Consider the following 56,958-nt stretch of genomic DNA (forward strand, 5'->3'; position numbering starts at 1 on the left):
CGAACGCCGCCAGCTCACACTGGCAGCCTGACCAACCAACCACCTGTCCGGGAACAGGGGTCAACCTCAGTCCTGCTTGTCAGCTCGTTCCCGTACGCCGTGCGCCCTTCCGAACTCGACACCGCGTTGGACAGTCTCGCATCAGCCCGCGAGCGGGATCTCCCGCCTGGCGCTGTTGTCGCCGCACTGAAAGTCCTTGATGACGCGTTCCTGGCGTCCCATAAGGACAAGTACGCTGGCGCGGTATCGGTCTCTGTGACCAACCCCTCGGTGTCGGACTTCGCCGCGTCCTGGCTACGAGAACATCCGCATGATGCGCTTCTCCTAATTAGCAGCGTCAAGTACTTCGAGCAGCTCGATTGGATCCGCGTAGAGATAGTGCTGACTGCCGCGCCCGCGACACGAACGGTGTTGGAATCAGCCCTGCGAGAGGCCGTCATGCGCTGCTTTCCGGTCGAGCCGGTTCTCGGTGAGCGCTTCCGACCTAACCGCTCGGCAACCTACTTCTGGCGTATCAGCCCCGAGGTCCGCCTGCAGTTCGCCATGGCCGTCGGACGCGAACTCAAGAGTCAGGATGCCAACTACGACAGCTGGCTCGCGCTGGTTCGCCAAGCCGCGCGGCAGCGATGGCAAGACGGCGAGGTCGGGGATCTAGAGGCAGCACTCGAACTTCTTGCCGGGGATTCCGACCGCAACGAAGACGTGACCGCTGCGGCAAACGCGCTCGTCCACGCGGCTACGACCGCGAGCGACTGGCGTGCAATCGCCGACTGCCTTCAAGACGAACCAGAGCTGATCACAGTGCCCATGCGGGAAATTGCTGAGTTATTCGACGGCTGGGCAACCGAGGAACTTAGGGCGCCAGACGGAATTGCCGACGAAGATGCGTTTGGCGAACTGGAGGCGCTCGCCGAGGGTCTCGGAGTTAGCCATTCAGACTTGCTATGGCAAGAGGCATACGATGCGATCCGAGCCCGTTTCGATGCTGAAGAAACGTACGTTCCACAACATCCAGACGCCAACGTGGCACAGCCGGACGCATCCCGGATCGATGCACTCTTCGCGCACTTCGACAGCCTGTGACAGCCCTTGACGCTTGGCGCGCTTGCGGGCGGTTTGAACTGACGCGTGTGTGTCCTGGTTGTGGGTCAGGCAGATCACGCATGTTCCCGTAGACAGGGAAGGTGACAACGAGCGCTCCTGATCCGTGGGCGCTGGACCGTTGTCCGCCTGCCGCGTGGCTGATCTCGATCTGTCTAGATGCCAGGGCATCCGTTGGCGGCCGGAGCGCGCTGCAGCGCTTCTTCGGCGTACAGCCCGCCGCCGGAAGCGGCCCGCTCGTGGTATATCGGAGTGTTAGGTGAAATCGAAGCGGCGGCCGCTCTTGACCCCCTCGGAGCTGGGCGGCGGGTGATCCGCTCGGTTTCAGTCGGCGAGCATGGCGCTGACATCAACCACGTGGTGATCGGTTCGCCTGGGGTGTTCTCGATCAACACGAAGCGGCAAGTTGATGGCCCGATGTGGGTTTCGCCGATGCTGGTGAAGGCCAACGGCCTGCTCGTTGTTGCGCTCGCGGCTGTCGTTGCCGGCTGGGAGACCATCGACCGCTTCTTCCACCCGGTCGATATCCGCAACGCTTGGCTACTGATCGCCACCGGCCTCGTCGGCTTCGTCGGCAACGAGATCGTCGCGATCTATCGCATGCGCATGCCAATTTCTCCAGCCGTTCGAGCAGCGCAACGAGTTCCGCCGCCTTGCCGGCTCTATTGCAATAGCTTCTAATCAGTCCGACAGAAACACACGGGTGAGGTGTTGCTCCATCACCGGAGTTTTGCAGCACTCAGCCCTGTTCAGCGTTGTGCCAGTCGCGGCTACCTTGCAAGGCTGCGCGCCACGGATCGCGCTGGACGTTCTGCACCGGCCGGCCCCCTCTTGCGAAAGACCATCTCCAGGCATCGTTCTGCGGCGTAGCGTGACCTCAACACGTCGTCACGTCGAGGAGGGCCCATGCCGAACGCGGAGCAACTGAACCGCTTCGAGACGGGTCGCGGATTCGTCGCCGCGCTCGATCAGAGCGGTGGCAGCACGCCGAATGCCTTGCGCCTCTACGGCATCGAGACCTCGGAGTACTCGAACGATGACGAGATGTTCGACCTGATCCACGCCGAGCGGGTGCGCATCATCACGAGCCCGGTCTTCACCAGCGAGCGGGTTCTCGCCGTCATCCTTTTCGAGAACACCCTCGACCGCGAGATCGACGGTCGCGGCGCTGCCGACTATCTCTGGAACGGAAAGGGCATCGTGCCGTTCCTGAAGATCGACAAGGGTCTCGAAGACGCCGCGCAGGGCGTGCAGCTAATGCGCGACATCCCAGCGCTAGCGCCACTGCTCGCCCGCGCGCGAGACGCCGGCGTGCTCGGCACCAAGGAGCGCTCGGTCATCCACGGCGCCGACGACGATGGCATCCGCGCCATCGTCGACCAACAATTCGCCGTCGCCGGGCGTGTGCTCGCGGCCGACCTTCTGCCCATTCTGGAGCCCGAGGTCGATATCACCATCGCTGACAAGGCAGACGCGGAACGGATGCTCAAGGACGCCATCTTCGAGCAGCTCCCCGCGTTGGGTGACCGCAAGCTGGCGGTGAAGGTCTCCATTCCGACTGTCGACGGTTTCTACAGCGACCTCATCGAACATCCGAACATCGCCAGAGTGGTCGCGCTCTCGGGTGGCTACACGCAGCAGGATGCCGACGCCCGGCTCGCCCGCAACCCCGGGCTCATCGCCAGCTTCAGTCGCGCCCTCTTGCAGGGTTTGACCATCCAGCAGGGTGATGAGGAGTTCACGCACACTCTCGACACCTCTATCCACGCGATCTACGACGCCTCTATCAGGTGAATGCGTCAGCACCTCCGAGCATCCATCCCGGGAGCACATCGCTTTCTCGTCGGCCGGGGCGTCATGCACGGAATGTGCGGGTCCGCGATCGTGACGACGACCGAGCGTGGACGCCCGCCTAATCGGCCAGGCGGCGCAGTGCGTCGCGGAACGCGGCATCCACCCGGTCGCTTTCCCCGGTGGCCAGCAGGTCGAGCATGCTGCCGCGCAGCAACGCGAGCACGGCCGTCGAGCGTCCACATTCGCGGTCTGAGGCGCCGTCGGCGGACTCGAGCATCTCGAGCCAGTCGCGCACAGTGTCGGCGGCGAAGCCGGCCAACGGGCCGTCCTGTGTGATCAACGAGCGCCCGTACGCCTCGACCCACAGGTTGAGCAGGCGGCCGTGCTCCGGCGCAGCGAGCCAGTCCCACACATTCCCCGTGAACGCGGCGAGGTTCGCGTCGGCGGACGTGCGGCGCACATCGTCGAGCATCGCGAGCTCGTCAGCACGTGCCTCCGCGAGGATGGCGCGCACCACACCTTCCTTGCTGCCGAACAGGAACATCAGCACGCCCGCGCTCGTGCCGATCGCATCGGCGAGCGGTCGTAGCGACAGGTCGGACAGCCCGTGCTCGGAGACGTACTCGTAGGCGCGGCGAGCGAGTTCGCGGCGCCGGGGCGAGGCATCCGTTCTGTCTTCGGGCATGTCGCGATAGTATCGCAACTGGAACAACTGTTTCAGTTGATTCGGAGGAGGATGACATGGACGTCACCGTGCGCATCGCGGACCAGCCGGGCGACCTCGGATGGATCGTCATGGCCAACGCCGAGGTGTACGCACAGCAGTTCGGCTGGAGCACCGACTACGAGGCGCTCGTGGCGCGCATCGTCGCCGACTTCGCCGAAGGCTCAGGACCCGAACGACAGCGGGCCTGGATCGCAGAGATCGACGGCCGACGCATCGGCTGCGTGATGTGCGTCGACGCGGGGAAGGATGTCGCCCGCCTGCGCCTGCTGCTCGTCACGCCCGACGGTCGCGGCCTCGGTGCAGGCAGCGCGCTGGTGGATGCCTGCCTCGGCTTTGCACGCCGCTCCGGCTACCGCGCCATCGTGCTCTGGACCAACTCGGTGCTCGAGTCCGCTCGACACATCTACGAGCGCGCCGGATTCGAGCTCGTCGCCGAGACCCCGCACCACAGCTTCGGCGCCGACCTCGTCGGTCAGGACTGGGAGCTCGCCTTGTGAGCGGTCGGGCTCACCTTGCCGGACGGCCGGCCGCTTCCGACTGGCTGGTCAGCACCTTGAGGATGTCTTCCACCCGCTCCTTCGCGTCGCCGAACAGCATCTGGGTGTTGTCCCGGTAGAACAGCGGGTTGTCGACACCGGCATAGCCCGCTGCCATGGACCGCTTGAACACGATGACGTTCTCCGCCTCCCAGACCCGCAGCACCGGCATCCCCGCGATGGGGCTGCCCGGGTCTTCGGCGGCTGCCGGGTTCACCGTGTCGTTCGCACCGATCACCAGAGCGACCGAGGTCGACGCGAAGTCGTCGTTGATCTCGTCCATCTCCATCACGATGTCGTACGGCACGCGCGCCTCGGCCAGCAGCACGTTCATGTGCCCAGGCAGGCGACCGGCGACCGGATGGATGCCGAACCGCACGTCGACCCCTTGCTCACGCAGCCGCCGGGCGAGTTCGGCGACCGGGTACTGCGCCTGGGCGACGGCCATGCCGTACCCGGGCGTGATGATCACGCTCGACGCGCCTTCCAGCATCGCCGCTGCACCGGCGGCGTCGATGTCACGGTGCTCTCCGCCAGGGGCATCCGATTTCGACGGCGCCTCGATGCCGAATCCGCCGGCGATGACCGACAGGAACGACCGGTTCATCGCCTTGCACATGATGTAGGAGAGATAGGCGCCGGAGGACCCGACGAGTGCCCCGGTGACGATCAGCAGGTCGTTGTTCAACAGGAAGCCCGCGGCCGCCGCGGCCCATCCGGAGTAACTGTTCAGCATCGAGATGACGACCGGCATGTCGCCGCCGCCGATCGAGGCGACCAGGTGCCAGCCCAGCGCGAGGGCGAGCGCCGTCACGACGATCAGGAGCCACAGCTGCGGTGCGGTGATGTACCAGACGGTGAGGGCGACGAAGACGACGAGGGCACCGATGTTCAGCCCGTTCTTGCCGGGCAGCATGAGCGGCCTCGAGGAGATGCGGGCGGAGAGCTTGAGGAACGCGACGACCGACCCGGTCAGGGTCACGCCGCCGATGAACACTCCGATGAAGACCTCGCCGTGGTGCACGCCGAGGAGGTCCGCAGGGATGCCTGTCGTATCGAGCGCGCCGTTCCACCCGACGAGCACCGCTGCGGCGCCGACGAAGCTGTGGAACAGGGCGATGAGCTGAGGCATGCCCGTCATCTCCACGGTTCGCGCCCGCCATAAGCCGATGATCGCGCCGATGATGATCGCGACGACGAGAAGAGTGACCCCCAAGGGCAGCGACGACGAGCCCCATGCCCTCGTCAGTACGACGATGACGGTGGCCACGAGGGCTATCGTCATGCCGATCATGCCGTACACGACTCCGCGGCGGGAGGTCTGGTGCTTGCTGAGCCCGGCGAGGCTCATGATGAAGAGGAGCGCGGCGACGATGTAGGCGGCGTCGGCGACCGCGGTGGCCGCCTTCACCTCTCGCCCGCCTTCGTGAACATGGCGAGCATTCGACGGGTGACGGCGAACCCGCCGAACACGTTGATGGATGCCACGAGCACGGCGACGGCGGCTATCACCTGCACGACAGGCGAGGGCGCCATGATCTGCACCATCGCGCCGACGATGATGATGCCGGAGATGGCATTCGTGACGCTCATCAACGGGGTGTGCAGCGCGTGCGCGACATGGCCGATCACGTAGAACCCGACGACCACCGCGAGCACGAGAACGAGGAAGTGCTGCGGCAGGGGCGGCGGTGCGAACGCGCACACCGCGAAGAGGGCGGCGATTCCGAGCGCGATGAGCGCTGTCACGGCGCCCGATGACAGCCTTCGTTTCGGCTCGTGCGCCTTCGGCTTTTCGGCCGTCGCCTGAGTGGGCGCCGCAATTGGCACCGGAGGGGGCGGCCAGGTGATCGAGCCATGGCGCACGACGGTGACGGCGCGCTGCACGACGTCGTCGAAGTCGATCACGAGGCGGCCGTCGTTGCCCGGCGTCAGGATCTTGATCAGGTTCAGCAGGTTGGTGCCGTAGAGCTGGGACGCCTGCGTGGGCAGCCGCCCGGCGAGGTCGGTGTAGCCGAGGATGGTCACACCGCCGGGAGTCACGATCCGTTCGCCGGAAACCGAGCCCTCGACGTTCCCGCCCTGCGCAGCGGCCATGTCGACGATGACGCTGCCCGGTTTCATGGTGGCGACATCCGCAGCGGTGATGAGGCGGGGCGCGGCACGACCGGGGATGAGCGCGGTGGTGATGATGACATCCACGTCGGCCGCCTGCTCCGAATAGATCTCGGCGGCGCGACGGTCGTACGCCTCGCTGGTCGCCTTGGCGTACCCATCGGTGGACTGTTCGACGGCGACGTCGACGGGCAGGTACTCGCCGCCGATGGAATGCACCTGGTCGGCGACCTCGGGTCGTGGGTCGGTCGCCCGCACCACGGCGCCCATGCTGGATGCCGCGCCTATCGCCGCGAGACCGGCGACGCCGGCTCCTGCCACGAGCACCTTCGCGGGAGGCACCTTGCCCGCCGCGGTCACCTGGCCGGTGAAGAAGCGGCCGAACTCGTGTGCCGCCTCGACCACCGCCCGGTAGCCGGCGATGTTGGCCATCGAGCTGAGCACATCCATCGACTGCGCGCGGGAGATGCGCGGGACGGCATCCATCGCGAGGGCGGTGAGGCCGCGGGAGGCGAGAGACTTCAGCAACTCGGGACTCAGCGCCGGGCTGAGCATGCCGACGATCGTGGCGCCGTCTTTCAGACGGGCGATGTCGTCGGAAGTCGGCGGGTTGATCCGCAGCACGACGTCGCACGCCCACGCTTCGGCCGTGTCGACGATTGCGGCGCCGGAAGCGACGTAGGCCGAATCGGGGAAGGAAGCCCGTACTCCCGCCCCGCTCTCGACCAGGACCGTGTAGCCGAGGGCGGCGAGTTTCGCCACGGTGACCGGGGTCGCTGCGGCGCGCGCTTCGCAGTCGGGTTCTCTGACGATTCCCATGCGGAGTGGGCTGCTGTTCCGCTCCGATGCGGTGCTTTCCATGATTTGACCATAGGGGAACTTCCCCGGGTGGCAGGGGTGTGTCGTGCGCGCTCGTCGATCGGGACATGCCGGGCAAGATGAAAGGCATGGGACGGATGCCTGAACTTCGCGACGTCGTGATCTGCTCGCCTCTGCGCACCCCGGTCGGTCGCATGGGCGGAGCGCTTGCACCGGTGTCGGCGCTCTCACTTGCCGAGACCGTGCTGCGAGCGCTGCTCGAGAGAACCGGAATCGACCCTGCGGTCGTCGAGGGCGTGATCGGCTCGCAGGGGTACCCGACCATGGAGGCTCCCGCATTCGGCCGGGTCGCCGCGCTGAACGCCGGGTTCCCGGTGACCACCACTGGATATCAGCTCGATCGCCGCTGCGGCTCGGGCTTGCAGGCCGTGATCAACGCCGCGATGGAGGTGCAGACCGGGGCCGGCGACGTGCTCATCGCGCTCGGCGCCGAGTCGATGTCGAACGCGCCGCTGTACACGGACCAGGGTCGGCGCGGCATCCCGTCCGGCGGCCTGATGCTGCACGACGCGCTCGCCCGCGGGCGAGCGACGGCCGGCGGCAGGTCGTTCGCGACACCGGAGGGCAACGTCGGATCGGCCGAGCAGCTACGACGCGACTACGGGATCCCGCGGCAAGCGCAGGATGAGGTCGCGTTGCGCTCGCATCAGCGCGCCGTCGCGGCGCAGGAGTCGGGCGCTTTCGACGACGAGCTCGTGCCCGTGACCGTGCCAGGACGGCGAGGGGAGACGATCGTCGACCGGGACGAGCATCCACGAGCCGACACTTCGCTGGAGGCGCTGTCGGCGCTGCGTCCGATCCTCGGCCGGGACGACCAGGACGCGACCGTCACAGCCGGCAACTCGAGCGGGCAGAACGACGCGGCAGCCGCCGCAATCGTCACGACGCCCGAGCGTGCGGACGACCTCGGGCTGACGCCGCTGCTTCGGCTGCGCTCCTGGGCGATCGCCGGCAACGATCCGCGCATCTTCGGCGTCGCGCCCGTGCTGGCAGCGAACCGTGCCCTGGAGCGCGCAGGCATCACGTGGGCGGACTTCGACGTGATCGAGCTCAACGAGGCCTTCGCCGTGCAGGTGCTTGCGTGCCTGGCCGACTGGGGGATCGACGCCGAAGACCCGAGACTGAACCCGCGCGGCAGTGGCATCTCGATCGGGCATCCGATCGGCGCTACCGGACTGCGGATGCTCGCCACACTCGCCCACGAACTCCCCGCTCTCGACGGCACGCTGGCGATCGAGACGATGTGCATCGGCGGGGGACAGGCGCTCGCCGCCGTGTTCGAGCGGGTGTAGCCGTCACTGCTCTGCGGCCGGTGCTCGTGCGCGGCACCCGAACCGTGCGGTGAATCGGAGACACGCCGATCTGGGTCGTGGATGCGTTTTCCGGCCGCACCCTTCGGCGTGTCTCCGATTCACCGCACGGGTTGTCGCCGCGTGTGCGGATGCGATGGTCAGAAAGGCCCGGTGTCGATCGACGCCGCTCGAGGCCGGGCACGCCATGGAGCCGGGCACGCCACGGAACCGGGCACGCCTCGCAGCCGGCCAGGTGGGCCGGGGTCACGCTCCGACGCGGATCGCCACGATGCCGATCACCGCGCACGCCGTCGCCACGGTGCGCCAGCGGCTGAAGCGCTCGCCGAAGAAGAGCAGCCCGATGAGCCCGGCAGCGAGCACCCCGGTCTCGCGCAGCGCTGAGACGAGGGCGAGCGGCGCGACCGACTGCGCCCACACCACGATCGTGTAGGCGACGAGCGAGAGCACTCCTCCGATGCCGCCACGCACGGCGTTGCGTCGGATCGCGTGCAGGAACGACCGCCGGTCCCGCGACAGGGCGAAGCACGCGACTGGCAGGGCGAGCCCCTGCAGGAGAAAGAGCCATGACGCGTAACTCAGCGCGTCGCCCGAGACGCGAACGCCGACCCCGTCGACGATCGAGTAGGCGGTGATCGTGGCGCCGACCGCGATGGCGAGCAGGATGCCGTGGATGCTCGTGCGCCCGATCCCGACGACGGCGAGCGTGAGCAGCGCGCCCGCCACGACGGCCACACCGGCCAGTTGGACGCCCGACAGCCGCTCCCCGAGGAACGAGACGGCGATCACGGTGACACCCAGCACGGCGATGCCTCTGGTCAGCGGGTACGCGCGGCCGAACTCCGTCTTCGCGTACGCGGCGGTGAGCAGGATCAGGTAGAGCATCTGCACCGAAGCGGAGGCGAGGAGGAACGGCCAGGCACCCGACGCGGGCAGCGGGAGGAACAGGCATCCGATCGTGCCCCCGACCAGGTAGACGAGACCGATGAGCGCGGAGGAGACCAGCCGGTCGGGGATCGCCTTCGCGATCGCGTTCCAGGCGCCGTGCATGACGGCCGAGCCCAGGACCGCCGCGAGGACGACGCCGTTCATGTCGTGGGCATCGCTACGGTCACACGTCGTCCGAACGGAACACCCTCGAACCCGGCATCGGCGGGCACCCCGATGTCGAACACCTGCAGCAGGTGGGGTGCGACATCCGCATGATCCACGACGGCGTCCTCGGAGTGGACGATGCCGGGGCCCGCCGCCGCGAGCCACGCGTTGCGCTCTTCGACGCTGTCGCCGCCGTGGTGACCGGCGTCGCGGTGCCCGTGGTCGGTGAGCACGATCACCGTCCACTCCTCGTGGTCGCGCTCCGGACGGGCGGCGATGGCCGCCAGGAGCACCCCGAGCTGCTCGTCGCACGTCTCGATCGCGCTGCGGTACCGCGGCGTCACGCCCTCGTGGTGCCCCACCATGTCGGGCAGCACGAAATACGAGAACACGACCGAGTGATCGCGGGTGAGGAGCTCGCGCGCGGTTCTGGAGGCGACTGCCTCGTCGATGACCGCGACGGCGTCCGGCTCGCCGTCCTCCGCGCCCGCCGGGAACTCCGGGCGGAAACCGGCGGGACGGAACAGCGGTCCACCGCTTGCCTCGGTCACCAGTGGACCCCAGCCTGCCGCGGCGAACGTCGTCGCCCAGGGCAGGGCATCTCGAACCCTGGTGAGGAAGTCGGGATAGCGCTCGAACCGCCGCGTGCTGAGGTCGTTGTCGTCGACGCCGTGCCGGTCGCGGTAGACGCCGGTCGCGACCGTGGACCACACCGGCCCGGAGATGGTCGGATTCTTCGCATGCACCGACACGGTCGACAGAAATCCTCGCGCTGCGATGCGGTCGAGCCACGGCGTATGAGCGCGGCGCAACTCGTCGTCTCGAACGCCGTCCCACGCGACCACCAGCACGTGTCGCCGTCGCACCTCGACCATCCGCCGCTCCTCTCGCATCCGGGCGTCTCGACTTCGCCCGACGGGTGATGAGGCTACGCGTTTGCGGCACCCGAAGGATGCCGGTGCACCGATATATGCATCGGGTCGGCCTATGGTCGCGGCTGACCGGGTGACGCGCCGCCGAGGTTCCTCAGTGCTCGGCGACGAGGTCGAACAGCGCCGCGCAGATCGCGGAGTCCTGCTCGGAGGCACGGCAGATCATCCGCTCCTCGATCGGGATCGCGGGGTCGCGGATGTCTACCATCACCAGCCGCGGATCGTCGAGAAGCTCGTTCTCGGCGATGACGGCCACGCCGAGCCCTGCGGCGACCGCGGCGAGTGCGCCCTCCCTGGTGTCGACGACGAGCGTGGCATCCAGAGCCTCGTCCTGCACCGACGCCGCAGCCGCCTCGAGTGCGGCGCGGCTCGCACTGCCCTGCTCGCGCAGCACCAGGTGTTCCGGCAGCAGCCGACGCAGCCCGACGGACTTCTGATGCGCCAACGGATTGTCCACGTGCACGACGGCCACGAGCGACTGGCGGTCGACCACGACGGAGACGAGGTCGTCTGCGTGGGGGATGCCAGCGGCGATGATGACGTCCTCGTCGCCGGATCTGAGTCGCTGCAGGAGCTCGGCGGCGTTGCCCGAGCCGAGGCGCACGCGTGCATCGGGCAAGCGTTCGCGCAGCCCGGCGATCAGCGGAACGGCGTGCACCGGGGCATCCGCCCCCAACCGCAGCTCGATGCCGTCCAGCCTGTGCGCGGACTCCAGCACTCGCCGGGCTTCGGCTTCGAGAGCGAACAGCGGGAGGCTGATCTCGCGAAGGCGCTCTCCCAGCGGTGTGAGCAGTGTCTTGCCGTCGCGCCGGTCGACGAGAGTGACGCCGTATTCGGACTCGAGACCGGACACCTGCTCGGAGACCGTGGGCTGACGCACGCCGAGTGAGCGAGCGGCGGCTGTGAAGCCTCCGGTCGCGGCCACGGCGTCGAAGGATCTGAGCTGGCTCAAGCGCATAGGCAGATCCTATGCATCCATCACTGTCGATCGTTCGGCTTGTCGTGATCAGGCGGAGGCGCCGTGCGTGCTGAAGCAGTGCATGGAGTCGTCGTGAGAATGGGACTGCCGCACGCGCCGGGTCGCGTGCCAGGCTGGGAGGAGGAACCGCGCCACCCAAGGGGGAACAATGAGCAAGTTCACGGACAGCGTGCAACGGCTGTTCCATCGACCGAGAGCGGACAGCACGCCGGTGGAGCAGAAGCAGGAGTCGCGCTGGGAGGGTGAGGGCGGGGCGCTTCACCCCGATGACGAGCAGGACGACCCGGAGGCGCGAGAGCGCTAGCCGGCGGCGATCCGCGAGCACGCTAGCCTCTGGATCGGCGCACCGGCGGGTGCACCAAGGAAAGGACGACCCGATGTCTCTCGCGGAACTGCTGGTGACCCCGCTCGGCTGGATGCTGCGCGGCAGGCGCTCGAAGCCGGAACGCAGCGTTCAGTTCAGGCCGGAACTCGCCGCATCGGCGACACTCACGGTCTCGTCGCCCTCGTTCGAGGCGGGGCAGAGCATTCCTCGCCGCCATTCGGGCATCGGCCGCGGTCCGAATGTGTCACCTGAGCTGCATTGGAGCGCACCGCCCGAGCGCACACGACAGCTTCTGCTCATCGTCGAAGACACGGATGTGCCGCTGGACTCGCCGATCATCCACCTGATCGCGCTGCTCGAGCCCGGCAGCACGCACGGAGTCGCCGAGGGAGCGCTCACCCCCGGCAACCTCGCGGTGCATTACGTGCCTGCGTTCCGCGGCTGGGTCGCCTATCAGGGGCCGCGCCCGTTTCCCGGTCACGGTGCGCACCACTACGGTTTCCACCTCTACGCGCTCGATGTCGAGTTGGACGCCGACGCGTTCGGAAGCCTCGGCGACTTGCTGCCCGCCGTGGCCGGCCACGTGCTCGCCTCGGGGTGCCTGTCGGGCGTGCAGTCCGCCTGACTCCACTCGAACCGCCGGGCTTGCCGGAGGAGGCGCACCGACGTACGGCTCAGGGGTGCCCGGCTCAGGGGTGCCCGGCTCAGAGTTGGTCGTCTCAAAGCTGGTCGGCTCAAGGCTGTCCGGCTCAGAGGTGGTCGCCTCAGAGGCAGTCGCTCAGAGGTGGTCGGCCCGCTTGCCGACGATGGCGGCCGACGCGATGAGCGAGATGGCGTAGAAGCCGAACATGGCCAGCCCCATGTTGAAGCCGTTGTCCGTGCCCAGAAGTCCCAGCAGAGGCGCGGAGATCGCTGCCGCCACCAACGAGCTCGCCCCGATGATCGCGGCTGCGATGCCCGCGAACTCCTGGTGACCGTGCAATGCGATGGCCTGATTGTTGGGCGTCACGAGTTGCTGGAACCCGATGCACAACCAGGAGGTGATCGTCACTCCGATCAGCCCGAGCGTCGGAGCCGCGATCATCATCAGGCCCGCTACCACGAGAGCCCCGGTCAGGCCGATGACGGCGACGCGGTGCGGCGTGCGGCTGCGCAGGAGCCGCGGACTGATGCGGTTCATGCCGAGCATGACGACCGCGCCCCCGGCCAGGATGAGGCCGTACGTCTGCTGCGAGACCCCGTACCAGTCCTGCGCCACGAAACTGAGGCCGGAGATGTAGCAGAAGCTCGCCGCCATCATCGCCGCCTGCGAGATCGTCGAGCCGACGAAGAGCCGGTCGCGGCCCAGCGAGCGCACTCCTGTGAGAAAGCGAACCTGCTTCAGTGCGCGCCTGTTCGACTGTGTCTCCGGCAACGCGATCGCCGCTGTGATGGCGAGCGCTGCCGCCATCACCGCCTGGATGAGGAAGATGCCGTGCCAGTCGGTGTAGAGCAGCAGCGCCGAACCGATCAGGGGCGCGACGATCGGCGCGCCCGTGGCGACGAACATGATCGTCGAGTACCGCGTGGATGCGCTGCGGCCGGTCGAGATGTCGCGCACGATCGCCATGGCGATGGCTGGGGCTGCGGCCGATCCTGCGCCTTGCAGGGCGCGGAAGACGACGAGCCATCCGATGTCGGGAGCCACGGCGGAGAGCACGGAGAACACCGTGTGGGCGATCAGCCCGATGATCAGCGGTGCGCGCCGGCCGAAGGCATCCGACAGGGACCCGAAGATGACCTGGCCGATCGCCATGCCGAGCAGCGAGCCTGTGAGGGTCATCTGCACGGCCACCTCGGTCGTGCTGAACTCGTGCGCGATCTGCGGCAGCGCCGGCAGATACATGTCGGTGGTCATCGGACCCAGTGCCGAGACGATTCCGAGCAGCACGATGAGGCCGCGACGTGACGGTGCGGGGCCTGCGTGGGCGTTGTCTGACATTCGGGAGCGACGTTCTCGGGGAGAGCGCGACAACGGCGTCGCTGGTGGGGAGCGGAGAATGCCCGCGTTCGACGTGGGCACCGTGATCTATCAATAGCACGGAACCGGATGCCTTCCGGCCGCAACGTTTCGTGCTGCTCCCGCTTGCCTCGCTCTGGCATGCCGGCGAAAACTCGGGACACCCCGCGGGTGGGGACACCGTGCGTATCGTGGAGCATGACGCCCGCGCACGAGACGTACTCCCCGGCCCCGAACGTTCCGACCGGTTCAGCGGCTGCTTCCCCGGAACCGCGGGTGGGCACCCTGGGTGAGCTGAGGGCGTCGGGCCACGTGCAGAAGCCGGTGCGGGTCGAGGTGCGTGACAACCTCCTGGCGAAGCTGCGCGCAGGCGAGGACCCGTGGCCGGGCGTGCACGGGTTCGAGAGCACGGTCATCCCGCAGCTGGAGCGCGCGCTCATCGCCGGCCACGACATCGTGCTCCTGGGCGAACGCGGGCAGGGCAAGACGCGGGTGCTGCGTACGATCGGGGGGCTGCTCGACGAGTGGACGCCGGTCATCGCGGGAGCCGAGCTCGGCGAGCATCCGTACCAGCCGATCACCCACGCCTCGATCCGGAGGGCCGCCGAGCTCGGCGACGACCTGCCCGTGGCATGGCGGCACCGTAGCGAACGGTATGTGGAGAAGCTCGCAACGCCCGACACCTCGGTCGCCGACCTGATCGGCGACGTCGACCCGATGAAGGTCGCCGAAGGGCGCTCGCTCGGCGACCCGGAGACGATCCACTTCGGGCTCATCCCGCGCAGCCACCGCGGCATCGTCGCGATCAACGAGCTGCCGGACCTGGCCGAGCGCATCCAGGTGTCGATGCTGAACGTGATGGAGGAGCGGGACATCCAGATCCGCGGCTACGTGCTGCGCCTGCCGCTGGATGTGATCGTCGTCGCCAGCGCCAACCCCGAGGACTACACCAACCGCGGCCGCATCATCACGCCGCTCAAGGACCGGTTCGGCGCGGAGATCCGCACGCACTACCCGCGGCAGCTCGGTGCGGAGATCGCCGTGATCCGGCAGGAGGCGGAGCTGGTCGCGGATGTTCCCGATCACCTCGTCGAGATTCTCGCCAGGTTCACCCGCAACCTGCGCGAGTCCAGCTCGATCGACCAGCGCAGCGGGGTCAGCGCCCGGTTCGCGATCGCCGGTGCCGAAACCATCGCCGCCGCTGCGCTGCACCGCGCGACGGCATGCGGGGAGAACGACGCCGTCGCACGCGCCGTGGACCTCACGACGGCCGTCGACGTGCTGGGCGGCAAGATCGAGTTCGAGACCGGGGAGCAAGGCCGCGAGTCGGAGGTGCTCACCCATCTGCTCCGCACGGCCACCGCCGACGCCGTGCGTGCGCACTTTCGCGGCATCGACTTCGGGCCGCTCGTCGCCGCGATCGAGGGCGGCGCCATGGTGGCCACCGGCGAACAGGTCACCGCGGCCGAGTTCCTGGCCGGGCTGCCGATGCTCGGCGAGTCGCCGGTATACGACGAGGTAGTGGATTCACTGGATGCCCGCACCGACGGCGAGCGCGCCGCCGCCATCGAGCTCGCCCTCGAGGGCCTCTACCTGGCACGCAAGATCGGCAAAGACACCGACGGTGACGAGACCATCTATGGCTGAGCATCCGCCCGGCAGGCCGCATCGTTCTGCGCCGAACCGCTCAGCGCCGGACCACTCGGGGATCAGCCGGTTCCACCGCTATCAGGGCGGGGATCCTCTCGCGCCCCCCGTCGACCTCGCCGAGGCGCTGGACGCGATCGGCGAGGACGTCATGGCCGGGTATTCGCCCGAGCGCGCCCTCGGCGAGTTCCTGCGCAGAGGCGGGCGCGACCTGACAGGCCTCGACGACCTGTCACGCCGAGTGGCTGAACGACGCCGAGATCTACTGCGGCGACACAATCTCGGCGGCACGCTGCAGGAGATCCAGAAGCTCCTCGACCACGCTGTGCTTCAGGAGCGCAAACAGCTGGCCCGCGACGTCGACATGGACGACACCGACCGCTCATTCGCCGAGATGCGGCTCGACAGCCTGCCGACCTCGACGTCGGCAGCGGTGAACGAGCTCAGCGACTACGACTGGCGCTCGTCGCAGGCGCGAGCCGACTACCAGAAGATCAAGGACATGCTCGGCCAGGAGCTGCTCGGGCAGCGGTTCTCAGGGCTCAAGCAGACGCTGCAGAACGTCACAGACGAGGACCGTGCGTCGGTGAACACGATGCTCACCGACCTCAACCGGCTGCTCGACAAGCACCGTCGCGGCGAGGACACGCCCGACGACTTCGCCGCATTCATGGCCGAGCACGGGCAGTACTTTCCCGAGAACCCGCAGAACGTCGACGAGCTGATCGACCTGCTCGCCGCACGGTCGGCCGCGGCGCAGCGGATGCTCAACTCGATGACCGAGGAGCAGCGGCAGGAGCTGATGCAGCTCTCCGCCCAGGCGTTCGGGTCGCCGCAGCTCATGGAGCAGCTTGCCGGCCTCGACGCGAATCTGCAGGCGCTGCGCCCCGGGGAGGACTGGAGCGGTTCCGAGCGCTTCGACGGCGACCAGCCGCTCGGGCTGGCAGAGGGCACCCAGGTGCTCTCCGATCTCGCCGACCTCGACGAACTCGCCGAGCAGCTCTCCCAGGGCTACGACGGCGCCCGCCTCGACGACGTGGACCTCGACAAGCTGGCGAGACACCTCGGCGATGACGCGGCCGTCGACGCACGAACACTGCGCGACCTCGAACAGGCGCTGCGTCGCAGCAACACGTTCCGCCGCGACTCGCAGGGCAACCTGCAACTGACGCCGAAGGCCATGCGGCAACTCGGCCAGGCACTGCTGCGCGACATCGCGAACCGGATGTCGAAGCGCAGGGGAGAGCGCGACGTGCGGCTCGCAGGCTCCGCGGGGGAGACATCCGGGGCGACGAAGCAGTGGGAGTTCGGCAGCACCGAGCCATGGGACATCCCGCGCACCATGCTGAACGGGGTGCTGCGCCGCGCGTCGGGAGGCGCAACGCGCCGCCGCATCGAGTTGGACGACATCGAGGTGGAGGAGACCGAGTCGCGCACGCAGGCGAGCGTCGCCCTGCTCGTCGACACCTCGTTCTCGATGGCGATGGACGGCCGGTGGGTTCCGATGAAGCGCACCGCGCTCGCACTGCACACACTCATCCGCACCCGCTTCCGCGACGATCGGCTCGAGCTCATCGGGTTCTCACGCCACGCCCAGGTGATGGAGATCGAGGAGTTGACCGGGCTCGACGCCATGTGGGACAAGGGCACCAATCTGCACCACGCGCTGCTTCTGGCGAACCGGCACTTCCGCAAGCATCCGGATGCCCAGCCGGTGCTGCTCATCGTCACCGACGGCGAACCGACCTCGCACCTCGAGGCGGACGGCTCCGTGCGGTTCGCCTACCCGCCGCACCCGATCACGATCGCGCACACCGTTGACGAACTGGATGTCTCCATGCGGCTGGGCGCGCAGATCACGATCTTCCGGCTGGGATCCGATCCGGGGCTGGCCCGATTCGTGGACGGGCTCGCTCGACGGGTCGGCGGCCGCGTCGTCGCCCCCGAACTCGACGACCTCGGAGTCGCCGTGGTGGACAGCTACCTGGGATCGCGCGGTCCGCGCCGCAAACGCGGCGGTGACGGCGATGCCGGCTCGGACCTCTTCGGCGGCTCCAGCGACAGTATCGGCGGCGCGGTCGGCGGAGGCTACGACGGCTACGGCGGTGGCTGGTTCGGCGGCCGCGGCTTCTGGGTCGACCAGTAGGCTTCAGACCCATGGCCGCGAACTGGCAGCGAGGCGTGCTGAAGGCCATGGGCGTGAAGAACCACCCGGTCGAGGTGGTCGGCATCACGGACTTCACGCCGTGGTACCGGCGCATCCGCGTCGTGGCACCCGGGTTCCTCGACGGCTTCGAACTGCACCCCACCGTATGGGTGCGATTGTGGGTGCCGTCACCCACCCGCGACAAGCTGGTACAGCGCGGGTACACGATCGTCGAACCGAACCAGCAGACGGGCGAGTTCAGCCTCGACTTCGTGCTGCACGAACCGACCGGATCTGCGGCGTCGTGGGCGAAGGATGCCCGTATCGGCACGCGCGCGCAGGTCGCGCACACGCCGCAGCGGCTCGCCATCGACTCGCGGGTGCACACCATCCTGCTGGCCGGCGACACGACGGCCGTACCGGCGATCAACACCGTGCTGGAAGCGGCGCCCGACCTCGACAAACATGTGGTGATTCAGGATGCCCACGCCGATCGGCACGCGCTGCCCCTGTCCGGGGACGCGCGCACGACACTGACCTGGGCGGCACCCGATGACGGAAGCGTCGTTGCCGCGCTGTGGGCGTCCGTTGCGGGAGCGAACCTCGACCCCGAGCACACCTACCTCTGGGCTGCGGGCGAGCGGCGCCTGGTCAAGGCGGTTCGCGACCACGCCAGGACCGCGCTGGCGCTCGGCCGCCACCGACAGCACACGCAGTACTACTGGATCCGCGGGCACTCTGCTGGCTAGCAAGCGGCGCTTCCGCGCTACGCGGCTGGCTAGCAAGCGGCGCTTCCGCGCTACGCGGCTGGCTAGCAAGCGGCGCTTCCGCGCTACGCGGCCGGCTGGCAAGCGGCGCTTCCGCGCCACGCGGCCGGCTGGCATGTGGCGTCTCGACGCCTCGCGGGCCAGTTGGCGAGGGGCGTTTCGGCGCCGCGCGGGCCGACTAGCAGATGTCCGGAGTCGTGTCCTTATCCTGCTTTCATCTGCCTCTGCGAAGGTGAGGGTTCGTTCGCGACCACGAGAGCAGGAGCAGGAGCACGCATGCTGGGGGATCCGCTGCACTGGTTGTTGACGCTCAGGATCGACAAGAGCAGTTTCCTGATCCCGCTCTACGTCATCGTTGCGCTGTTGGGCCTGTACTTGCTGGTGAAGTCGCCGCGACCCCGTTGGCTGTTGCGCTCCTTCGGAGCGGCGGTGCTGGGAGCGGCCGTCGGCCTGCTCGTGGCATGGCTGGTCAGCGACGTGTGGAATGCTTTCGGGCTTCCCTTGACCGCGGTCACACGCATGTGGGTGGCGATCGCCTTCGCCGGGGTGTTCCTCGCGATCGCGAACCTGTGGGGCACCCGATGGTGGCGCAAGGTCGTCGCCATCATCATGATCCCTGCCGTTCTGCTGGTTGCGGCAGCAGGCATCAACGTGGATTACGGCGCGTACCGCGACCTGAGCGATGCCCTCGGCATCGTCCCCTACCCGAAGATGCCCGCGTCGCATCTGACGGCGCACTCCGGTGCGATGGACCCGAACCTCGGCAAGGACTGGCGACCGCCGGCCGGGATGCCTGCTCATGGACTCGTCGGAACCGTGCACATCCCGGCCACGCATTCGCAGTTCGCCGCGCGTAAGACGGTGGTGTACCTCCCCCCGGCTGCGCTGGTGCCGAACCCTCCGGTGCTTCCGGTGGTGATGCTGTTCGCCGGCCAGCCCGGCGCGCCCTCGGATGTCTTCACCTCCGGTCGCGCCGCTGCGACCTACGACGCGTTCGCCGCTCGACACAACGGGCTCGCTCCGATCGTGGTCGCCGCCGACCAGCTGGGCCACCCCGGACAGAACCCGATGTGCGTCGACTCCCCACTCGGGAACTCGGCCACGTACCTGACCGTTGACGTGCCGAACTGGATTCGCACGCACCTACCGGTCGCGGAGAGCGGCAGATACTGGGCGGTCGGCGGGTACTCGCAAGGGGGAACCTGCGCCATCCAGTTCGGCGCCGGTCATCCCGAATTGTTCGGCTCGATCATCGACGTGCTCGGGGAGCTGGAACCCACCATCGGCCCGAAGACTGTGGCGGAGGGCTTCGGCGGTTCCGCTGCCGCCTACAAGGCGGCGAAACCGCTGACGTTGCTGGCCAAGCACGCACCGTACCGGGACAGCTTCGCGATCTTCGGGTCCGGCGCGCACGACGTGAAGTACACGCACTATGCCAGGCAGATGAACACTGCGGCGCAACGCGCAGGGATGAGAACAGAGCTGATCATCTCCGCCGCCTCCGGACACGACTGGAACACCGTTCGCTACGTGTGGGCGAAGGCCTTGCCACAAGTGGCCGATCGGATGGGCCTGGCGAAGTGACACGCAGCCTGCACCGCTGATTGTGCACGTGTCGGTGAACTCACCGCTGATCCACATGTGCGTCGGCTGCCACCTTTGCCGGTTCTTGGTGGCGGACCGACACCGTGGAAGGAGTAGGGCGTCACGAGTTCGAAAGGCATCAGATGATTGTTCACACCGGTATTCCGCTTTTGGATGCCTCGAGCTGGCTGCACGCCTTCGGCCCCTGGGTGCTGGTGGGCATTGCGGTGCTCGTGTTCGTGGAGTCCGGGTTGCTGTTCCCGTTCCTGCCGGGTGACTCACTGCTGATCACCGCGGCGATCCTCGCTCCCCAGCTGGGCATCCAGGCGTGGACGATCGCGCTCGTGGGGATAGTCGCCGCGATAGCGGGCGACCAGGCGGGGTACTGGCTCGGAAAGCGATTCGGGAGACGCCTGTTCAGACCGGGTGCACGCATCCTGAAGCCGCGGCATCTGACGCGTGCCGAAGAGTTCTTCGGCAGATATGGCGGCCCTTCGCTGTTGCTCGGCCGGTTCGTGCCGATCGTGCGAACGTATGTGCCGCTGGCCGCCGGCGTCGCGAAGATGCGTTACCGGAGATTCCTGCTCTGGAACGTGCTGGGCGCAGCCTCCTGGTGCATCGTGATGGTGGTGCTCGGGCTGCTGCTGGGCGGCATACCGTTCGTGGTCAGCAACATCGACGCGCTCATGGTGCTCGTTGTGGTGGTCTCTGTGCTGCCGATCGTCGTGACCGCACTGCTGCGACGGTTGAAGAACCGGCGCGGGCGTGTCCGATCGGAAGCCGTCGTCGAGGAGGACCGTGAGCGGATCACCGTCGACAGCTGAACCGGTTCTGAAGGGTGAGGACCAGCCGCGTCACGAGAACGCGGAAACCCCTGCCCGGGCCGATGAGACTGCTTCAGGCGGACACGCGCGGTCGGGGGCGATCGACGCCGTGCGGGTGGCGGGCATCCTCGCGGTGATAGCCGGCCACACCCTGGGCACCCCGCTGGTGCGACCGCTGCTGTACACGTGGCATGTGCCGCTGTTCTTCATTCTGGCCGGCTTCTTCTGGGCCCCTCATCGCCCGTTCGCGGTGGAGCTGCGCAAACGCTCACGAACGTTGCTGCTGCCGTACGGGGTGTGGTTCGTGCTGATCGCGATCCCGTTCCTTACCCTGGATCCACTGCTGGAATCCACCACCTGGCAACGACTCCTGCTGCCCTTCTGGAACGGGCAGCGGTCTGCGATGCCGTACACGACGTTCTGGTTCATCGGCGTGCTCTTCATGTGCTGCCTGCTGCTGCGGCTGCTGTGGAGGGCTCCCCGGTACGTGGTGTGGGCGGTCGCGGTTCTGGCCGCCGCCGCGGGATGGCTTTTCGGGCCCCAGCTTGCCGAGACGCCCTTCTCGATCGGGTCCGCGCTGCCCTGCCTCATCTACCTCATGCTCGGCTGGGCGTTTCGCCGTCTCCACGATCGGATGATCACGCCGCAACGCCTGACACGGGCGGTTCTGATCAGCCTCGGAGCGCTCGCGGTCGTCGCCGGCTCTGTGGTGTCGGGGGTGTCGCGGCCGGTGGACATCAAGCAAGGCGACTACGGCACGCCGGCGCTGAGCACGATCAGCGCCGTGGTGATCGCGTGCACCCTTGTACTGGTGGCGGAATGGGTTTTCACGCGCCTGCCACGGCGGGCGTCGCTCGTTGCCACTGTGTTGGCGTGCGGCGGGTTCATGGTCGTGCTCGTTCACCCGGTCGTACTCTGGGTCATGCAGCACTTCGTGCCGCCGACTCCCGACTGGTTCGTCTTCGCGATCTGCGCGCTCGTACCGTGGACCGCTGCACTGATCGTCGTGCGCACCCCGTTCGCCGGTTGGCTCAGCGGCACGCCACGGTTACGCGCCGTATCCGGCGAATATCGCGCGACGACGAGCCTGCCTGCCGAGCGCGGTCGTACAGCGCCGAACGTCATCTGACATACGAGCATGGAAGGACCACTCAGATCAACGCGATCCTTTCCATGAACATCGTGACAGGCCCGTTCATCGTCACAATGTTCGCGCTGTCTGGGGCACTCCTGGTCGTCCTTCTGGTGCGCCCACCGTCGAAACGGTGGCTCGTGACGAGTCTTGCCGCCGTGGCGTGCGGTGGGATGCTCGCGGTCGTGACCTGGCTCATCCTCGTGCGATGGATGCACGTCGTGCCGATCCCGCTGAGCCATGTGGTCTACTTCTGGTTCGCGGCGACCCTCGTAGCGGTCGCCGTGGCAGTCGCCAATCTGTGGCGCTCCCGGTGGTGGCGTAAGGCGATCGCAGCACTCTCGGTGATCGTCTTCCTCGTCACGGGGTCCGCGGCCGTCAACGCTGTTTTCGGGATCGACCGCACATTCGGCCAGTTCCTCGGCGTGACCGTGCCGCACCCGATTCCCCTCACACCACCGACCGCCGCGGCCGGAATGGTCTCCGACTACAAACCGCTGGCGGCGACCTGGGAGCCGCCGTCGGACATGCCGCGCCAGGGGCGAGTCGGCACCGAAGTGATCCCGGGCACGGTCTCCGGCTTCCACGCCCGACCGGCCGGAATCTACCTCCCGCCGGCCGCGCTGGTTCCCGGCGCTCCCGCGCTTCCCCTGGTCATCATGATGATGGGGCAGCCGGGCAACCCCGACCCGCACTTCGCGGCGAAGATCCTCGACGAGTTCGCCGCCCGGCACAACGGCCTGGCTCCGATCGTGATCGTCGCCGATCAGCTGGGCAGCCCCTCGGTGGACACGCTGTGCCTGAACACGACCGAGTTCGGCCGGGTCGAGACATACATCACGAAAGATGTCGTGGATTGGGCTCTCGCGAACCTGAACGTCACGCATGATCATCGCTACTGGACGATCGCCGGGTATTCCAACGGCGGTCAGTGTGCCATCTCGATGATCGCCAAGCATCCCAAGCTGTGGTCGAACGTGCTGGACATCTCCGGCGAGGAGTTTCCCGGCAGCGACTATCCGGCGCCTGTTCTGCGAAACATCTTTCATGGCGACCGGGCCGCGTATGACGCGCAGAAGCCGATAAACATCCTCGCCAAGATCAAGCTGCCAGGAACATTCGGGGTCTTCACCGTCGGGTCCAATGACTACACCTACCTCCCCGGTGTACGACGTACATATGCCGCGGCGTCGGACGCCGGCATGGACGCCGTCTACTACGAGGTGCCCAACGGAGGCCACGTGCTGCGCGCTCTCAACGGGGGACTGCGGAAAGGATTCGGACTGCTCTACCCGAGGCTCGGACTGTCGACGGGAATGCCGTGAACCGGGTCGCCCGACGGGGAACTCTGCACGATCAAGATGACGTAGTCGATCACGTCAAGTGGTGGAGGATCCAGGAAATCGAACCTGGCGAGGCGCCCCGATAGGCGCATCCCCCCTGTACTCGATGAGCGCGTACTCGATGAGATACGTACTCGACGAGCACGTTTACTCGACGAGCACCGAGCAATCACACAATATCAAGCATTGACCGATTCGCGTTGACGAACCGCCGAATCCTCCGTTTCAGACGGCTTCTGCCGTCGGAGCAGCGCCGCGGCGCTCCGCAACGACAGCTGGGGCAGGTATGCGCGGGTGAGGGCGAGCCCGATCTCGGGCAGGAGGGCCCGGTCTGGGTAGGCCATGATCAGGGGGCGGAAGTCCGGCTGGAACTTGCGCTTGAACTTGAGCAGCGACCGGAATCCGTACATCGGCTCCAAGGACTCGCTGAGCAGACCCAGCAGTCGGTCGATGCGGTCGGCCGCCTCGGCGCCGTCGGTGTGGGCGAGGGGTGCGCCGGAGAGGCTGAGGAACTCGATGCCGTTGTCGCGCATCCGCTCCGCCGTCTTCGCGATCACGAACTCCATCACCCCGTGCTGGCTGTCGTCGCGGCGGCGCATGAAGTCGAGAGTCCACCCGACCACCGTTCCGTTCCGGTGCGAGGGCAGCCAGCTCGTGACCGCTTGGACGCCCCCCGTCGCATCGACGGCCAGCATCAGGCGAACGTCGGGATCGCGAAGTTCTTCGAGCCCGCCGAGGGTGAATCCCATCTCCGGAAGCGCCTTGTCGGCCACCCATCGCTCCGAGATCTCTGCGATCTGATGCGCCTGCGAGAGCGGCAGCTCATGAAAGGCGGTCCACACTGCGGTGATGCCGGCTCGTTCGGCGCGGTTGATGGAGGTGCGGATGTCCTGCCACTTCTTTCCTGTCGTGCTCCAGCCGGCGGGATGAATGATCGTCTCCTCCGCGATGACGAGGGCGGGCCATCCGATGGAACGGAAGTATCCTCGGCACTCGCCCTCGAGGCTGTAGAACACCGGGATCCAGCCGTTGTCGTCGCAGAACCGGGTGAAACGATGGAGAACACCGTCGTGCCGGGCGGTGGCCCCGAACGGTCCGCCGATGGTGAGCGCAACCCGGCCGACCAATCGGTACCCCACGACGGCGGCGCTTTCCGGGTCGAACCAGTGAGCGTTGCCCGGCCAGGTGGTCATGAAGGAGAGGGGCCCGCTTGCCCGGTCGAGCCGCTCCCGCACGATGCCGCTGTTCCCGGGAAGGGCTCGATCGACGGTACGCACGAGCGGCCAGAGCGATGCCACGATCGCGATCAGCCAGAATGCCGGGCCGATGCCGTAGTACAGCACGGTGCCGAGCGTCGTGGTGGGCAGGAACTCGAGTGTCTCCTGGCGAAGGAACGACACGGGGATGAAACGCTCGAGAACGTCTCCCAGCAAGCTCGGCAGACCCACGACCGCGGTGAACGCGGTGTCGCGCAGCAGAAGTCCGCCCGCGACGTACAAGCCCGCCAGCATCACGCCCGATCCTGCGACCACCGCGGCGTAGCCGGTGACCGAACGCCTTGTCGAAGGCACGGTGAAGTTGCGTCGTGCGATCAGCAGTGCGGCCGCGATGATCAGGGGCAGCGCGATGGAGAGCACGATGCCGGCCGTGACCTCCCAGCTCGCGCTGGAGCGCCAGGGAATCCCGTACGGTGCGCCGGAGAGCGGAAGAAAACCGAAGTAGAACGCGCTGAGGCCGCCGAGCATTGCGTTGACGGTCGCGGCGACCCAGACGGCGAACCGTCGCCCTCGAAGCAGGCCAGCCGCGGCGATCAGCAGGAGCAGCATCGGCGCGATGGAAACGGCGATGGCGCCCGGATTGTCGATTCGGGCAAGCGTCAGCGCTCTGACGCAATGCGTCGTCACGTTGAACACCTGGCACCGTGCGACTGTCTGCGGGTCAGGCGCCTGCTGGAAGAGGAGCTGCACCACCGGCGCGAGAGGTCCGAACCGCGAGGCGGAGAGCAGCGCGACGGCAGGGCCGATCGCCGTGATCGCGACCGCGGCAGACATCAGCACCCGTATCTCGTGCTGCGAGCCCCGTGCCCATCGTGCCGTGATCCTGCGACGGCTCAGGAGCTGGCCGAGGCCGAGACCGGCGAGAGCGCCGAAGAGCCGGTAGAGGTCGCTGGGCTGTCCCGAGTACAACAGCACCACCAGGATGATCAGCAGGGTGAGCATCCGTATCCTGCGTCGCCACAGTGTTCCGGTGAAACAACTGGCGGCCATCAGCACGCCCACGACCGAGACGAGCGGGTCCAAAGCGATGAACTCGGTCGTGTGCCTGGACCAGAACTCTCCGCTGCCGCTCCCCAGCCACTGCAGGCCGATGCCGCCGAGTGTGCCCGTGATACCGGACGCGAAGAACACCAGCACGGTCCGAGACGTGCCCATCAGGGGCTCGACCACTCCGAGCACGACGGCGGCCAGGAGCAACGAGACGACGAGCCATCCGGTGTTGGCCGTGAAGAAGAGCGACGTGATGAGGCTCCACCAGTGCCCGTCTTGAAGAAGGGGCTCGAACCCGGTGCCGACATCCCACCGCATGGCAGCCGCCGTGCCGAACAGTGGGCGCTGCAGCACCGCAAGCAGCAGAATGAGGGCCGTTACGGTGAGGCCGAAGGGACGGGCTCGAAGGAATCGGCCGATCCGACCCATCCGACCCATCCGGCCCATGCGGCCTCGAGGCAGGCGGAGACGACCGGCAGCGAGTGCGCCGCTCATGCGCGTCTCCTTCCAGGGTGTGCGGACCGGGAAAGGGCGGTTCGCGTGATCTCTGTGGTGCTGCTTGGTGGTGCTGCTTGCCCGCGCGGAGCGGGGGACACGGGTACGGGTCCGCACGGGCAAGCCGCCTTCGACGTGCGCTACTTCTCGTTCGGCCCGCCGTCGTGCTGCACGTCCACCCCGTTCTGATCCTGGTGGCCGCCGTCGTTGCCGTCGCTCTTGGCGCTCTCGGCCGTCTCCGGCTTCTCCGGCTGTTCGTTCGCGTCCGGCACTTCGGTGTCGGTGTCCTTCGTGACGCTGTGGACACCGGGGCTGCTCGAACCGGGTGTTGCGGAGGGCAGCGGGAGGTTGCCCGCGTTCGCGGCACCGATCCCTGCTCCCATCAGGCCGAGAGCGAGAGCGCCGCCGGCGGCGATCTTCGTGAACTTGTTCATGGTCGTCTCCTTTTCTGGTCGATCGGATGCTCGACAAGACACAGCGTCGATCGGACGGATAAGACACCGATAAGTCTGGATAAGACGCGGATAAGAACGTTCGCCAAACGACTGGGAGCAGCTCGCCCGGCAACGGTCTGAGACGCTTCTGCCTGGATACTGAGAGGGCGCGACCGGGCGGATCTAGAACGAGGAGGCGCACTGGATGCGAGTACTGCTGGTCGAGGACGAGCCCGCCATCGCCGACGCCGTCAGCCGCGGCCTGAGGGCCGAAGGGTTCGTCGTGGAGGCCGTCGACAACGGGATCGACGGCCTGTGGCGGGCGCGAGAAGAGTCCTTCGACGTGCTCGTGCTCGACATCATGCTTCCCGGCAAGAACGGGTACGAGGTCTGTCGCGAACTGCGGGCAGCGCACATCGGCGTCCCGATCCTGATGCTCACCGCCAAGGACGGCGAATACGACGAAGCCGACGCGCTCGACCTGGGTGCGGACGACTATCTCACGAAGCCGTTCTCGTTCGTCGTTCTTCTCGCCCGTCTGCGAGCGCTGCTGCGCCGCGCCCCCGCCGAACGGGCGCCCTTCCTGGCCACCGGAGACCTCCGCCTCGACCCGAGCACCGGACGATGCTGGCGCGGCGAGCAGGAAGTGGTGCTCACGGCCCGCGAGTTCGCTCTCGCCGAGTTCCTGCTGCGCCGAAAAGGCCAGCTGGTGAGCAAGACGATGATCGCCGACCATGTGTGGGACGCGGAACTGGACGTCGACTCGAACGTCATCGAGGTCTACATCGGCTATCTGCGGCGAAAGCTCGACAAGCCGTTCCACCGTGCCGACATCGAAACCGTGCGGGGGCTCGGATACCGGATGAGGGACAACACCGACCTGGCGGGAGGGCGTCGGTGACCACGCCGCGTATTCGAAGGTGGGGGTGGGGCATCCGAGCCCGGGTCGCCGCGGCCGCGATCACCGTGGTCGCGCTGACCCTGGTGAGCGGTGCGGTGGTGCTGGTGCTCGTGCTGCACGGCTCGCTCGTGGCCGGGGTGGACGATTCGCTGCTCGCCAGGGCGGAGAACGTCGCAGCGCAGGCGCACACCCGAATCGCGCACACCATCGCCACTCCGCCGCGGCAGGCATCCCTCGTGCAGGTGATCGACAATCACGGCACAGTGGTCGCAGCGACGGCGAACATCGAGGGGGAGGATCCCGTCTTGAGGTCGCCGCCCGATGACCGACGCACCACGTTCATGACCTTGACCGACTCTCCGCTTGACACCGGCGGCGAATTCCGGGTTCTCGCCCTGCCCGCCACCGTGAACGGGAGCCCCGGCTGGGTATACACCGCCACATCGCTGTCTCAGGTCGATGCTGCGACGAACAATCTGATCACGCTGTTCGCGATCGGGCTGCCCATCGTGCTGATCATCGTCGGCTTCACCGTCTGGGGTGCGGTCTCCCTTGCGATTCGTCCCGTGGAACGCATTCGCAGGCAAGCAGCGGAGATCGGCGCCTCCGACCTCTCCAAACGCCTCCACATACCAGCCAGCCGTGACGAGATATCCCGTCTCGCCGCTACGATGAACGGCATGCTGGACCGCCTCGACGCCGCGGCGACCCGGCAACGCCAGTTCATCGGCGACGCCTCGCACGAGCTTCGCAGCCCTCTCGCCGGAATGCGCGCGCAGGTCGACGTCGCCCTGGCCGGCTCCGATCCCGAGCAGATGCGGCAAACCCTCGTCACAGTCAGACACGAGGCCGACCGGATGACCACCTTGACCGAAGACCTCCTCTTCCTCGCCCGCAGCACCGAATCAGAGGCCACGAGCACATGGTCGGCCGTTGACCTGGACGACCTGGTTCTCGCGCAAGCCCGACGTCTCCGGGAGTTCGGCGGCAAGACCATCGGCGTACACGTGCAAGCGGCCCGCGTGCACGGTTCCGGTCGCGATCTCGGCAGGCTGCTGCGCAACCTCGCCGAGAACGCATACGAACACGCCACCGGCAACGTCGACCTCGTACTGCAGACCGCTGCCGGAAGTGCGGAGGTCATGGTCACCGACGACGGCGACGGCATCGCCGAACGACACCGGTCGGTCATCTTCGAGCGCTTCAGCCGGCTGGACGACTCCCGCATGCGGGTCACCACCGGTGGCGGATTCGGGCTCGGTCTCGCCATCGCAAGGCAGATCGCCGTCGCACACGGCGGAACCCTCACCGCGCACGGCCGCGCTGACGGTGCATCCGGGGCGATGTTCCTCCTTCGACTGCCGCTTTCCGATGATTGAGCTTTCCGATGACTGAGCTTTCCGATGACTGAGTCAAGCGCCACGGCACGCCTTGCTCCTTACGGTGATGCGCAGGACATTCTCGAGCCGCCGCCCTCGACCGCCCCGGTGGGCGTCACTCAGGTTCACGCTCCCGCCTCGGATGCGCGGCGCGGCGCGGCCGAGGCGGCACGGTCCATGTTCGGGAGGTTCGTGCGTCTTCTGGGACGCCGCCCCGTTCTCACGCTCGTGATCTTCGTCATCGCGGCTGCAGCACCGCACCTGACGGCCGCGCCGATTTCGTGGCGGTTCTTCCGCACCGCAGGACGGATCGTTCTGGACGGCAATCTCCTCACCGCGTACGCCAGCCATCCCGATCTGCAGTTCGGGCCGCTCACGTTCCTCGTCTCGGCACCCCTTGCCGCACTTCCGAATGCCGCCGGATCTGCGGTGGCCGTCGCGATCATGCTCGCGCTCGGCGTGATCACGCTCGACATGCTTCGGCGTGCACTGCCGATCGCAACAGCCCGCGCGGCGGCGTGCTGGTGGATCGGCGCCGGGATCGCGTCTCTCGCCTGGGCTGAGCTGGCTGTGCGCTACGGTCACCTCGACGACGCACTCGCGCTCGCATTGATCGCCGGTGCGCTTCTGGCGCACCGGCGACAGCACCCGATCCTGGTGGCGGTGCTACTGGGGCTGAGTGTCGACGCCAAACCTTGGGCGGTGCCCCTGGTCGCGCTCGTCTTTCTCAGCCCGCGCCGCACCTGGCTGCCATCGCTCTCCCTGTGGGCGCTCGTGATCGGCGCGTGTTGGGGTCCGTTCCTCGTCGACACGCTGCACAGCATGAACGCCGCGGCGTACGCAATTCCCGTCGACCAGGCATCCAGCCTCACGCTGCTGCCGTTCACCGGATCGACCACTCCCTGGTGGTGCCGGAGCGCTCAGATCGGGATCGGTCTGATTCTCGCCCTCATCGCCGTTCGGGGGCGATCCATGGGCGGTGTGCTCTTGGCCACCTTCGCGGTGCGGCTGGTGCTGGATCCCAGTGTGAAGGCGTACTACGACGTCGAGTTGCTGATTGCGGCACTGGTCTGCGACCTCACCCTGCACCGTGAACGGCTGCCCTGGTTCACGCTCCTCGCAGCGGCTGCCGTCTACGCGCCCACCTACGTGCTGACCCCGTTACCCGTGCTGCACGCGTGGATCCGCACCACGGGGATCCTTCTGTTGCTGGTGGTCGGCATCGTCACGCTCCTCAAGCGAGCGCGACCGCGTGGTGCGCCGACCAAGCTCGCGGTCTGATCGCGGGCCCTCGCAGCGTGAGGGTCGACGGTACCGACAGGGCTTCGGCGCCCTAGCCGGCTCCGTTGGAGCAGGTCTGCGTCGCGGCCGTCTGACCGTGCACGTTTCCGCTCAGCGCGACGGCCGACGGCGAAGGGCTCGCCGATGACGTCGATGCGCCACCCGATGCTGGCGCGGACGATGCTGGAGCCGGCGTGGTGGTCGGTTGCGTGGCGGGTGAAGTTCCGGAGGTGACCGATCCGTCGCCGGTTCCGCCGGTCAGTTGCACCGGCTGGTCGTTGATGATCGCCTGGTCGAGCGCGCGCGCCGACTGCGTGTCGGGGATGACCCGGTTCGAGTTGTCCGGGTCGGTGAGGATCGGGTACTGCATGAAGGTGATGTTGCTCCACTTCAGGTCCTTCATGGCTGAGGCGATCTGGTAGAGCGTGGCGACGTTGTTCAAGCTGTCGGAGAGGGTGATGTTGCTGGTGGCCGCTTTCGCCAACCCCCACAGCTTGATCGGGTTCGTCAGCGTTCCGGCGCTCATCACCGTGCGGGCCAGGGCGGCGAAGAAGACCTGCTGGTTGCTCAGCCTCGCCAGGTCCGACCCGTCGCCCACCCCGTGCCGGGTCCGGAGGAACTCGGCGGCGGACTGCCCTTGGAGGGTGACCTCCCCTGGCGGCAGCTTGAGGCTGGTGTACGGGTCGTAGATGCCTTGACCGCCGATGCACACCGGCACGCCCCCGACAGCGTTCGACAGGGCGACGACACCTTCGAAAGTCACCAGTCCGGCGAACGGGATGCTGATTCCGGTCATCTGCGAGATCGTGCTCACCACGCACGCGAGGCCGCCTTCGGAGAGGGTGGTGTTCAGCATGCTCTGGTCCTGCGCGGAGATGGTGCTCCCGTCGGATGCCGTGCAGGAGGGGATCGGGATCTCCAAGTCTCGGGGAAACTGCACGACCGTGAGCCGCGTGTGGTCCGAGGAGAGATGGATCAGCACGTTGTCGTCGTTGTTGCCGGCACCTGAACTGTCCGACAGCGGTCCCCAGGAACCGCCCTGGTCGGAACGCGTGTCGGAGGCGACCATGAGCACATTCACGCCACCCTTGAGCGCCGCGATGCTCGGGATCGCGCCACCGTGCGCGGCCTCGCCCACCAGCCGTACCGAGTGCTTGGTCTCGCTGAACAGGTTGACCGCCGCGACACCTGTGATGCCCACAGCGCTGACAACGACGACGGCGACCACCGAGGCGACCACCTTGCCGAGGGTCGCCCATGGTCGACGATGCAGCCTGCCGTGCCGGGCGATCCCCTGCGGCCGCCGGTCCGTGCGCAGAGAACGCCGCGACTGGCTATCCGTCATCGTGACTGCCTCTCCCACCGCTCGAATCACCACTGCGAGCCGGTGCGTCGCTCTCGATCATGAAGAACACTCGTGTACAGCAAGCCGAAGAAGCGGCGTCGGATGCTGAGAACTCACCCACGTGTAGCAACGAAGCGCGTCGACGCGAACCCGGTCGTCCGAGGGATCAGGTCGTCGTGAAGCATCGGCGGCGGTCCTCCGAGCACGTTTGCGCCGGTGCCGACGACCCGGCCAGCCCGCTGCCTGTTCGCGTGACGCTGCAGGTTCGCCCGTGCTCCTCGTCCTCATCGCGTGCGCTCGTGGCCGTACGGTGCGTCGCCCGGGCGCGGGTGCATGTCCCGGTCGAGCGCGATTCGGAAGCGGCCCGACTGCTGGCTCACGTGAGTTCCAGCCAGGTGACTGCTCCCGGTCAGGCTCTGCAGAAACTCGGCCGGCCCGATCATGAGTACCTGCTGCCGTTGCATCATGAACGGCGCGACACTGTCGTGGAAGTACCGACCCGAATCCTTTCCGTCGATGCGCCACGTGTCCGGTCCCGGCTGGTCGACGGTGACGAAGACGATTTCCTGGGGGAGTCGACGGAGCCGGGACAACAGCAGGTCGACAGTCGGGTGATCGTGCGGCGATGCGATGACGATGACGATGTCGGGAGAGATCTTCCGGGCGATGCCCGGCAGATCTTCCTCCTGAGTCTCGTAGGCGACCAGTTCCAGGTTTCCGAAGTCAGGCATCGTGAGTCTTCCTCGTGATCGACAGGAACGAGGTGACCCTGCCGGTCCGTCGTCGACCGTCGTCGTCTGCGATGGGTTCCGGGTCGTCGGAGCGCCAGGAGATGCCGCGCACTCCAGGTTCCTGACCGAGGTCCGTGATGAGCGGGTCGAGCCGGGTCGCCGCGTTGCCTTCGAGCAGAAGCTCCGCCTGCAGATCGAGGAGTCGTGGGCCATCACTTGTGTTCTCGTCAACGTGGCTTGTCATGGCACGGACGACGAAGTCAGGGTCGGCGAGCGCCGCAGAGAGTCGGGCCCGCACCTCAGGTTCGTGGCTGTCGAGAACGCGAAGGCGGAGTGTGTACGCGCACACCATGTCGGACTTGGATGCGGGGGCGCGGTCGACGAGTCGTCCAAGAGGCCGCAGCAGCAGGTGGATCACTATCACGAGCGCTGTCGTCGTCAGCGCTGGAATGACGTGACCTGCCGCGGCTTGACAGCCGACAGCGGCAGAACACCAGAGGGTGGCGGCCGTGTTGAGGCCCTGAACGGTGAAGCCCTGCCGAAGGATCACGCCACCACCGAGGAATCCGACGCCGGACACCACGTAGGCGGTGATCTGCAGCGGGGCCTGCGGCGTTCCGGCCTGGATGCCGAAGAGCACGAACGAAGCGGCACCGACGCAGACCAGGGTCTGAGTCCGAAGGCCGGCCGTGCGCGACCGGTACTGGCGTTCCAGGCCGATGAGGAGTCCGCATCCTGTCGCCAGGAGCAGTCGAAGTACGAATTCGAGGTCGTTGATGGTCATGATGCGTGCGCTTTCACCGGACCTCGCACTGAGCGCGCGAGGGGGATCATGGTCGATGTGCCTGCCCTGAACGGCTTGGTCGGGCACGTCGACCTCTGTGTGGTGTCGGGCGGGGGACGCTGCGGCGGGATCAGCTGGAGTGCCGCTGCCGCTGCCGCTGCCGCTGCCGCCAGTCGTCGGGGATGGCGGCCTCGAGCGCGTCATCGACGGTGATGACCCCGAGCAGATGCGCGTTCTCGTCGATCACCGGCACAGTGAGCAGGTTGTAGTCGGCCATGACGTTCACCACCTCGATGATGTCGTCGGCGGGCGTCACGGTGATCGGGTCGTTCTCGGCGACATCGAACAGGCTGTCCGTGGCGTCGGCCTGGACGAGAGCGACGAGACTGATCGAGCGTTCGAGACGGCCGGAGCGATCCGTGACGTAGACGGTCGTCAGCGCTTGAGGCAGTTGCGTCTTGGCGCGCCTGACGGCGGTCCAGGCATCCTGTACCGACACGTCGCCCGGCAGAGCAAGGTACTCGACACCCATCAGGCCGCCGGCGCTTGCCTCTTGGTAGGCCATGAGATGCACGACATCGCGCCGCTGGGTGACGGGAAGCGCGTCGAGCACTGCTTGCCGGCGCTCCTGCGGGAGGTCGAGGATGGCGTCGACGACGTCGTCAGCATGCATCCGGCTGAGCACAGCGGCGATCTCGGCGTCGCCGCGTCGCTTCAGCACCTGCGCCTGCTGATTGTCGTCGAGCTCCTCGATCACATCCGCTTCCAGCTCCGGGTCGCGGTGGAGGTGGTCGAAGAGGTCGTCGCGCTCGTTGGAGGAAGCGTCTTCGATGAGGTCGGCGATCTGCGCAGGTTTGAGCCCCCTGAGCCGCTTGAATCGCGACCTGGCAGCGGCAGACGGCTCGTGCCCGATCAGCGCTTCGAACGAGGTCCAGTCGCGGTAGGGATGCGCGCTGCCGTGGCCGGTTCTGGAGAACCAGTTGCGTGCGTGAACGTCGAGGCCCGCCACCAGCCAGCTTCCGTGGGTGATGTCGATCGCGACGTCGTAGGCGCGCACCAGGCGGGCGTTCTCCACGTCGATGAGCCGGTGGCCCAGCACTGCCTCTTTGAGCAGCACCTCGCCCTCGCGGCGCTCGAACGGTCGCAGGTCGAGCGTGGCGCTGCCCAGCACGATCTCGTCGTCGTCGGCCCGCGTCACTCCCGTCGTGGGAACGAAGACGGAATTCGAGCCGACTCTCGCCACGATTCCGGTGACTGCGGGGTAGCCGTCGGGGGTCAGGCGCACGATCAGGTCGGCGAGCGTGCCGATCTGGTTGCCGCGGGGATCTTTGATCGGCTGGCGCAGCATGGTCGACAGATACCGCCGCACGGGGAGGTCGGTCATGGTTGCATCGTTCATCTCTTCCGAGTTCCTTTCAAGAGCAAGCGGGCTATGTGCGCCGAATCAATGGCCGAGGGCGAGCTGGACGACACGGATGATGACGAGGATCATCGCGATCAGCAGATAGGCGCGCAGCACGCTGAGCCCGAACCGGCGGCCGGCGGAAAGCTTCGGCGCGCCCAGTAGCGCGAGCGGCGGCATGCGCCACGAGGCCCGCTGGCTGCGCGGCACCTCTGTCGGGTCCACTGAGGCCGGATGACGCAGGCGGTAGACGCCGTAACCCACGCCGACAAGTAGCGAGATCCCGCCTCCGGCGACGAGGATCAGCACGATCTGACCGCCGGTGATGGCCGGGAAGATGACACTGGCCGTGAGTACCAGTGAAAGTGTCACCAGCACAGCGATGACCGCCGAGGTGAAGATGTTCAGACCCCGGCGGTTCGCCCACGGCCCGAGCACCTCTTTGTCGTTGCACAGAAGAAGGAGGAAGACGGTCGCAGAGGGCAGCAGCACACCGGCCAGAACCTGAACGCCGACGGTGATCAGTCCGAGCGGGCTGCCCGGCACGATGACGATCACGGCGGAGAGCAGAAGCAGCCCGGCGAAGGCGGCGTAGAAGCCCTTCGCATCGCGCACCTTGCGGTGCAGGGAGTGCTTGAGCCCGAGCACGTCGCCCAGGGCGTACGAGGTGGAAAGGCCGACGGCCGCGGCACCGATGATCGATGCGTCGATCAGCGCGATAGCGAACAGGATGCCGGCGACCCGGCCGACGTACTTGCCGATCCCGGCTGCGACGCCTTCGGCATCGGTGAAGTTCCCGAATTCCGGGTGCCCGGCGAACACTGCGGCAGGCACGGCCATGAGAATCGCGCCGCCGATCACCACGATCACGATGCCGATCCACAGATCGACCTTCTCGTAGTTCATGAAACGCGGGGTGATCCGCTTGTCGATCACATACGACTGCTGGAAGAACAACTGCCATGGCGCCACCGTGGTGCCGACGATGCCGATGATGATCAGCATCACCGTCGAGAGCTCGGCACCGGCGGGAAGACCCGGAACGAGGAATCCCCGCGCGATGTCCGACAGCGAAGGGTGGGCCAGGATCGCCAGCGGAATCAAGAGCAGCGAGCCGAAGATGAGGAACATGCAGAGTCGCTCGAAGCGGCGGAACGATCCGGTGCTCACCGCAGCGATGACCACGAGTGCGGCGACGATGACGCCGGGCACCTGTGGCAGCCCGAGGTAGCTCAGCCCCAGGCTGATCCCGATGAACTCGGTGACGATGGTCAACGCGTTCAAGATGAACAGGTCGATCACGCTGAAGGCACCCCAGAACTTGCCGAAACGCTCCATGATCAGGCGGGCGTGACCCACGCCGGTGACGGCGCCCAGACGAAGCACCATCTCCTGATTCACGTAGAGCACCGGCACGAGCAGCAGCAGCGTCCACAGCAACGTCGTTCCGTAGTTCTGCCCGGCCTGGGTATACGTGCCGAACGCCCCGGCATCGTTGTCGCCGACCATGACGATCAGGCCGGGCCCCACGATTGCTACGAGAGTTCTCAGCTTCGCCGACAGCTTGGTGCGCGGTGCGTCGTCGCCGATCTTGATGGTGCCGAACGCGCCCTCGATGTTCCCGAGGTGTGCGGAGTCGAGAGCGGCGGTGGGCTGCGTCGGAGTGTTCGTGGGTGATGTCATGACGAATCGCCTTTCGATGAAAGGGCGGGCAAGGGGCACGACCTCGCTACCGTCGACCTGCCGACGGGCGAGGAAACGCGCGCGTGCGCTCGCACACGCGGCGCGGCGCCTGTGGCTGGCGGGCGCCTAGTTGCTGGTGGGGGGCGTGCGGAACGCCCGACTATCGTGGTCGCTCATCGTTCACCTCCCAGCTCGCGGCCATGCACCTCGAAGCAGGTCGATTCAGAACCGACTTCGCCTCTCCACGTAAGACCTTTGGCACTTCGCGACGTCAACCCGAATGATTCGGGAGCCAATCGGGGCAACCCCTTAAGCCGGGGAAGCCTGTCCTGACCCGGAGCGTCTCTCGACGTGTGGGGTCGCTGGCGTGTATTCGCGAAGGAGCCTCAGCTAACGATCGGCGCCTAACACCGACCACCGTACACCGATTCCGTGGTGACGCCAGCAAGGCCAGGCACACCTCACCATCGGGGGAATCGGATGCCTGTGGCCAGGCTGAAAGAAGAATGTCGGACTGCGGGCCGCGTGGTGGCATGCTGTGCTGGTGAATCCCGGTGATACTCGCTCCACGGTGCCGACCATGATTCCGGGATCGGTGTCCGCTGCGTTGAAGCGGTTCTTCCTGGGCAAGCCCATGATCAACGCCCAGCTTCGCGACCAGCGGCTGTCGAAGAAGGTCGCCCTCGGTGTGCTCTCGCCTGATGCGATCTCGTCGTCGGCGTACGGTCCTGAGCAGATCCTGGTCGGCCTGCTTCCGGTGGTCGGCATCGCGGCGTTCACCCTGGTGCTGCCGATCACGGGGCTGATCCTGCTCATTCTGGTGCTGGTGACCGCTTCGTACCGTCAGGTGGTCATGGTCTACACGAAGGCCGGCGGATCGTATGTGGTCGCCAGGGACAACTTCGGCCCCCGAGTCGCGCAGGTCGCGGCGGCGGCGCTGCTGATCGACTACGTCGTGACGGTGGCGGTGCAGACGGCGGCGGGAACTGTCGCCGTCGTCTCCGCAGTCCCCGCCCTCGGGCCCTACAGTCTCGAGATCACGGTGGGCGTCGTCATCCTGATCTGTTACGCCAACCTGCGCGGGCTTCGCGAGGCTGGGCGTTCCTTCGCCGTTCCGACATACCTCTTCGCGGTGCTGGTCGGGGGGATGATCGTGGTGGGTCTCATCAAGGCCGTCACCGTCGGGCTTCCGGTGACCGACCCCACGCACCTGCACGGCGCTCTTCCGCTGGGACACCTGGGGGGCCTCGAGGTCGGCGTGCTGATTCTGGCCATCGCCCGCTCGTTCGCCAACGGCGGTTCTTCGCTGACCGGAGTCGAGGCGATCTCGAACACCGTCTCGGTGTTCCGAGAGCCGCGCGGCGTGAACGCCAGACGCGTGCTGCTGGCGATGTCGTGCATCCTCGGGTTCCTCATCGCCGGCATCGCGGTGCTGGCCTATCTCACCCATGCCACGCCGTACGAAGCCGGATATCCGTCGGTTCTGTCGCAGGAGGCGCGAGCCGTGTTCGGCTCGGGCGTGTTCGGCACGGTGATGTTCGTGCTGATCCAGGCGGCATCCGCCCTGATCCTGTACACCGGCGCGAACACGAGCTTCAACGGGTTCCCGTTCCTGGCCAGCTTCGTCGCGGAGGACCGGTTCCTGCCCAGGCAGCTGACCAAGCGGGGTCAACGTCTGGTGTACTCCAACGGCATCATCGTGCTGACCGTGCTCGCCGTCGTGCTCCTCATCGTCAGCGGCGGCACGGTGACCTCGCTCGTCCCGTTCTACGCCATCGGTGTCTTCACCGGATTCGCGATGGCCGGGTTCGGCATGAGTCAGCATTACCGACGCGTTCGCGAGGGCCGCTGGCGACTGAAGCTCACGATCAACCTGTCCGCGGCGATCCTCTCCACCCTCGTCGTGCTGATCTTCGCCGTCGCGAAGTTCACCGAGGGCGCCTGGCTGATCGTCATCGTCTTTCCACTGCTCGTGATGATCCTGATCCGCTTGAACCGGGAGTACCGGGCAGAGGCGGCGGTACTCGAAGAGGTGACGACGGCCAGCCTCGACGCCCCCGACACAGGGCAGCACCAGGTGCTCGTGCTGGTATCCACCCTCGACCTCGCCGCGGTGGAGGCTCTGCGCTACGGTGGCAGCCTGCATGCCGATCGGCTGCAAGCCGTGCACTTCGTGATCGACACCCAGGCGGCCGAGCGCCTCCGCACACGCTGGGAGCGGTTCGGGATCACGGTGCCCCTGCGATTCATCGACGTGCCGGACAGGCAGTTGCCCCGCGCCGCCTACAAACTCGTCACGCGACTCACCACCGAAACCGACAAGGGCGACGTGCACGTCACCGTCCTGCTTCCGCGACGCAGCTACGCACCGATTCTCGGACGCCTGTTGCACGACCGAACGGCGGACCGCATCGCCCGAGTCGTCAGCCGCGTGCCGCAAGCCGCCGCGACGATCGTGCCGTACGACGTGCAGCAGCACATCCGCGCAGCCATGCCCCACCTGCCCGAAGAACGCCCGACCCAGTTCATGGAGCGGATGCTCAACAAGGTCACGGCAGACCCCGTGCGCGGTGCGATGCCCGAATCGTCGTCGGCATCCGTCTCCGCCGGCACGACGACCTCCACAGGCCGGGAAAGTGCCATCACGGTCGAGGGCACCGTCAGCGAGCTGACCATCATCGATCAGAACAATCGTGAAGAGGGCATGTGCCTCACGGGAACGATCGACACCGATTCGGGTCCGGTGACCGTCGCCTTCCGCGCGGCCCACAACGACCTGGAACCCGGGCAGACCGTGCGTCTGACCGGCACCCCGCGCAGGATCCCCGACGCCCCGGTCAAGCTCGTCGACCCCGACTACGTCGTGCTGGTCGACAACGATGCTCAGGACGAGACGCAGGACTGACGCACTGTTCCTGAACGGGCAGCTGCGAACCTCCCAGCGGGGACCGGAACAATTCACGACCATGCAAGACGTCTCGCCCGACACGGGCCGCCGTGCTTTTCGCCATCGCGCACGCCTCAGCCGCCGGAAAGTGCTGCGCCGGCGCTGGCTGCTGAGCATCGGCTCGGTGCTCACCGTGCTCGTGCTCGCGTCCGCCGGTTTCGTGGTGAGCGAGTACTGGAACGTGAGTACGGGCATCCATCGCTCGGTGATCCATCTGCCGAAGGCCGCCCAGGTACCGGGCGTCGCGCAGAACTCGGCGGCGACGAACATCCTGGTCATGGGGCTGGACAGCCGACTCGACGAGGACGGGAACGCGCTGCCCGCCGACGTGTACAACGCCTTGCACGCCGGGAATCAGGATGACGGCGGCTACAACACGAATGTGCTGATGCTCATCCACATCCCGGCAGGCTCGGGCAAGGCCGTCGGGATCTCCATTCCCCGCGACGACTGGGTGCCGCTGCCAGGCCGTCCGGACGGAACGTCGATGGGCAAGATCAAGGAGGCGTACGGCCTTCAGCTCGACGACACGCTCCGCCATCTGGTGAACACCCAGCCGAACCTCTCACGGGCGGATGCCTATCAGCAGGCACGCACCGCGGCCAGGCAGGAAGAGATCACGACGGTCTCGACGTTCCTGGGCAACGTTCCGATCAATCACTTCATCGAGGTGACGATGGCCGCGTTCTATCGGCTGGCGGTGGCCGTGCAGCCGATCCAGGTATGCCTGAACGAGGCCACTTCCGACACGTACTCCGGAGCGGACTTCGTCAAGGGCTACCAGAACCTGTCGGCGTCGCAGGCGGTCAGCTTCGTCAGACAGCGCCGCGACACCAGCGACTCGACGGTCAACCTCACCGACCTCGACCGGGAACGACGGCAGCAGGCGTTCATCGTCTCGCTCTCCTACAAGCTCCGTCATGAGAATGTGTTCACGAACTTCCCCCTGATGCAGACGTTGATCGACACGGCGAAGCAGTACATCGCGCTGGACAGCGACTTCGACCTGCTGGGTTTCGCCTCCGACGCCAACCGCTTCGCGGCCGGCGGAATCACCTTCACCACGTTGCCGATCACCGGCTTCGGGGTCGAAGACGGGAAGGACGTCAACCTGGTCGACACGGCCCAGGTCGACAGCATCACAGCCCAGCTGATCGCACAGTCCGACGCGTCGTCCACGCCGAGCCCGACACCGAAGCCGAGCTCTGGCCGCACCGGACACCACTCCCGGTCCGGTTCCACGTCGCACACCACGGCGCCCGCCGCACCGTCGGTGAGTCCGACGCCGACGCCGACCTCCAACGTCTACACCGACCCGAACCAGCCGATGAGCTCAGGCGCCATTCCCTGCGTCAACTGAGGCGCACCCGGAATCCGGGATGGCGTGAGCCGGGGACCCGACGGCTGATCGCAGCCGCGCTCGCCGCTCCAGACGTACGGAATCCGTGAGCATCCGGCGATACCCCGTGTGGATTCCGTAAGGACGGCGTGCGGGCCGGTGCCGCACGAGTTCGATGGTGGCTTGGCCGCACAGCGCGGCCCGCCGCCATCGCGGTGCGTCAACGAACGGAGCATCCTCGTGCTGGATGTCGTCTGCATACTCGGCATCGCCGCGCTCGGCGCGGTGGTCGCGCTCGTCGGGCGGGCGGTGGAGAAGCTGTGATCTTCTTCGTCGTGCTGTCCGCGGTTCTGGCCGCGGCATCCCTCGTGTACCTCGTGTACGCCCTCGTGAAGCCGGAGAAGTTCTAGGTGTTCACGTTCTGGCTCTTCCTCGCCCAGCTCGCCACCGTGGCACTGATGCTGGCGATCTGCTACCGGCCGCTCGGCGACTACATGGCGCACACCTTCACCTCGCGCAAGAACCTGAGGGTCGAACGCGGCGTCTACCGCCTGATCGGAGTCGATTGCTCCTCTGAGCAGAGCTGGCCCGTCTACCTGCGCAGCGTTCTCGCCTTCTCCATCGTCGGCGTGCTCATCGTCTATCTGCTGCAGCGACTGCAGGCATGGCTTCCCTATTCCCTCGGTCTGCCGGCCGTGCCGGAGGGGCTCTCGTTCAACACGGCGATCTCCTTCGTCACCAACACGAACTGGCAGTCGTACGCACCGGAGGCGACCGTCGGCTACACCGTGCAGATGGCGGCCCTCACCGTGCAGAACTTCGTGTCGGCCGCGGTCGGACTCGCCGTGGCCATCGCCTTGGTCCGTGGTTTCGCGGCGCACAAGTCGGGCACCATCGGCAACTTCTGGGTCGACCTGATCCGCGGAATCGTGCGCATCCTGCTCCCGATCTCGGTGATCTTCACCCTCGTGCTGGTCGCCGGCGGTGTGATCGAGAACTTCAACGCGCTGCAGACCGTGCACACGCTCGCCGGCGGCACGCAGCAGCTCCCCGGCGGCCCTGCCGCGTCGCAGGAAGTCATCAAGCTGCTCGGAAACAACGGCGGCGGATTCTTCAATGCCAACTCGGCGCATCCGTTCGAGAACCCCACGGCGTGGACGAACCTCGTCGAGGTGTTCCTGATGCTTCTGGTGCCTTTCACGCTGCCGCGCGCATTCGGGCGCATGGTGGGCGACAACCGGCAGGGGTACGCGATCGCCGCAGCGATGGGCGCGATCTTCGTGGCGGCCGTCTCGCTGTTCACCTGGATCGAGTCGGGAACCGGGGGAGCGGCCACCGCTGCCGCGGGCGGCGCCATGGAGGGGAAGGAGCAACGGTTCGGCATCCTCGGCACCACGCTCTTCGGCACGACGAGCACGCTCACCTCGACCGGGGCAGTCGACGCCGCGCACGACAGCCTCACGCCGCTCGGCGGAATGATGACGATGATCAACATGATGACCGGCGAGGTCGCTCCCGGCGGCATCGGTGCCGGGTTGTACGGAATCCTGGTGATGGCCATCGTCGCCGTCTTCCTCGCCGGCCTCATGGTGGGACGGACCCCTGAGTACCTCGGCAAGAAGATCGGCTCACGTCAGGTGAAGCTCGCCAGCCTGTACTTCCTGACCACTCCGACCATCGTGCTCGCGGGCACCGCGCTGAGTTTCGCTCTTCCGGGCGTCGCGCAAAGCGTCGAGAAGACCACCATCTTCAATCCGGGACAGCACGGGTTCTCCGAGATCCTCTATGCGTTCACATCGGCGGCCAACAACAACGGATCGGCATTCGGCGGCATCTCCGCGAACACGCCGTGGATGAACGCGGCGCTCGGGGCGGCGATGTTCCTCGCCCGGTTCATCCCGATCGTCTTCGTGCTCGCCCTCGCCGGATCGCTCGCCGCCCAGGAGAAGATCCCCGTCACGACGGGCACGATGCCGACCCACCGCCCACAGTTCGTCGGCCTGCTGGTGGGAACCATCGTGATCATCTCCGCACTGACCTACTTCCCCGTACTCGCCCTCGGGCCTCTTGCAGAAGGACTGCACTGAACGTGAGCGACCGTGAAATGAGTGACCCTGCCATGACCACCACAGCCGTCGACGATGCCGCGACGCCGCAGCGCCCGCATTCGGGCAAGACCCGGGGTGGCGCGTTCAGTCCGCGGCAGCTCGTCACGAGCTTCCCGGAGGCACTGCGCAAGCTGAATCCCCGTGAGCTCTGGCGCAACCCCGTCATGTTCATCGTCGAGGCGGGTGCGGCCCTGACCACGTTGCTCGCCATCGTGCAGCCGTTCCTCGGCGCACCGGCGTCCGGCGGAACGACGACCTCGGTTGCGTTCACCTGGTGGATCGCGGTGTGGCTCTGGCTGACGGTGGTGTTCGCCACCCTCGCCGAAGCCGTCGCAGAGGGACGCGGCAAGGCTCAGGCCGCCAGCCTGCGTGCCACCCGCACGACGACGACGGCGCACCGGGTCGTCGATTATCGCGAGGACGACCCCGGTGCCCTCAACGCGACTACCGCGACCGTCCCCTCGGCAGACCTGAGACTCGGCGACGTCGTCATAGTGGAGGCCGGCGACCTCATCCCGGGTGACGGGGACATCGTGTGGGGCATCGCCTCCGTCGACGAGTCGGCCATCACGGGTGAGTCGGCGCCTGTGGTCCGCGAGTCCGGTGGCGACCGGAGCGCCGTCACCGGAGGCACCAGGGTGCTGTCGGACCGCATCGTCGTGTGCGTCACGTCGAAGCCGGGAGAGACGTTCGTGGACCGCATGATCCATCTCGTCGAGGGGGCCAGTCGGCAGAAGACGCCGAACGAGGTCGCCCTCAACATCCTGCTGGCCAGCCTGACGATCATCTTCGTCGTCGTGGTGCTCATCCTGGGGCCCGTCGCCGGCTTCGCCCACGCGACACCGACCATTCCGGTTCTCATCGCGCTGCTGGTGTGTCTCATTCCGACGACCATCGGCGCTCTGCTGTCGGCCATCGGCATTGCGGGCATGGATCGCCTCGTTCAGCGCAACGTGCTCGCCATGTCGGGCCGGGCGGTCGAAGCCGCGGGTGATGTGAACACGCTGCTGCTCGACAAGACCGGGACCATCACCTACGGGAACCGTCGAGCGAGCGAGTTCCTCCCGGTGGCGGGCACGCCCGTCGACGAGTTGATGGATGCCGCGGCGCTGGCCTCGCTCAGCGACCCGACTCCCGAAGGCTCCTCGGTCGTCGCACTGGCGATCTCGCTCGGCCGCACACCGCCTTCGTCGGTACCGGGCGAGGTCGTCCCGTTCACCGCGCAGACCCGCATGAGCGGGGTCGATCTCGCCGACGGTGTGCAGATCCGCAAGGGGGCCGCGAGCGCGATGACCGCCTGGGCGCAGCAGTACTCCACGGTCGCACCCTCGGTCGCGACGGAGCTCGATCGCCTGGTGGAGCGCATCTCGCAGTCCGGTGGAACCCCGCTGGCGGTCGCGACGCGAACGCCGGACGGCGCGACGACGGTGCTGGGTGTCATCCACCTCAAGGATGTCGTCAAGTCGGGACTCGTCGAACGATTCGCAGACATGCGTCGCATGGGTATCCGCACCGTGATGGTGACGGGCGACAACCCGCTCACCGCCAAGGCGATAGCCGATGAAGCCGGTGTGGACGACTTTCTCGCCGAGGCGACACCCGAGGACAAGCTGGCGCTCATCAGGCGGGAGCAGGAGGGCGGCAAGCTCGTCGCCATGACCGGGGACGGCACGAACGACGCCCCGGCACTCGCTCAGGCCGATGTCGGCGTCGCCATGAACACCGGGACGTCGGCCGCCAAGGAGGCCGGCAACATGGTCGACCTCGACTCGGACCCGACGAAGCTGATCGACATCGTCTCGATCGGCAAGCAGCTGCTCATCACTCGAGGGGCGCTCACGACCTTCTCGATCGCGAACGACGTGGCGAAGTACTTCGCCATCATCCCCGCGATGTTCGTCGGCGTGTTCCCCGGGCTGCAGGTGCTCAACGTCATGCAGCTGCACTCGCCGTCGTCGGCCATCCTCTCCGCCGTGATCTTCAACGCGATCATCATCGTGATCCTGATCCCGCTGGCTCTGCGCGGAGTGCGATATCGCCCCTCGTCGGCCAGTCGCCTTCTCAGCCGCAACCTGCTCCTCTACGGCGCCGGTGGCATCATCGCGCCGTTCATCGGCATCAAGCTGATCGACCTGGTCGTCGCGCTGATCCCCGGATTCTGACGCGGATGCCCGCGCTCGATTCAATGACCTCGCAGAAGGAAAGAGACAAGCAATGAGCCCCACACTCCGGGGAAGCGCACGCCAATACTGGGTGGCTGTGCGCGCCATGATCGTGCTCACGGCGATTCTGGGCGTCGTCTACCCGCTGGTGATGACCGGGATCGCCCAGCTGACGATGCCGGCCAAGGCGAACGGTTCGCTCATCACTGCCGACGGCACCACGATCGGCTCCAGCCTCATCGGCCAGTCGTTCACCGACAAGAAGGGCGACCCACTGCCGCAGTGGTTCCAATCGCGCCCGTCGGCAGCCGGAACCGGCTACGACGCGAACGCCTCCAGCCCGAGCAACCTCGGTCCGAACAATCCTGACCTCACGAAGGCCGTCCAGGAGCGCAAGGCGGTGATCGAGAAACTGGATGCGGCGGACGCCGCGGGCATCCCGCCCGACGCGTTGACCGCTTCAGGCTCTGGGCTCGACCCGCACATCAGCCCTGCCTATGCCCTGCTGCAGGTCGCAGCGGTGGCGAAGGCGCGGGGCATCCCGGAATCCGAGGTGGAAGCGCTGGTCACGTCTAGGATTCAGGGGCGGGATCTCGGTTACCTCGGACAGCCGACGGTGAACGTGCTGCAGCTCAACCTGGCGCTGTCGAAGATGGACCCAGCGGGAGACGAAGGCCAGAAGGAACGCGGATCGCAATGACGAAGGGCAGGCTGCGTGTACTGCTCGGCGCCGCCCCAGGCGTCGGCAAGACGTACGCCATGCTCGAAGAGGGCAAGCGACTCGCCGAGGCGGGCAAAGACGTGGCCGTCGCCGTCGTGGAGACGCACGGCAGGGCGGCGACCGCTGCCATGCTCGATGGCCTCGACGTCGTTCCGCGTCGCAGCGTGAGCTACCGCGGCGTCACGCTCACCGAGTTGGACCTCGACGCCGTGCTGGCCAGGCGCCCCGATGTCGCCCTCGTCGACGAGCTCGCCCACACGAATGCCCCAGGCGGCAGGCACGATAAGCGCTGGGAAGATGTGCACGAGCTGCTGGATGCCGGCATCACCGTGATCTCGACGGTGAACATCCAGCACATCGAGTCGCTGAACGACGTGGTGGAGCAGATCACGGGGATCGGCCAGCAGGAGACGATTCCGGATGCCGTGCTGCGTGCCGCCGACCAGGTCGAAGTCGTCGACCTCGCGCCGCAGGCGCTGCGTGACCGCCTCGCCGAGGGGCTCGTGTATCCGGCGGCCCGGGTGGATGCCGCGCTCTCGAACTACTTTCGGCTCGGCAACCTCACGGCGTTGCGCGAGCTCGCACTGCTCTGGCTCGCGGACGAGGTGGACAGCGCCCTGCAGACCTACCGGCGAGAGCACGGCATCGAGGGCAAGTGGGAGGCGCGCGAGCGGGTCGTCGTCGCACTCACAGGCGGCCCGGAAGGCGAGACGCTGCTGCGCAGGGGCGCGCGCATCGCTGCACGCTCCAGCGGTGGTGACCTGCTGGCGGTGCACGTCGTGAGCGACGACGGACTGCGGGAGCGGCATCCGCGGGCGCTCGCCGAGCAGCGTGCGCTCGTGGAGAAACTGGGCGGCGCCTACCACGAGATCGTCGGGTCGGTCATCCCGACTGCTCTCGTCGACTTCGCGAAGGCGGTCAACGCCACCCAGCTCGTGATCGGGGTCTCGCGGCGGTCGCGGCTCCTGGCGTTACTCACCGGTCCCGGCATCGGGTCGACGGTGATCAGAGCCTCCGGTGACATCGACGTGCACATCGTCTCGCACGCCGCCGCGGGCAGCAGACAGCTCGTGCTTCCGCGGGCACGCGGTGCGCTCAGCGTGCGGCGCCGGGTGTACGGATTCGTGCTCGCGCTGGTCGGCGGTCCGTTGCTGAGCTGGCTGCTGTGGCTCTTCCGCAGCCCGGACGCCCTGGCCAGCGACGTTCTCGCGTTCCAGCTGCTCGTCGTCGTGGTCGCCCTCGTCGGAGGCATCTGGCCCGCACTCTTCGCCGCCGTGCTCTCCGGACTCACGCTGGACTATCTGTTCGTGGCGCCGATCTACACCATCACGATCGCCGAGCCCGTGCATCTGCTGGCGTTGCTGCTCTACGTCGTCGGCGCCGCGCTCGTGAGCTTCGTCGTTGACCAAGCGGCCAGGCGCACGAGAGCGGCGCAACGCTCAGCCGCGGAGTCCGATGTGCTGGCGACGGTCGCGGGCGGCGTCATCCGGGGCGAGGACGCCGTGCATGCCCTCGTGCAACGAGCACGGGAGGCGTTCGGACTCAGCCGCGTGCGCCTGCTCGCCGACGACGGCACGGTCCTGTCGGAGGAGACGGGGCGTTCGGAGGAGTCGGTACCGGCAGAGCAGGCGCCTGCGGAGGAGGGGCTGGTCGAGGGGGTGCCGGCGGCGCAGGAACTGCCGGCGGAGCCTGTGCTGCCGGAGCAGGGGCTGCCGAACGATGCCGGGAAGGACGCGCGGCACCGTACGCTCACGGTCGAGCGCGTCGGGGAGCGTGGAACGCTGGAGTTGTACGGAGCGGAGCTGACGGCATCCGACCGCCGCGTGCTCTCCGTGATCGTCACGCAGCTCGATGCCGCCCTGGAGCATCGCGAGCTCAGCGAGACGGCGAGTGAGCTGAAGCCCCTGGCCGAGACCGATCGTGTGCGCTCAGCGCTGCTGGCGGCCGTCGGCCACGACCTGCGCCGGCCGCTCGCCGCAGCGACCGCCGCCGTGACCAGCCTGCGATCTCCTCGTCTCGAGTTGAGCGCACTCGACAGGGATGCCCTGCTCGAGACGGCGAGGGACAGCCTCGCGAACCTCGACGCGTTGGTCACCAACCTGCTCGACGTCTCACGTGTGCAGGCCGGCGTGCTCGGTGTCTCCCTTCGCGCCGTGGATGTCGAGGACCTGCTGCCGGCCGCTCTCGAGGAATTGTCGGCACCGCCTGGCAGCGTCGAACTCGATGTGCCAGAGGGAACGCCTGCAGTGATGGCCGACCCGGTGCTGCTGCAGCGCGTGCTGGTGAACCTGCTCGCCAACGCACTGCGCTACTCGCCGCACGAACGGCCACCGCGACTGAGCGTCAGCGTCTTCGGTGAAGAGCTGCAGGTGCGTGTCGCCGACAGTGGCACGGGCGTGCCCGACGAACGCAAAGAGCTGATCTTCCAGCCCTTCCAGCGCGAGGGTGACACCGACAACTCGACCGGGATCGGCCTGGGGCTCGCGCTCTCCAAGGGGTTCGTCGAGGGTATGGGCGGTACGCTCACGCCCGAAGACACACCGGGCGGCGGGTTGACGATGGTGGTCGCGCTTCCGATCTTCACCGGCACGGCGATCGCTCCCGGCTCACCCGGCCGCGAACCCACGAAGGCCACACCGACAACGTAAGGAGCCCGATGAAGATCGTCGTCGCTGACGATGACCGACAGATCCTGGGCGCGCTGCGCATCATCCTCTCCGCGCGCGGATATGACGTGACGGTCGCCGCCGACGGCAAGCAGGCGCTCGACCGGGTGATCGACGACCACCCCGACCTGGTCATCCTCGATCTCGGAATGCCGGGCCTCGACGGCCTGGCGGTGATCGAGGCGATCCGCGGCTGGAGCACCGTGCCGATCCTGGTGATCTCCGGGCGCTCCGACTCGGCCGAGAAGGTGGAGGCGCTCGACCGGGGCGCCGACGACTACGTGACGAAGCCGTTCGCGACCGACGAGCTGCTGGCGCGCATCCGCGCTCTGGTACGACGGATGCCCGCAGCCGACGATGAGCCCCGTGTCGAGTTCGCCGACGTGCTCGTCGATCTCGCCGGGCGCAGGGTGACCAGGAAGGGGCATCCGGTGCGGCTCACTCCCACCGAGTGGCAGATTCTCGCGTTGCTGGTGCGCAACCCGGACCGCCTGGTCACTCGGGAGGCGATTCTCACGGAGGTGTGGGGACCGCATCACACAGCGGACTCCGGCTATCTGCGTCTCTACCTCGCACAGCTCCGCAAGAAGCTGGAGCCCGAACCTTCTCGGCCACGCTTCCTCCTCACGGAGGCGGGGATGGGCTATCGGTTCGTGCCTGTCGGGCAGCAGGAGTAGACGGGCGGCCGATCGCAGGCCAGACTCGTACCCTGGAAGCACCTGAATCCCGATCGGAGGTGCACCATGGCCGAAGGCGACGGCGCCGGGCCCGCCAGTGCACGACCGAGCACGGTCCCGCGAGGGGTCGCCAAGGCGTCCATGACGCTCGAGGAGGCGGTGCGCATCGAGCAGCAATGGGAACGTGGCTTGCTCGACCTCTCTCTCCCCGGCACGAGCGCCATCGTCGCCGAGGCGCACCGGGTGCGGCTGAAGGCCGAACTGTGGGGCGCCGATCGTTCCGACGACAGGCGTCGCCAGGCCAAGGGAACGGTCCTCGTGGTCTGTGCTTTCATCGTGATCACGGTCGTCGGCCTGGTCGCGTGCCTGGCCGTCGCCGTCTGACGCGTCGACCCGGTCAGCCTTCGACGAACTCCTCAACGGCGCGCCGCCCCGCGTCAGCTGTGCGTTGCAGAAAGCCGGCGATGAGCTCGAGCTCGGCGGAGGAGTACTCGGCGCACACGGCATCCATCTGGGTGTTCATGCCGTCGTAGTGTCCGAACACCCGGCCGATCGCGTCTTGTCGCACGGAGACCACGACGGCGCGTCGATCGTTCGCGTCGCGCTCGCGAGCGATCCAGCCGCCCTTCTCGAGCCGGTCGATCACCCCGGTCATGGTCGCTGGATGCACGCCGGCCCGTCGGGCGAGCGCGCTCGGGCTCGTGGCGCCGTGTTGGGCGAGGAAGTCGAGGCAGTCCAGGTCGATGTCGCGCAGCTCCACCCGGGCGGAGACGTGGTGCGAGAGCAGCGCGATCTGATTGTTCACGTCGCGGAAGTGCCGCTTGAGCTGCGCGGTGAGGCGCCGGTGCGCTCTGGCGTCGGTCGAGGCACTATTCATTCTTGACTCCATATAGTATGGTTCTCATATTATCGGATTTACGAGTATGAGGAGAATCTAGTGAAGATCGCGGTGTTCGGCGCGAACGGTCCGACGGGTCGGCTCGTCACGCGCCTGGCCCTTGAGCGGGGTCACTCGGTGGTTGCGGCGACGCGTTCGCCGCGAGAGTTCCCGCTCGCGCACGATCATCTCGTCGTCGAGCGAGTCGATGTCTTCGACCCGGCGTCGGTGAGTATCGCCATCAAGGGGGCGGATGCGGTTCTGTCCGCCCTTGGCGTTCCGTACAGCCGCCAGCAGATCACGACGTACTCGGCCGGCACGGCGGCCATGCTGCAGGCGATGGCGGAGCACGGCGTGCGACGCCTGGTGTGCGTGAGCTCGAGCGCGGTCGACATCGACGCTGGCCCGCACGGCGGATTCCTGTTCGAGCGTGTGCTGCAACCGTTCGTGGCCGGCGTTCTCGGCAAGACGCTGTACGACGACATGAAACGCATGGAGGCGATGCTGGGGGCAAGCGACGCCGACTGGACCGTGCTGCGCCCGTCGGGGCTGTTCGATGCGGATGCCGTCAGCGACTACCGCATGGCGGAGCGCTACCTCCCGCAGAAGTTCACGGCTCGCATCGATCTAGCGGATGCCATGCTGCGGCAACTCGACGACCACAGCTTCGTGCGCGCCACGGCGGCGGTCGGCACCGTGAGCGGCACGCCGTCGGTGGCGCAGCTCATGATGCATGAGGCCTTCAAGCGGCCGCCGGCACGAGCACCCCTTGACGAGACTTCTGCGCAGGTCTAATCTACAACCAAATGGTTGTAGATATTCGGATGCCCGACATCCTCACCGACGACGAGATCGACCGCATCTTCCACGCGCTCGCCGACGCCACCCGGCGTGACATCGTGGCGCGCACGCTGGGCGGCGATCGATCCATCTCGGGCCTGGCGCAGAGCTATCTGATGAGTTTCGCGGCCGTGCAGAAGCACGTGAGCGTGCTCGCGAAGGCGGGTCTCGTGACGAAGGAACGACGGGGGCGGGAGCAGCTGGTGCGCGCGGTGCCGGAGACGATCAGGCGGGCGAACGGGTTGCTCGCCCGCTATGAGTCGCTCTGGCGCGATCGGGCGTCGGCGATCGAGGGCATGCTCACCGAAGACTCCACCAAGAGATGACGAAGGGGCACGACAGATGACAGTGATCAGCAGTGTGAAGGATCCCGAGAACCTCACGCTCACGTTCGTGGCGGAGTTCGCCGCGCCGCCTGAGCGGGTCTGGCAGGTGTGGGAAGACGCCCGCCAGCTGGAGCGCTGGTGGGGTCCGCCGACCTGGCCGGCCACGTTCGACGAACATGAGCTCAGCGTCGGCAGCAGGAGCGCCTATTACATGACCGGGCCGGAGGGTGACAGGGCGCACGGATGGTGGGCGATCGTGGCCGTCGACCCGCCACGCAGGCTCGAGTTCGACGAAGGGTTCTCAGACGACGACGGCAGGCCGACCGACGACCTGCCTGCACGGGTCGAGGTGACGCTCGAAGCGGTCTCGCTCGACGCGGATGCCGACGCGGGCGACCTGGAGGGCACCCGCATGACCACCGTGAACCGATTCGTCAGCCTGGAGCAGCTGGAGCAGATGATGCAGATGGGCATGGAAGAGGGCATGCGAGGAGCGATGGGCCAGATCGACGCCATCGTCGCGTCGGAAGGAGCGAACCGATGAGCGGCATCGCGGCCATCCGGCCGTGCCTGTGGTTCGACGACTGTGCACGGGAAGCGATGGAGTACTACGTGAACGTGTTCCCGGACTCGCGCATCGTCTCGATCGACGAGTACCCCGACGAGAAGCTCGACGAGCACTTCTCCGGCATGTCCGGCAAGGTGCTGAACGGGCGCTTCACGCTGAACGGCGTGGACTTCGTCTGCCTCGACGGCGGGCCGCTGTTCCGATTCAACGAGGCCATCTCGTTCGTCGCCACCTGCGCAGACCAGGCGGAGATCGATCGGTACTGGTCCGCGCTCTCGCACGTGCCGGAGTCCGAGCAGTGCGGGTGGTGCAAGGACCGGTTCGGCGTGAGCTGGCAGATCATCCCGCAGAACATGGATGAGCTGACTCGACGGCCGGAGCAGGTGCAGGTGATGATGCGCCAGAAGAAGGTGGTCATCCAGGAGTTGCTCGACGCGTGAGTGTGCTCACGTCGCGTGGAGCGTCCGTGACTCCAGACGGGGCAGTGCGGCCAACACCATCTCGGTGAGGTCGTCGATCGGCCTGGTCAACGGGTCGGTTGCGGGAAGCCCCGTGACCCGTTCGAGTTCGAGTATCGCCGGCTCGATCTCATCGGGCGTCATGTTCTCGTGGTTCATCGTGACGCCGATGACCGCCGTGTCGGCGAACGACTCGATGAGTGCGATCTCGCTCGTCACGCTCGGCACCGGCAGCATCGGGAAATCCCCGAGCATCGTCCGACGTGGGGCATGCTGCACGATCACGGCCTCGGCGCGACTCCCGCGCAGGATGTGCGCACTCGTCATGTAGGCCGGGTGGCTGAGAGCGCCCTGGCCCTCGACGACGATCACGTCCGGATCTTCGCCCCGCCACGCGGCGACGACCTGATGCTCGACCTCGCCGGAGCAGAACTGCGGAACGATCGCATCGAGCGCGACCCCGTACTTGGCGCCCTGCATGATCGAGGTCTGGCCGGTGCCGACCATGACGGCCTTGATGCCTCGCGCGTTCAACGCCTGCACGAGAACGGTGGTCGTGGTGCGCTTGCCGACGGCACCGTCGGTGCCCAGCACCGCTATGCGCGGGCAGGTCACCTCGAAAATGCGTCCGGAGAACAGGTGCAGGTCCTTCTTCTCCTTCGGTTTGCGCACGTCGGTGATCGTGACCGAGTGCAGGAGGGCTGCCGCCGCGAACTCGGCGTCGTCGTTCAGGAACTCGTGAAGACCGTTGACGATGTGGATGCCCTGTGCGATGCCGTCGAGCAGGGCGGCCCGGTGAACAGGGGAGAGCAGTCCGTCAGCGGGGGCTATTCCGAAGATCAGGCAGTCCGGCGTTTGCCCGGCGGAGAGGATCGCCTCGGCAAGCGACGCCACGACGGGAATGCCGTTGGGTGCGCCGTCGAGCACGCCGCCGGCATCCGAGCCCTTCAACGAGCTGTCGATGACGCTCAGAATCTGATATCGCTCCGAGAAGCGCACCAGACCGTTGGCGGTCTTGCCGTCTTGGGTGCCGAATCGGCCCTCGCAGTAGACGATGGCGGTCGTGCGGACGGGTGCTTCTGCAGTGATTCCCGCCGGATTCGCACGTGAGGCGACGCCGTTGGACGGCATGGTTGAAGGCGTGATCTGAGACATGGCGCTCCTGGCGAGTAACCCAGAGGAAACGTTCGCACTGCGGCAGACTGCGCGCACAAGTTCGGAGAGATCTTCCCTGACGTCGGCACAATGCCGACACTCGACGCTAGCAGCGCGGGCTGAGGGCCGCCGAGCACGGGCGTGCGCAGAGTGCCCGCGGCGCCGTGGGGGCACGGAGTTACCGTGAAGTATGGCGGCCACGCCGGCGCACGGCACGGGAGCCCCCACGGCCAGGGCGGCCGACCGGGAGCGACGGGCGCGTGCGTTCCGGCTCATCCGCACCGGTGCTGCACTGTCGATCGTCGCCCTGCTCGTGCGATTCGTCGTCGTGCCGCAGTGGCACGACGCGGTTCGGGCGCTGTCGCTCGTGTCGGGGGTTTCCAGCCCGCTGCTCCTGGCAGGAGTCGCGCTCGAGCTCCTGTCGTTGTCCGCCCTCGCCGGGCTGACCTGGACCGCCCTCGATCCCGTCACGCGTCCCGGATTCCTCACGGTGCTGCGCGTCGACCTCGCCGGGGTCGGTGTCACGAACGCGATCCCGGGCGGAGGCGCGACATCGCTGGCCGTGCGCTACCGCGTGCTGACGCGCAGGAATACGCCGGGCAGCGTCGTGGTGGCCGGAATCACCGCCGAGGTGGTCATCTCCAATCTGACGCTGGGCATGCTCTTCGCGCTCGGCCTGGCCACGTCGGTGGCCGCGCTGCCTGCCGCGCCGTACTACCGGCTCGCGGGCGCTTTCGTCGGAGGCGTCTTCGGCACGGCCGCGACGCTGCTCGGCCTGGCCGCTCTGCGACCCTCCCGCACGGTGCGCTTGGTGCGCAGGCTGACCTGCCGCCTGCCCGGTCGTGCGTCCGTTCGCCTCACACGGTCCGTCGCACACACGGTTCGCGCCGTGCGAGCACTGGCCGCCAGCCCGTGGCGGTTCGCAGCCGTCATGGCCTTCGCGGCGGCCAACTGGCTGCTGGATGTCGCGGCACTGCTCGTCATGTTCGCCGCGTTCGGAGCGCATCCGCCGCTCGCGCCGCTGCTGCTCGTGTACGCGCTCGCAAACATCGTCGCTCTGCTGCCGGTGACCCCTGGGGGAGTCGGCATCGTGGAGGGCGTCATGGTTCCGGCGTTCGTCGCGCTCGCCATGCCCCACGGCGTCGCGGTGCTGGGGGTCACCGCGTGGCGTCTCGTGGAGTACTGGATGCCCATGCCGCTCGCGGCAGCCTCCGCGGCGGCCCTCGCGGTGCGGCGGCCCATTGCACGGCGCGGCGCGCGGGTGCAGCACCGCGTGATCGTGCATGCGCGATGGGACCGTGGGTTCTCCCCACGGTCCCATCGCTGGTCCCATCGCTCCTGACAGATGCCGCCGGCCCGATCTCGAGCCGGCGGGAGCGCTCAAGCTGCCACGGGCATCCGTCGCTCCGCCGTCACGTGCAGCTCGTCGCCCGACGCGTCCACATGCACCGACCCGCCGTCGTCGACGGATCCGTTCACCAGCAGGTCGGCGACCCGGTCGTCCACCTCGCGCTGGATGACGCGCCGCAGCGGACGCGCGCCGAACTCCGGCTCGTAGCCGTGGTCGGCGATCCACTGAACCGCGGCATCCGTCACGGTCAATGAGATCTCGCGCGCACCCAGTCGCGCCTCGGTCGCGGTAAGAAGCAGACGCACGATGTCGCGAAGCTGTGCGCGGTCGAGCTTGCGGAAGAGCACGATCTCGTCGATGCGGTTGATGAACTCCGGCCGCATGTTCTCGCGCAGCTTGCCCATCACCCGGTCCCGCAGCGCCTTCTCGTCGCCGAAGCCATCGGCGTCCTGTGCCACGAAGCCCAGTGCCCCGCTCTTGGATGCCAGGAACTCGCTGCCCACGTTCGAGGTCATGATGACCACGGTGTTCCGAAAGTCGACGGTTCGACCGTGGCCGTCGGTGAGGCGCCCGTCGTCCAGCACCTGCAGCAGGAGGTTGAAGATGTCGGGATGCGCCTTCTCGATCTCATCGAACAGCAGCACCGAGTACGGGTTGCGGCGCACGCGTTCGGTGAGCTGTCCAGCCTCGTCGTAGCCGACGTAGCCAGGAGGGGCGCCGATCAGCCGCGCGGCCGTGTGCCGCTCGCCGAACTCGCTCATGTCGAACCGGATCATCGAGCGCTCGGACCCGAACAGCGATGCCGCCAGGGCTTTCGCCAGCTCGGTCTTCCCCACGCCGGTCGGGCCGAGGAAGAGGAAGCTGCCGACCGGCCGGTGCTCGTCGCCCATGCCGGCGCGGCTTCGGCGCACCGACTTCGCGACGGCCGCCACCGCGTCATCCTGTCCGATCACGCGCTCGTGCAGCTCGCTCTCCAGCTTCGCCAGCCGCTCGCGGTCGGCCTCGCCGATCCGTGCGACCGGGATGCCGGTCGCACGCGCGACCACTGCGGCGATCTGCGCCTCGTCGATGACGGCGTCGGTTCCGACGCGTGCACCCGCAGCGGATGCCTTCGCCAGTCGGGCCTCGACGGCCGCGATCTCGTCGCGCAGCCTCGACGCCTCCTCGTAGTGCTCGGCGGAGACCGCGGCGTTCTTCTCCGCCTCGAGGTCGGCCAGGCGCTGCATCAGCTCGGAGGCGTCCACCTGCTTGCCGAGCCGCAGCCGCAGCCGTGCTCCGGCCTGGTCGATCAGGTCGATGGCCTTGTCGGGCAGGTAGCGGTCGGAGACGTAGCGGGCGCTGAGTTCGACGGCGGCGCGGATCGCGTCGTCGGTGTATTCGACACCGTGGTGCTCCTCGTACGCGCCCCGCAGCCCGGCGAGGATCGCGATCGAGTCCTCGATCGAGGGCTCAGCCACCGTCACCGGCTGGAAACGGCGTTCGAGCGCCGGATCCTTCTCGATCTGCCGATACTCCTTGAGAGTGGTCGCACCGACCAGATGCAGGTCGCCCTTGGCCAGCCGCGGCTTCAGGATGTTGCCGGCATCCATTCCGCCGTCTCCGCCGGCGCCCGCCCCCATCACGGTGTGCACCTCGTCGATGAAGACGATCAGCTCGCTCTTGCGCTGCGCGATCTCCTCCATCAGCTTCGTCAACCGTTCCTCGAAGTCGCCGCGGTAGCGGGTTCCGGCCAGCATGCCGGGCAGGTCGAGCGAGATCACTCGTTTGTCGCGCAGCTGCTCCGGAACGACGCCGTCGACTATCGCCTGGGCGAGTCCTTCGACGATCGCGGTCTTGCCCACGCCCGCCTCGCCGACGAGCACGGGGTTGTTCTTGGTGCGCCGGGAGAGGATCTCCACGGTCTGCTCGATCTCGTCCACCCGTCCGATCACCGGGTCGAGCCTGCCCTCGCGGGCCTGGAGCGTGAGGTCGGTGCCGAACCGGTCGAGCATGGGCGTCTCGGATGCCTGCCCCTCGGCATCCGTGTCGCCGCTCGCGCCGACGCCCACCGTCGCGGCCTCGCGCATGGCGCCGGCGAGCGCCTCGGGCGTCACTCCGGCGGACTGCAGCACCTGGCCCGCTGGCGAGTCCTGGGCGATCACGAGCGCATAGAACAGGTGCTCGGGATCGATGTAGGTGGACCCGGACGCGCGCGCCACCTGGTAAGCGTGGAACAGCGTGCGCTGCGCCGAGGGAGTCAGGGCCGGTGCGTCCTTGGTCGCCTCGCCGGTCTGCGGCAGGCGCTGATCTGCGGCGCGCACGATGCGTACGGGGTCGACGCCGATGCGGCGCATCGCGTCGGCCGCGGGGTCCTCATCGGCCATCACGCGAAGGATGTGCAGCGCGTCCAGCTCTTTGTGGCCGTGCTCGAGCGCGAACCGCCCAGCACGCTGCAGCACCTCCTGGGTGCGCCGACTGAGAAAGCGGCCGATGTCGATCGATCGGGCCTCGCGAGCGCGTTCGCCCGCGAGGTAGCGTGCGAGGAAGTCGTCGAACGAGCTGCCCTCGCCGTTCGCCTCGGTGCCGCCGGGGATGAAGTTCTCAGGCACTGAATCTCCTGTAGTTTCCGGGTTTCTTCGGTTGAACCGCTCGAACTTGAGTCGGGTCTTATCAAGTTCAACACCCTCCGGTCACTGGTATTCCCGGTGCCAGCGAGTCGCACCTGCCCCATACCGTGGCTTGAGCTTGTCTCCCGTGGGTTGAGCGCCCCGTCCCCGTTCCCGTGGGTTGAGCTTGTCGTTCCCGTGGGTTGAGCTTGTCGTTCCCGTGGGTTGAGCGCGCCGTTCC

Annotated in this window: 49 protein-coding genes and 1 riboswitch; of the genes, 32 read left to right on the plus strand and 17 right to left on the minus strand. The window is 67.3% G+C overall.

What is annotated here, in order from left to right:
- The 3 genes from ACYVDK_RS14810 to ACYVDK_RS14820 form a co-directional block, all read left to right on the plus strand.
- Positions 1–1,083: hypothetical protein (locus ACYVDK_RS14810; protein WP_460523092.1), on the plus strand; the 1,083-nt coding region annotated here is incomplete at its 5' end.
- Positions 1,084–1,353: 270 nt separating this feature from the next.
- A complete protein-coding gene (locus ACYVDK_RS14815) occupies positions 1,354–1,782 on the plus strand; it encodes a hypothetical protein (RefSeq protein WP_460523094.1) in 429 nt (142 codons plus the stop codon).
- Positions 1,783–2,007: 225 nt separating this feature from the next.
- Positions 2,008–2,895 carry a class I fructose-bisphosphate aldolase gene (locus ACYVDK_RS14820; protein WP_460523096.1) on the plus strand — a complete coding sequence of 296 codons (888 nt, stop codon included), beginning with the start codon at positions 2,008–2,010 and terminating at the stop codon, positions 2,893–2,895.
- Between the two features lie 118 nt (positions 2,896–3,013).
- On the opposite strand, the gene ACYVDK_RS14825 is transcribed toward ACYVDK_RS14820, so the two are convergent.
- The gene (locus tag ACYVDK_RS14825) at positions 3,014–3,580 is read right to left on the minus strand and encodes a TetR/AcrR family transcriptional regulator (protein ID WP_460523098.1); all 567 of its coding nucleotides are present in this window, start codon (positions 3,578–3,580) and stop codon (positions 3,014–3,016) included.
- A 56-nt stretch (positions 3,581–3,636) separates the two neighbouring features.
- Here ACYVDK_RS14825 and ACYVDK_RS14830 point away from each other — a divergent pair, with 56 nt between their 5' ends.
- Positions 3,637–4,119, plus strand: coding sequence for a GNAT family N-acetyltransferase (locus tag ACYVDK_RS14830; RefSeq protein ID WP_460523100.1), 483 nt, complete (start codon positions 3,637–3,639; stop codon positions 4,117–4,119).
- A 10-nt stretch (positions 4,120–4,129) separates the two neighbouring features.
- Here ACYVDK_RS14830 and pntB read toward each other — a convergent pair whose 3' ends face one another.
- Together pntB and ACYVDK_RS14840 are read right to left on the minus strand one after the other, a co-directional pair.
- Positions 4,130–5,509 carry a Re/Si-specific NAD(P)(+) transhydrogenase subunit beta gene (gene pntB / locus ACYVDK_RS14835; protein ID WP_460523232.1) on the minus strand — a complete coding sequence of 460 codons (1,380 nt, stop codon included), beginning with the start codon at positions 5,507–5,509 and terminating at the stop codon, positions 4,130–4,132.
- A 56-nt stretch (positions 5,510–5,565) separates the two neighbouring features.
- The gene (locus ACYVDK_RS14840) at positions 5,566–7,134 is read right to left on the minus strand and encodes an NAD(P) transhydrogenase subunit alpha (protein WP_460523102.1); all 1,569 of its coding nucleotides are present in this window, start codon (positions 7,132–7,134) and stop codon (positions 5,566–5,568) included.
- 95 nt (positions 7,135–7,229) lie between these two features.
- Between ACYVDK_RS14840 and ACYVDK_RS14845 the strand changes: the two genes are divergently transcribed.
- Positions 7,230–8,444 carry an acetyl-CoA C-acetyltransferase gene (locus tag ACYVDK_RS14845; protein WP_460523104.1) on the plus strand — a complete coding sequence of 405 codons (1,215 nt, stop codon included), beginning with the start codon at positions 7,230–7,232 and terminating at the stop codon, positions 8,442–8,444.
- Between the two features lie 264 nt (positions 8,445–8,708).
- Here ACYVDK_RS14845 and ACYVDK_RS14850 read toward each other — a convergent pair whose 3' ends face one another.
- The 3 genes from ACYVDK_RS14850 to ACYVDK_RS14860 all read right to left on the minus strand — a co-directional run bounded on the left by ACYVDK_RS14850 (position 8,709) and on the right by ACYVDK_RS14860 (position 11,447).
- Entirely contained in the window at positions 8,709–9,554 is an 846-nt protein-coding gene (locus ACYVDK_RS14850; protein WP_460523106.1) for an EamA family transporter, read from the minus strand.
- Positions 9,551–10,432, minus strand: a complete 882-nt coding sequence (locus tag ACYVDK_RS14855) for an alkaline phosphatase family protein (RefSeq protein WP_460523108.1) — start codon at positions 10,430–10,432, stop codon at positions 9,551–9,553. The genes ACYVDK_RS14850 and ACYVDK_RS14855 overlap by 4 nt, the downstream gene beginning before the upstream one ends.
- Before the next feature lie 151 nt (positions 10,433–10,583).
- Positions 10,584–11,447, minus strand: a complete 864-nt coding sequence (locus tag ACYVDK_RS14860; protein ID WP_460523110.1) for a type 2 periplasmic-binding domain-containing protein — start codon at positions 11,445–11,447, stop codon at positions 10,584–10,586.
- Positions 11,448–11,616: 169 nt separating this feature from the next.
- Here ACYVDK_RS14860 and ACYVDK_RS14865 point away from each other — a divergent pair, with 169 nt between their 5' ends.
- Both ACYVDK_RS14865 and ACYVDK_RS14870 read left to right on the plus strand, forming a co-directional pair.
- Positions 11,617–11,772, plus strand: coding sequence for a hypothetical protein (locus ACYVDK_RS14865; protein WP_460523112.1), 156 nt, complete (start codon positions 11,617–11,619; stop codon positions 11,770–11,772).
- 73 nt (positions 11,773–11,845) lie between these two features.
- Positions 11,846–12,418, plus strand: a complete 573-nt coding sequence (locus tag ACYVDK_RS14870) for a YbhB/YbcL family Raf kinase inhibitor-like protein (protein ID WP_460523114.1) — start codon at positions 11,846–11,848, stop codon at positions 12,416–12,418.
- A 153-nt stretch (positions 12,419–12,571) separates the two neighbouring features.
- On the opposite strand, the gene ACYVDK_RS14875 is transcribed toward ACYVDK_RS14870, so the two are convergent.
- Complete coding sequence (locus ACYVDK_RS14875) at positions 12,572–13,774, minus strand: MFS transporter (RefSeq protein ID WP_460523116.1); 1,203 nt, start codon at positions 13,772–13,774, stop codon at positions 12,572–12,574.
- A gap of 216 nt (positions 13,775–13,990) precedes the next feature.
- Here ACYVDK_RS14875 and ACYVDK_RS14880 point away from each other — a divergent pair, with 216 nt between their 5' ends.
- The 7 genes from ACYVDK_RS14880 (at position 13,991) to ACYVDK_RS14910 (ending at position 23,217) form a co-directional block, all read left to right on the plus strand.
- The gene (locus ACYVDK_RS14880) at positions 13,991–15,439 is read left to right on the plus strand and encodes a magnesium chelatase (RefSeq protein ID WP_460523118.1); all 1,449 of its coding nucleotides are present in this window, start codon (positions 13,991–13,993) and stop codon (positions 15,437–15,439) included.
- Complete coding sequence (locus ACYVDK_RS14885) at positions 15,432–17,585, plus strand: vWA domain-containing protein (RefSeq protein ID WP_460523119.1); 2,154 nt, start codon at positions 15,432–15,434, stop codon at positions 17,583–17,585. Before ACYVDK_RS14880 ends, ACYVDK_RS14885 begins: the two co-directional genes overlap by 8 nt.
- A gap of 11 nt (positions 17,586–17,596) precedes the next feature.
- On the plus strand, positions 17,597–18,334 hold the full coding sequence (locus ACYVDK_RS14890) for a siderophore-interacting protein (protein ID WP_460523120.1): 738 nt from the start codon (positions 17,597–17,599) through the stop codon (positions 18,332–18,334).
- A 294-nt stretch (positions 18,335–18,628) separates the two neighbouring features.
- The gene (locus ACYVDK_RS14895) at positions 18,629–19,936 is read left to right on the plus strand and encodes an alpha/beta hydrolase (RefSeq protein ID WP_460523121.1); all 1,308 of its coding nucleotides are present in this window, start codon (positions 18,629–18,631) and stop codon (positions 19,934–19,936) included.
- Between the two features lie 143 nt (positions 19,937–20,079).
- A complete protein-coding gene (locus tag ACYVDK_RS14900) occupies positions 20,080–20,760 on the plus strand; it encodes a DedA family protein (protein WP_460523122.1) in 681 nt (226 codons plus the stop codon).
- A complete protein-coding gene (locus ACYVDK_RS14905; protein WP_460523124.1) occupies positions 20,735–21,889 on the plus strand; it encodes an acyltransferase family protein in 1,155 nt (384 codons plus the stop codon). Before ACYVDK_RS14900 ends, ACYVDK_RS14905 begins: the two co-directional genes overlap by 26 nt.
- Positions 21,890–21,933: 44 nt before the next feature.
- Positions 21,934–23,217, plus strand: a complete 1,284-nt coding sequence (locus tag ACYVDK_RS14910; RefSeq protein WP_460523126.1) for an alpha/beta hydrolase — start codon at positions 21,934–21,936, stop codon at positions 23,215–23,217.
- Positions 23,218–23,414: 197 nt separating this feature from the next.
- On the opposite strand, the gene ACYVDK_RS14915 is transcribed toward ACYVDK_RS14910, so the two are convergent.
- Together ACYVDK_RS14915 and ACYVDK_RS14920 are read right to left on the minus strand one after the other, a co-directional pair.
- A complete protein-coding gene (locus ACYVDK_RS14915) occupies positions 23,415–25,997 on the minus strand; it encodes a bifunctional lysylphosphatidylglycerol flippase/synthetase MprF (protein WP_460523128.1) in 2,583 nt (860 codons plus the stop codon).
- A 140-nt stretch (positions 25,998–26,137) separates the two neighbouring features.
- Complete coding sequence (locus ACYVDK_RS14920) at positions 26,138–26,431, minus strand: hypothetical protein (RefSeq protein WP_460523130.1); 294 nt, start codon at positions 26,429–26,431, stop codon at positions 26,138–26,140.
- A gap of 205 nt (positions 26,432–26,636) precedes the next feature.
- Between ACYVDK_RS14920 and ACYVDK_RS14925 the strand changes: the two genes are divergently transcribed.
- Genes ACYVDK_RS14925 through ACYVDK_RS14935 form a run of 3 tightly spaced genes read left to right on the plus strand, consistent with a single transcriptional unit; the run spans position 26,637 to position 29,992 of the window.
- Entirely contained in the window at positions 26,637–27,332 is a 696-nt protein-coding gene (locus ACYVDK_RS14925; RefSeq protein ID WP_460523132.1) for a response regulator transcription factor, read from the plus strand.
- Positions 27,329–28,711: a sensor histidine kinase gene (locus tag ACYVDK_RS14930; protein ID WP_460523134.1), complete on the plus strand. Its 1,383-nt coding sequence runs from the start codon at positions 27,329–27,331 to the stop codon at positions 28,709–28,711. The genes ACYVDK_RS14925 and ACYVDK_RS14930 overlap by 4 nt, the downstream gene beginning before the upstream one ends.
- A gap of 24 nt (positions 28,712–28,735) precedes the next feature.
- A complete protein-coding gene (locus ACYVDK_RS14935) occupies positions 28,736–29,992 on the plus strand; it encodes a hypothetical protein (RefSeq protein WP_460523136.1) in 1,257 nt (418 codons plus the stop codon).
- A gap of 52 nt (positions 29,993–30,044) precedes the next feature.
- Here the strand turns inward: ACYVDK_RS14935 and ACYVDK_RS14940 are convergent, their stop codons facing one another.
- From ACYVDK_RS14940 to ACYVDK_RS14960, 5 genes are all read right to left on the minus strand, one after another.
- Positions 30,045–31,337, minus strand: coding sequence for an LCP family protein (locus ACYVDK_RS14940; RefSeq protein WP_460523138.1), 1,293 nt, complete (start codon positions 31,335–31,337; stop codon positions 30,045–30,047).
- Between the two features lie 284 nt (positions 31,338–31,621).
- A complete protein-coding gene (locus ACYVDK_RS14945) occupies positions 31,622–32,068 on the minus strand; it encodes a hypothetical protein (protein ID WP_460523140.1) in 447 nt (148 codons plus the stop codon).
- Positions 32,061–32,852, minus strand: a complete 792-nt coding sequence (locus ACYVDK_RS14950) for an MgtC/SapB family protein (RefSeq protein ID WP_460523142.1) — start codon at positions 32,850–32,852, stop codon at positions 32,061–32,063. Before ACYVDK_RS14950 ends, ACYVDK_RS14945 begins: the two co-directional genes overlap by 8 nt.
- Positions 32,853–32,982: 130 nt before the next feature.
- Positions 32,983–34,236, minus strand: coding sequence for a magnesium transporter MgtE N-terminal domain-containing protein (locus ACYVDK_RS14955; RefSeq protein ID WP_460523144.1), 1,254 nt, complete (start codon positions 34,234–34,236; stop codon positions 32,983–32,985).
- Between the two features lie 60 nt (positions 34,237–34,296).
- Positions 34,297–35,937, minus strand: coding sequence for an NRAMP family divalent metal transporter (locus ACYVDK_RS14960; RefSeq protein ID WP_460523146.1), 1,641 nt, complete (start codon positions 35,935–35,937; stop codon positions 34,297–34,299).
- A 233-nt stretch (positions 35,938–36,170) separates the two neighbouring features.
- Positions 36,171–36,342: riboswitch (M-box (ykoK) riboswitch) on the minus strand.
- Positions 36,343–36,481: 139 nt separating this feature from the next.
- Here ACYVDK_RS14960 and ACYVDK_RS14965 point away from each other — a divergent pair.
- From ACYVDK_RS14965 to ACYVDK_RS15010, 10 genes are all read left to right on the plus strand, one after another.
- A complete protein-coding gene (locus ACYVDK_RS14965) occupies positions 36,482–38,842 on the plus strand; it encodes an APC family permease (protein ID WP_460523148.1) in 2,361 nt (786 codons plus the stop codon).
- 61 nt (positions 38,843–38,903) lie between these two features.
- A complete protein-coding gene (locus tag ACYVDK_RS14970; protein WP_460523150.1) occupies positions 38,904–40,244 on the plus strand; it encodes an LCP family protein in 1,341 nt (446 codons plus the stop codon).
- A 162-nt stretch (positions 40,245–40,406) separates the two neighbouring features.
- Positions 40,407–40,547, plus strand: coding sequence for a hypothetical protein (locus ACYVDK_RS14975; protein WP_460523152.1), 141 nt, complete (start codon positions 40,407–40,409; stop codon positions 40,545–40,547).
- Positions 40,544–40,633 (plus strand): K(+)-transporting ATPase subunit F, encoded by a 90-nt coding sequence (gene kdpF, locus ACYVDK_RS14980; protein WP_459410415.1) that lies wholly within the window; start codon positions 40,544–40,546, stop codon positions 40,631–40,633. Before ACYVDK_RS14975 ends, kdpF begins: the two co-directional genes overlap by 4 nt.
- Before the next feature lie 48 nt (positions 40,634–40,681).
- The gene (kdpA, locus tag ACYVDK_RS14985; protein WP_460523234.1) at positions 40,682–42,310 is read left to right on the plus strand and encodes a potassium-transporting ATPase subunit KdpA; all 1,629 of its coding nucleotides are present in this window, start codon (positions 40,682–40,684) and stop codon (positions 42,308–42,310) included.
- Between the two features lie 32 nt (positions 42,311–42,342).
- The gene (kdpB, locus tag ACYVDK_RS14990; RefSeq protein ID WP_460523154.1) at positions 42,343–44,493 is read left to right on the plus strand and encodes a potassium-transporting ATPase subunit KdpB; all 2,151 of its coding nucleotides are present in this window, start codon (positions 42,343–42,345) and stop codon (positions 44,491–44,493) included.
- Positions 44,494–44,545: 52 nt separating this feature from the next.
- A complete protein-coding gene (gene kdpC, locus ACYVDK_RS14995) occupies positions 44,546–45,193 on the plus strand; it encodes a potassium-transporting ATPase subunit C (protein WP_460523156.1) in 648 nt (215 codons plus the stop codon).
- Positions 45,190–47,862 carry an ATP-binding protein gene (locus ACYVDK_RS15000; RefSeq protein ID WP_460523158.1) on the plus strand — a complete coding sequence of 891 codons (2,673 nt, stop codon included), beginning with the start codon at positions 45,190–45,192 and terminating at the stop codon, positions 47,860–47,862. Before kdpC ends, ACYVDK_RS15000 begins: the two co-directional genes overlap by 4 nt.
- A gap of 8 nt (positions 47,863–47,870) precedes the next feature.
- Positions 47,871–48,557, plus strand: a complete 687-nt coding sequence (locus ACYVDK_RS15005) for a response regulator transcription factor KdpE (RefSeq protein WP_460523160.1) — start codon at positions 47,871–47,873, stop codon at positions 48,555–48,557.
- A gap of 66 nt (positions 48,558–48,623) precedes the next feature.
- Positions 48,624–48,941 (plus strand): hypothetical protein, encoded by a 318-nt coding sequence (locus ACYVDK_RS15010; RefSeq protein WP_460523162.1) that lies wholly within the window; start codon positions 48,624–48,626, stop codon positions 48,939–48,941.
- A gap of 13 nt (positions 48,942–48,954) precedes the next feature.
- On the opposite strand, the gene ACYVDK_RS15015 is transcribed toward ACYVDK_RS15010, so the two are convergent.
- Entirely contained in the window at positions 48,955–49,434 is a 480-nt protein-coding gene (locus ACYVDK_RS15015) for a MarR family transcriptional regulator (protein ID WP_460523164.1), read from the minus strand.
- Between the two features lie 60 nt (positions 49,435–49,494).
- On the opposite strand from ACYVDK_RS15015, the gene ACYVDK_RS15020 reads away from it, so the two are divergent.
- From ACYVDK_RS15020 to ACYVDK_RS15035, 4 genes are read left to right on the plus strand one after another with little or no spacing between them, the layout of a single operon-like run.
- Positions 49,495–50,229, plus strand: a complete 735-nt coding sequence (locus tag ACYVDK_RS15020) for an NAD(P)-dependent oxidoreductase (protein WP_460523166.1) — start codon at positions 49,495–49,497, stop codon at positions 50,227–50,229.
- 29 nt (positions 50,230–50,258) lie between these two features.
- A complete protein-coding gene (locus tag ACYVDK_RS15025; RefSeq protein WP_460523168.1) occupies positions 50,259–50,600 on the plus strand; it encodes an ArsR/SmtB family transcription factor in 342 nt (113 codons plus the stop codon).
- A 16-nt stretch (positions 50,601–50,616) separates the two neighbouring features.
- Positions 50,617–51,144: an SRPBCC family protein gene (locus ACYVDK_RS15030; protein WP_460523170.1), complete on the plus strand. Its 528-nt coding sequence runs from the start codon at positions 50,617–50,619 to the stop codon at positions 51,142–51,144.
- Positions 51,141–51,608, plus strand: coding sequence for a VOC family protein (locus ACYVDK_RS15035; protein ID WP_460523172.1), 468 nt, complete (start codon positions 51,141–51,143; stop codon positions 51,606–51,608). Before ACYVDK_RS15030 ends, ACYVDK_RS15035 begins: the two co-directional genes overlap by 4 nt.
- A gap of 6 nt (positions 51,609–51,614) precedes the next feature.
- Here the strand turns inward: ACYVDK_RS15035 and ACYVDK_RS15040 are convergent, their stop codons facing one another.
- Positions 51,615–52,781 (minus strand): DUF1611 domain-containing protein, encoded by a 1,167-nt coding sequence (locus tag ACYVDK_RS15040; protein ID WP_460523174.1) that lies wholly within the window; start codon positions 52,779–52,781, stop codon positions 51,615–51,617.
- A 190-nt stretch (positions 52,782–52,971) separates the two neighbouring features.
- Here ACYVDK_RS15040 and ACYVDK_RS15045 point away from each other — a divergent pair, with 190 nt between their 5' ends.
- Positions 52,972–54,123, plus strand: a complete 1,152-nt coding sequence (locus ACYVDK_RS15045; protein ID WP_460523176.1) for a lysylphosphatidylglycerol synthase transmembrane domain-containing protein — start codon at positions 52,972–52,974, stop codon at positions 54,121–54,123.
- Between the two features lie 38 nt (positions 54,124–54,161).
- Here the strand turns inward: ACYVDK_RS15045 and ACYVDK_RS15050 are convergent, their stop codons facing one another.
- Positions 54,162–56,720: an ATP-dependent Clp protease ATP-binding subunit gene (locus ACYVDK_RS15050; RefSeq protein WP_460523178.1), complete on the minus strand. Its 2,559-nt coding sequence runs from the start codon at positions 56,718–56,720 to the stop codon at positions 54,162–54,164.
- Positions 56,721–56,958 lie beyond the last annotated feature (238 nt).

This window comes from Humibacter antri, from assembly GCF_054777235.1.

Excerpts from the sequence above, each read along its gene's own strand:
- ACYVDK_RS14825 (WP_460523098.1), bottom strand. The coding sequence starts at position 3,580 with ATGCCCGAAGACAGAACGGATGCCTCGCCCCGGCGCCGCGAACTCGCT.
- ACYVDK_RS14875 (WP_460523116.1), bottom strand. The coding sequence starts at position 13,774 with ATGTCAGACAACGCCCACGCAGGCCCCGCACCGTCACGTCGCGGCCTC.
- ACYVDK_RS15010 (WP_460523162.1), top strand. The coding sequence starts at position 48,624 with ATGGCCGAAGGCGACGGCGCCGGGCCCGCCAGTGCACGACCGAGCACG.
- ACYVDK_RS14935 (WP_460523136.1), top strand. The coding sequence starts at position 28,736 with ATGACTGAGTCAAGCGCCACGGCACGCCTTGCTCCTTACGGTGATGCG.
- ACYVDK_RS15025 (WP_460523168.1), top strand. The coding sequence starts at position 50,259 with ATGCCCGACATCCTCACCGACGACGAGATCGACCGCATCTTCCACGCG.
- ACYVDK_RS14820 (WP_460523096.1), top strand. The coding sequence starts at position 2,008 with ATGCCGAACGCGGAGCAACTGAACCGCTTCGAGACGGGTCGCGGATTC.
- ACYVDK_RS14920 (WP_460523130.1), bottom strand. The coding sequence starts at position 26,431 with ATGAACAAGTTCACGAAGATCGCCGCCGGCGGCGCTCTCGCTCTCGGC.
- ACYVDK_RS15030 (WP_460523170.1), top strand. The coding sequence starts at position 50,617 with ATGACAGTGATCAGCAGTGTGAAGGATCCCGAGAACCTCACGCTCACG.
- ACYVDK_RS14860 (WP_460523110.1), bottom strand. The coding sequence starts at position 11,447 with ATGCGCTTGAGCCAGCTCAGATCCTTCGACGCCGTGGCCGCGACCGGA.
- ACYVDK_RS14830 (WP_460523100.1), top strand. The coding sequence starts at position 3,637 with ATGGACGTCACCGTGCGCATCGCGGACCAGCCGGGCGACCTCGGATGG.
- ACYVDK_RS15035 (WP_460523172.1), top strand. The coding sequence starts at position 51,141 with ATGAGCGGCATCGCGGCCATCCGGCCGTGCCTGTGGTTCGACGACTGT.
- ACYVDK_RS15040 (WP_460523174.1), bottom strand. The coding sequence starts at position 52,781 with ATGTCTCAGATCACGCCTTCAACCATGCCGTCCAACGGCGTCGCCTCA.
- ACYVDK_RS14880 (WP_460523118.1), top strand. The coding sequence starts at position 13,991 with ATGACGCCCGCGCACGAGACGTACTCCCCGGCCCCGAACGTTCCGACC.
- kdpB (WP_460523154.1), top strand. The coding sequence starts at position 42,343 with ATGACCACCACAGCCGTCGACGATGCCGCGACGCCGCAGCGCCCGCAT.
- ACYVDK_RS15045 (WP_460523176.1), top strand. The coding sequence starts at position 52,972 with ATGGCGGCCACGCCGGCGCACGGCACGGGAGCCCCCACGGCCAGGGCG.
- ACYVDK_RS14840 (WP_460523102.1), bottom strand. The coding sequence starts at position 7,134 with ATGGAAAGCACCGCATCGGAGCGGAACAGCAGCCCACTCCGCATGGGA.
- ACYVDK_RS14850 (WP_460523106.1), bottom strand. The coding sequence starts at position 9,554 with ATGAACGGCGTCGTCCTCGCGGCGGTCCTGGGCTCGGCCGTCATGCAC.
- ACYVDK_RS14895 (WP_460523121.1), top strand. The coding sequence starts at position 18,629 with ATGCTGGGGGATCCGCTGCACTGGTTGTTGACGCTCAGGATCGACAAG.
- ACYVDK_RS14970 (WP_460523150.1), top strand. The coding sequence starts at position 38,904 with ATGCAAGACGTCTCGCCCGACACGGGCCGCCGTGCTTTTCGCCATCGC.
- ACYVDK_RS15015 (WP_460523164.1), bottom strand. The coding sequence starts at position 49,434 with ATGAATAGTGCCTCGACCGACGCCAGAGCGCACCGGCGCCTCACCGCG.
- pntB (WP_460523232.1), bottom strand. The coding sequence starts at position 5,509 with ATGAGCCTCGCCGGGCTCAGCAAGCACCAGACCTCCCGCCGCGGAGTC.
- kdpA (WP_460523234.1), top strand. The coding sequence starts at position 40,682 with ATGCTGGCGATCTGCTACCGGCCGCTCGGCGACTACATGGCGCACACC.
- ACYVDK_RS14915 (WP_460523128.1), bottom strand. The coding sequence starts at position 25,997 with ATGAGCGGCGCACTCGCTGCCGGTCGTCTCCGCCTGCCTCGAGGCCGC.
- ACYVDK_RS14865 (WP_460523112.1), top strand. The coding sequence starts at position 11,617 with ATGAGCAAGTTCACGGACAGCGTGCAACGGCTGTTCCATCGACCGAGA.
- ACYVDK_RS14940 (WP_460523138.1), bottom strand. The coding sequence starts at position 31,337 with ATGACGGATAGCCAGTCGCGGCGTTCTCTGCGCACGGACCGGCGGCCG.
- kdpC (WP_460523156.1), top strand. The coding sequence starts at position 44,546 with ATGAGCCCCACACTCCGGGGAAGCGCACGCCAATACTGGGTGGCTGTG.
- ACYVDK_RS14855 (WP_460523108.1), bottom strand. The coding sequence starts at position 10,432 with ATGGTCGAGGTGCGACGGCGACACGTGCTGGTGGTCGCGTGGGACGGC.
- ACYVDK_RS14925 (WP_460523132.1), top strand. The coding sequence starts at position 26,637 with ATGCGAGTACTGCTGGTCGAGGACGAGCCCGCCATCGCCGACGCCGTC.
- ACYVDK_RS14950 (WP_460523142.1), bottom strand. The coding sequence starts at position 32,852 with ATGACCATCAACGACCTCGAATTCGTACTTCGACTGCTCCTGGCGACA.
- ACYVDK_RS15000 (WP_460523158.1), top strand. The coding sequence starts at position 45,190 with ATGACGAAGGGCAGGCTGCGTGTACTGCTCGGCGCCGCCCCAGGCGTC.
- ACYVDK_RS14900 (WP_460523122.1), top strand. The coding sequence starts at position 20,080 with ATGATTGTTCACACCGGTATTCCGCTTTTGGATGCCTCGAGCTGGCTG.
- ACYVDK_RS14945 (WP_460523140.1), bottom strand. The coding sequence starts at position 32,068 with ATGCCTGACTTCGGAAACCTGGAACTGGTCGCCTACGAGACTCAGGAG.
- ACYVDK_RS15005 (WP_460523160.1), top strand. The coding sequence starts at position 47,871 with ATGAAGATCGTCGTCGCTGACGATGACCGACAGATCCTGGGCGCGCTG.
- ACYVDK_RS14910 (WP_460523126.1), top strand. The coding sequence starts at position 21,934 with ATGAACATCGTGACAGGCCCGTTCATCGTCACAATGTTCGCGCTGTCT.
- ACYVDK_RS14885 (WP_460523119.1), top strand. The coding sequence starts at position 15,432 with ATGGCTGAGCATCCGCCCGGCAGGCCGCATCGTTCTGCGCCGAACCGC.
- ACYVDK_RS14890 (WP_460523120.1), top strand. The coding sequence starts at position 17,597 with ATGGCCGCGAACTGGCAGCGAGGCGTGCTGAAGGCCATGGGCGTGAAG.
- ACYVDK_RS14870 (WP_460523114.1), top strand. The coding sequence starts at position 11,846 with ATGTCTCTCGCGGAACTGCTGGTGACCCCGCTCGGCTGGATGCTGCGC.
- ACYVDK_RS14955 (WP_460523144.1), bottom strand. The coding sequence starts at position 34,236 with ATGACCGACCTCCCCGTGCGGCGGTATCTGTCGACCATGCTGCGCCAG.
- ACYVDK_RS14960 (WP_460523146.1), bottom strand. The coding sequence starts at position 35,937 with ATGACATCACCCACGAACACTCCGACGCAGCCCACCGCCGCTCTCGAC.
- ACYVDK_RS14845 (WP_460523104.1), top strand. The coding sequence starts at position 7,230 with ATGCCTGAACTTCGCGACGTCGTGATCTGCTCGCCTCTGCGCACCCCG.